This window comes from Streptomyces sp. NPDC041108 (assembly GCF_055592645.1).
This window is the reverse complement of record NZ_JBVIYK010000002.1, coordinates 224851-280633: the sequence shown is the minus strand read 5'-3', so window position 1 is coordinate 280633 and position 55783 is coordinate 224851. Positions and strand designations below refer to the sequence as shown.

Genomic DNA, 55783 nt, shown 5'->3' with positions numbered 1-55783 from the left:
GGCGGCGGCTTGCGCGTTCTCGGACACGGGTGCGGCTCCCACGGCGAACATCCCGGTCGCCACCAGCAGCAGCGAGCCGAGCAGGCGGGTCGATCTGTGGCGCGGATTCACGACGTGCTCCCTCCACCCATCGAACTGTGCGCTCCCCACCCTCACCCCTGCACCCCCTCCAGGTCTAGACCACATCGCCCCACGGCCGGTGGAACAATCCTGCGCATGGCGGAAATCATCCAGCGGGACGGCACGTGGACCTTCGACGGCGACACCCTGCGACTGACCCCGGGCCGCGACAGGAGCGTGAGCCTGCTCCGCAGGACCCTGGGTGAACTCGCGGTGCCTCTGGGCGCGTTGGCGGGCATCTCCTTCGAGCAGGGGAAGAAGTCGGGGCGGCTGAGGCTGCGGCTGCGCGACGGCTCCGACCCGCTTCTGCAGGCTACCGGCGGCCGGCTCACCGATTCCGACGACCCGTACCAGCTGAGCGTCGACTCCGACCGGTACGGCGTCGCCGAGTACGTCGTGGACGAGGTCCGTAACGCGCTCCTCCTGGACGAGGTGCCGGGCGACGCGGTGGACACGTATCTGCTCGCCGGGCCGGCCGTCCCGCTCTCCGTCTCCGCCGGGGACGGCACCGCGAGCTTCGACGGCGACCACGTACGCCTGGAGTGGAACTGGAAGACCGAGGACGCGAAGGCAGCGTCCGGGCCACGGACGCTGCCTCTGGCCGACATAGCCGGCGTCGAGTGGCACCCCTCGGTCGGCCTGGAGAACGGCAGCCTCCGCTTCACCGTGCGGAACGCGCCGACCAAGACCCCGCCCAAGTACGACCCCCACTCCGTGGAGCTGTGGGGCTTCAAGAAGGACCCCTTGATGGCCCTGGTCGCGGCGGCCGTACAGGCACGGCTCCCGCACCCTGCGGCCCCGGCCCCGGCGCCGAAACAGCTCACCGCGCCCCCGTCGCCCCAGGACCGGCCCGCCCCCGAGGAGGACCACGACGCCCTGCTGCGCCGGCTGCGCGAACTGGGCGACCTCCACCGGTCCGGGGTGCTCACGGACGAGGAGTTCACGAGGGCCAAACAGGCGATCCTCAAGCGCATCTGACGCGCGGAAGGACCGCCTGCCCGGCACTGGGCCGTGTTTCGAAAGTGGATCTTTACGAGGCGACCGTCCTCGTAGCGGCCATCAACGAGTGGCTGTGACCAGCGGTCATACGAAGTCGGCCAGGATGGCGCGTGGCGTCAGGAACTCATCGTGGCTCGGTCGGAGTCGCTGCGAAGAACGCAGAATTCGTTGCTTTCGGGGTCGGCAAGGACTGCCCAGCCAGAGCCATCGGGATTCCGGTGAGCGGTGCAGGGCGGTGAGCGGACCGCCCGGGATCCCTGCCTCGCCGCCGGCGCGGAGCAGGATGTGGGACCAGCCGGTGTCTTCCCGCCGAGTGAACCGGAGGCCGCCCGGGCCGGCGCAGCGGGACGCATCCCAGGCCGGCACCAAGTACATGAGCTTGCCGTACATCCGGCCGGTGCGTTCCACGCGGACGGTGCCCGGCGGGATGCCCTGGTCGGTGAGGGCCTGGTCGACGGCCTGGGCGTAGGGCTGTTGCACTTGGAGCCCTAGGGCCTGGGGCTGACCGACGCCCACGCGTCGTCCACGACCGCTACCTCCACCACGGCGACCGCGTCGCCCGCACCGCCGACAGCGCCCTCGCCCCCGGAGGGCCGGAGCCGCCCCAGGTCAACGAGGTGAGGCGGCAGGGTTCTCCAGACACGCCGCCGCGCAGCCACAGCGCGCCATCCGAGCCCGGCAGGACGTCCGCCGGGCTCCGGCGGGCCGGCCCAGCCGCCCGCACCGCGAACGGGGGTGGCGGACTCGGTGAACGCGTGACGACTGCTCGTACAACGGTGGTCGGAGCCCGGGTGATCTTCCTCCAGGGCCATTTACATAGGCTCATCGCACTGATCAAGCAGCTCTCACCAACCAACGGGAGAACCCATGAACGACGCCTTGAGCCGCCGCACCCTGCTCCGCGCGGGAGGAGGTCTCTCACTGGCCGCGGTAGGGCTCGGATACGGCACGGGGGCCGCGTCGGCCGCGGTACCGGCCTCTCAGCGGTTCACGCTGACCACGACCTCCTCGAACGACCTCTACCGGGGCCGGGCGCTTCGGGACGGCACGGTGATGCAGAGCTTCGCCTTCGACCAGACCAACCAGCGGTTGTTCGTGGCCCAGTTGCGCCAGGGCTCGGGGGCCAACTCGGGCGACCTGTGCATCACCGAACTCTCCTGGTCGACCTGGAACGCGATCGGCCACATGTACCTGACCGGCTTCGGCCACGCGGTCTCCATAGGCGCGCAGGCTGTGGGCTCCTCGACGTATCTGTGGGTCGACGCAGTCGCGGACACCAGCGGCTTCGGACAGCGGCTGGGGCGCTTCAAGTACACCGCCGGCACTACGCTGAGCGCCTCGTCGTCGGCGGTCACGAAGCACACGCCCGTCTCCTCGGCGAACCGGCACACCTGTGCCATCGACCCCACGCACAATCGCCTGATCGTGCGCTACCGGCCGACGGGCTCGGCCACCCACCGCTTCGCCGCGTACGACCTGACCGACGCCACCAACGGCAACTTCGGCAGCCGCCTGGTGGACTTCCAGGAACCGTCCCGGATCGACGCCGCGAACTTCCAGGGGTACACGGCATACGGCCAGTACTTGTACTGCCTCACGGGCCACAGCAAGGACGTCACCGGCGAGGCCGACACAGACGCGGTCCTCTGGAGCGTCAACATGAACACCGGACAGATAGCGGAGGAGTTCCTCACCGGGGCCGGCTCCACCCTCCCCTTCCGTGAACCGGAGGGCATGGCCGTCTACACCACCGCCGGAGGAGAGCCCCGCCTCTTCTTCGGCTTCGCCTCCGGTGAGGAAGAGGGCGAACGCCTCTCCAACGTCTTCTACAAGAACGTCCTCGTCTGACGGTCGTCCGGTCCGGTCGACCTGGCCGGACCGTTCAGACAGCTCGAAGCCGCCCATGCCCTCATCTGGCCGGCACGTCCGCGCCGTCATCGCGGGGCTCCAGCGTCACGGCGCCCCTCCCTCACATGGACCCTCGGTGACAGGGGGGCATTCGGTGGGCGGGACAACGCAGCGAGCGCTGTCGCGCACCGCGTCACGCAGCCCTGAAGTCGCGTCAGACCCACTGTGGACAAGGAGGTAAGGAGGTCTCGAGGGATGTACGCAAAGGCGGAATGGCCGATTTCCCGTGCCTCGTGCGCCTGCCGTGACAGAAAAGCATTCTTGTGGTGAGCGGGAGATCGTGTGACGGTTAGTGAACTGACCTGTACATGCGGTCAATGCCTGACCAGTGGATTCACCGCATGCGCCGTATCGGAACGGGCCGGTCAACCATCGGCCCGGAATGGGGGAAAACCATGAACGCATTGCGTGCATCAGCCGGATCGGTTCTCGCTGCAGGCCTGTTGTTCGGCGGCGTCGTCGCCGTACCGGGACAGGCAGGCGCTGCCGAAGGGACCAACGGACACTGCGTGTACAACGTGTCCACGGGCGCTACGGCATGTCACAGCACCTTCCGCGCGGCCGTCGTCGACGCCACCAACGGGAAGGTGACCAACGCTTCGCCCGTAGCCCGTACAGCCCTTTCCGACACGTCGTTCCTGAAGCGGCTGGAGGGGCCCATGCCCGCGGCGGAGGCCACCGCCGCAGCGGCCGACTACGTCCTGTCCATCGAGTACGACATCGCCAACCTCAGCCCCTCCGGCGGCACCCTCACCATCACGGCGGGCGGGCCCTGCGTGGAGGACGGGCAGCGGGACTTCACCGTGAACGACGTCCGGGACGCCTGGCCCTCGTGGAACGACCGGATCTCGTCCTTCCAGGGCTTCAACACCTGCGACGTCAACCACTACGAGCACCAGGTCCGCAACGGCGGTGACACCACCGGCCCGAAGCGCTCCATGACGACCATGGGCGACATGTCCAACAAGACGACCGGGCTGACCTTCGGCTGACCCGAGCCGATCGCCCGCCGGGCCGGTGGCGTCCCTTGCCACCGGCCCGGCGCACGCATGTACCGCCGGTGCGAACCCGCGCACCACCAGTGCGGCCGGTCGGGCGTGACCCCGACCGGCCGCATCCCGCACTGGTCGGCATGGCGCTGTCGACGACGACACCGAGCCCGCATCAGCCGCTGCCAACGACGCGGACACAGCCCAGGCCACTGCCCAGCAGTCAGAACAAGCACATGGCGGTACCAGTGCCACGGCACTGGAAAGTCGGGCGTGCGCCCCGCCTTCCGGGCGCACCCACGGCACTACTTGGCCCTGCGCGCCACCGTGAAGTGGTCGACCTGCGCACCCGTCTCCGCGATCCCCCGCACGGTCAGCGTGGCCCAGTGCCCCTTCGGCGCGGGCTTCACGTCCACCCGCAGGAAGGAGTAGTCGAGGTACCGCACCCGCGACCAGGTGACGGTCTCGTTCTGCTTGCCCCCCTTGGTGTTGATGTACGAGGAGACGGACTCGACCTCGTTCTCGTGACCCTCGTAGGACAGCGGGGCGGTGAAGGAGTAGAGGCTGCGGCCGGCCGCTCCCGCCGTCACGTACACCACGCCCTCGGTCTCCGGGTACGCCGTGCCGCCGATCGGGAGCTTCTTGGTGACCGCGCCCGCCTTGATGACGTCGGTGCGCTCGTACTGGTGGTTGTGGCCGTTGATGACGAGGTCCACCGCGTACTTCTCGAACAGCGGCACCCATTCCTGGCGCACACCGCCCTCCGAGGCGTGCGCGCTGGAGGTGCAGTAGGCGCAGTGGTGGAAGAAGACCACGACGAAGTCGATGTCCTTGGACGCGCGGAACTTCCTGAGCTGCGCCTCCAGCCACGTGGTCTGGGTGCCGCCGGAGATGCCGAGGTTGGCCGGGATCTCGAAGGAGATGTCGTTGGCGTCGAGCGCGACGACGGCCGTGTTGCCGTGGACGAAGGAGTAGACGCCCGGCAGGCTCTTCGGGTCGGGGCCGTTGTCGGGGAGGTTCCAGCGGGCCTGCTCGCCGCCGTAACCGCTGGGCGAGTACCAGGCTTCCATGTCGTGGTTGCCGTACGCGGGCATCCACGGGACGGACTTGGCCACGGACTCGGTCTGGGCGAGGAACTGGTCCCACACGCGGGAGTCGAAGCCGGTGTCGGCGGTCTTGCCCTGGCCGGCCGGGTCGGCGTAGGCGATGTCGCCGGCGTGCAGGTGGAAGGCCGGGTTCTGGCCGAGGAGGAGGCTGTTGTTGGCGAGGCCGTGGTAGCCGACGCCCTCGTCGCCGAAGGCCGTGAAGGTGAACGGCTCCTTGTGGGCGGGGGCGGTGGTGAAGGTGCCGATGGTGCCGGCGAACCGCGGCGAGGCCGGGTCGAAGCCGTCGTGGCCGACACCGTAGTAGTAGGTCCTGCCGGGCTTGAGGTGGGTCAGCTTGGCGTGCACGTAGTACTGGGTGTGGTCGCCGGACGCGCCGACACCGGCGGGGGTGAAGAGGGTGCGGACCTCGGCCTCGATCCTGGCCGAGAGGTGCGAGGCGTGGGTGCCGACCCGGACGAAGGGCTTCTTGACCGGGAGCGGGACCTGCCAGGAGACGGTGATCTCGGTACGCGGGTCGTTGCCGTAGGCGAGGTGGCGGCCGAAGGGGGCGACGAAGGAGCCGTCGACGTGCTCGGCGCTCGCGGCGGCCCGGGTGGGCACCGAGGTGCGGAGCGCGGCCGGGGTGGCGGCCTGGGCCGCGGCCGGGACGAACGCGCCGCCCACGACGGCACCGAGGGTGACCGCGCCGCCTCTGATCATCGAGCGCCGGGAGAACGTGGAGCGCAGGTACTCGTGCTGCTCGGCCATGCTCATGCGCTCGGCCAGCTGCTCGGGTACGCCCATACGAGGTATGTCCATGGTGTCCGAAAGTCGTCGCCTCAGGCGACGGGATACGGGACGCCGGATGGACGGCGCACGAACAGCCACTCATAACACATTCAATGTTCTCCCAAGGGGCCGTAACGGCAGCCTGCCCGATATCGGGCAGGATTCTTGCGAAACGCCCGCCGCTCCCCCAGGATCTACCGAGTGCACGATGAACTTGTCGATCATTTGACGCGATCCTCCCCCCTCAACCGGGGCGAGGCGCTGCGGGTGATCCAGGACGTGCTCGCCTACTTCGACGAGACGACCGAGGTCTACGTCCGTCGCCGCCACCGCGAGCTCCAGGCGCAGGGCCTGGTCAACGCGACGATCTTCGAACGGATCGAGGCGGACCTGAAGTACCGGGCGGTCGCACCGCCGGAGCTCACGCTCCGGCAGCTGCGCCGCATCGTCTACGGCTGACCGGCCACGACCGGTCCGCCACAACCGGCCGGTCACGGCCGACCGTCTACAGCTAGGGGATACGTCTATATGTGCGGGATCGTCGGTTACATCGGCAAGCGCGATGTGGCGCCGCTGCTCCTCGAAGGCCTGCAGCGCCTGGAGTACCGGGGCTACGACTCGGCGGGCATAGTGGTCACCTCGCCCAAGGCCGCCGGTCTGCGGATGGTCAAGGCCAAGGGCCGGGTCCGCGACCTGGAGGCCAGGGTCCCCGCGCGCTTCAAGGGCACCACCGGCATCGCCCACACCCGCTGGGCCACCCACGGCGCCCCGTCCGACATCAACGCCCACCCCCACATGTCGGCCGACAACCAGGTCGCCGTCGTCCACAACGGCATCATCGACAACGCCTCCGACCTGCGGAAGAAGCTCGAAGCGGACGGCGTCGAGTTCCTCTCCGAGACGGACACCGAGGTCCTCACCCACCTCATCGCCCGCTCCCAGGCCACCACCCTGGAGGAGAAGGTCCGCCAGGCGCTGCGCATCGTCGAGGGCACGTACGGCATCGCCGTCATGCACGCCGACTTCAACGACCGCATCGTCGTCGCCCGCAACGGCTCCCCGGTCGTCCTCGGCATCGGCGAGAAGGAGATGTTCGTCGCCTCGGACATAGCCGCTCTGGTCGCCCACACCCGCCAGATCGTCACCCTCGACGACGGCGAGATGGCCACCCTCAAGGCCGACGACTTCCGCACCTACACCACCGAGGGCACCCGCACCACGGCCGAGCCCACCACCGTGGAGTGGGAGGCCGCCTCGTACGACATGGGCGGCCACGACACCTACATGCACAAGGAGATCCACGAGCAGGCCGAGGCCGTGGACCGGGTGCTGCGCGGCCGGATCGACGACCGCTTCTCCACCGTGCACCTCGGTGGCCTCAACCTGGACGCCCGCGAGGCGCGCCAGATCCGCCGTGTGAAGATCCTCGGCTGCGGCACCTCGTACCACGCGGGCATGATCGGCGCCCAGATGATCGAGGAGCTGGCGCGCATCCCCGCGGACGCCGAGCCGGCGTCGGAGTTCCGCTACCGCAACGCGGTCGTCGACCCCGACACCCTCTACATCGCCGTCTCCCAGTCCGGCGAGACCTACGACGTGCTGGCGGCCGTCCAGGAGCTGAAGCGCAAGGGCGCCCGGGTGCTGGGTGTGGTGAACGTGGTGGGCTCGGCGATCGCCCGTGAGGCGGACGGCGGCATCTACGTGCACGCGGGCCCGGAGGTCTGCGTGGTCTCCACCAAGTGCTTCACCAACACCACGGTCGCCTTCGCCCTGCTGGCGCTGCACCTGGGCCGCACCCGCGACCTCTCCGTCCGCGACGGCAAGCGGATCATCGAGGGCCTGCGCAGGCTCCCCGCCCAGATCGCGGAGATGCTGGAGCAGGAGGAGGAGATCAAGAAGCTGGCCGAGCAGTACGCCGAGGCCCGCTCGATGCTCTTCATCGGCCGCGTCCGGGGCTACCCGGTGGCCCGTGAGGCCTCCCTGAAGCTCAAGGAGGTCTCGTACATCCACGCCGAGGCCTACCCCGCCTCCGAGCTGAAGCACGGCCCCCTGGCCCTCATCGAGCCCGCCCTGCCCACGGTCGCGATCGTCCCGAACGACGACCTGCTGGAGAAGAACCGCGCCGCCCTTGAGGAGATCAAGGCCCGCAGCGGCAAGATCCTCGCCGTCGCCCACCAGGAGCAGGAGAAGGCCGACCAGACGATCGTCGTCCCGAAGAACGAGGACGAGCTGGACCCGATCCTCATGGGCATCCCCCTGCAACTCCTCGCCTACCACACGGCGTTGGCCCTGGGCCGGGACATCGACAAGCCGCGCAACCTGGCGAAGTCGGTGACCGTGGAGTAGGGAACTCCCGCACGGGCCGCGCAGACCGCGCAGACTGCACAGACCGCGCAGGCCGCACGACGAAGACGGACCCCCACGTGATGTCGCCCATCACAAGGGGGTCCGTTCGATGACGCCGGGGTCGCCCAACTCCCCGGCGTCGCTGCCAACTACCCGTGGCCGTCACACCACTCCGTCAGGCATCAGGCGGGTTATGCCCTTCACAAGGGCACAAACACCTCTACGCGCCAGTAGACTTACGCGTTCGTGAAAGCGGCGCCCGCCGCCAGGCGTTGAGGCATCAGGCAGGCGTCAGGCGTCAGGGAATGACGATGACCGGCCGCTGTGCCCGCTTGGCGAGCCGGCCCGCGACGGATCCGAAGATCCGCCCGACGATCCCGTGCGTGGACCCGACGACGATCGCGTCGGCCTCGTACTCCCGCCCCACCTCTTCGAGTTCGTGGCAGATGTCGCCACCACGCTCGACGAGGATCCAGGGCACCTCGGCGAGATAGTCGGCGCAGGCGAGTTCCAGGCCGAGGACCTCGGTCCGGTGATCGGGGACGTCGACGAACACGGGCGGCTCGCAGCCGGCCCACACGGTCGTGGGCAGCCGGTTGGCGACATGCACGATGATCAGGCCCGAGCCGGAGCGGCGGGCCATGCCGATGGCGTACGCGAGAGCGCGCTCACTGGACGTCGAACCGTCGAAGCCGACGACGACGCCGTGCTTGAAGGCGGGATCACAGGAGGGACGTGCCTCTTCCGCCGCAAGGGGCTCGGCCGCCGTGTGATCGGCGACGGGCCGCCGCTCGCGGTCCGCGGATTCGAAGAATTCTTGACCGGCCATGGGTGTCTCGGCGTTTGGATCCTCGTGTGGGACGACGTGTAGGGGACGTCGGTGTGCGGCGGAGCCGTGTCCGGGAAACATCTTCCCCAGCCCATACCCCCAAGGGTACGACCGCACGCCTCCTTCGCCCAGATCCCGCACCGGCTGCGCGGGGTTCCAGGGAGCATGCACGAGCACCGCCCCGTAACGCAATGGTTGCTGCCACGTACAGCCGGTTCATCCGGCCCGCCCCGATCCGGCACCCGCCGTCGACGAGTGAACGCTGGCCCTCGCGGCAACCCGATCAGGCGGAACCAGTGACCGACAGCTCGAACAGGCGTTGAACCCCGGTAAGCCGATCCCATGGGAGCCAGGAGGGAGCCCGCAGTGTCCGCGCACCGCACCGCGCCTCAGTCCGCCCCCGAGTCCGACGAGATCCCCCCGCCCCGGCCGCACTCCCCCGAACGCGCCCCCCAGTCCCCGCGCCGCCCCGTGCCGTCACCCGCGCCCCACTCCGCCGACACCGCCACGGACGTGGTCCGCTGGGCGGCCTTCAGCTGCGTCCTCGTGCCGGTCGTCCTCGTCTGGTACGGCACCTCCCTCGCCGGCGCCACGGGCGCGGCCCTGGGCCTGGCCGCGGTCACCGGCGTCTGCCGCGTCCTCCTGCGCCAGTCCGAACGCGGCGCGGCCCGCGCGGCCCACGACAGCGCCGCACACCCTCCGCCGGCCCCCGCGGCACCCGCCCGTTCGATGGCCGAAGATCGCACCCCCCAGCGCGGCCGGCACGGACGCCCCGCCCCCGGGGCGCACAGAGGCGGACGGAACCCCGGCCCGAGTACGCCGGTCGACTGACCGGTTTCCGCGCACACCCCCGTATCTTTTCAGCCAACTTCGGTTACCTGCGTGTTCCTTGGTCGAACACCCCCCCACCCCCCGTTCGACCTGCACCGAAAGGGGTCCAGGGGTCGCGCGCACCCTACGTGGACCGGCCACGGGGACGAGGCGTACTTCCCTGCACGCTCCACGAGTGCAACGCTTCGTGATCGAATGCTTTACGCCAAGTTGCCATGTCGACAATGTGCCGGTTGGCGATCTGGTCACGCCGGCACCACGGGACACAGTAGATTCGATCATGACTGTCTTACGGCGGGGGACTCGTGCAGGACCAAGGGGAAACGTGCAGGAGCGACACAACCGAGGAGCCGCGACCACCGAGGGGGGCTTAGCAGTATGAGCCAGGACTCCACCGCCGCGCCGGAAGCCGCGGCCCGGAAGCTGTCCGGGCGACGCCGCAAGGAGATCGTCGCGGTGCTGCTGTTCAGCGGCGGCCCCATCTTCGAGAGTTCCATTCCACTGTCGGTGTTCGGGATCGACCGCCAGGACGCCGGCGTGCCGCGCTACCGCTTGCTGGTGTGCGCGGGTGAGGAAGGCCCGCTGCGGACCACGGGGGGCCTGGAACTCACCGCACCGAACGGCCTTGAGGCGATCTCGCGGGCGGGCACGGTGGTCGTGCCCGCATGGCGTTCGATCACCTCACCGCCGCCGGAGGAAGCGCTCGACGCACTGCGCCGAGCGCACGAGGAGGGAGCCCGCATCGTCGGGCTGTGCACCGGCGCGTTCGTGCTGGCCGCCGCCGGACTGCTGGACGGCAGGCCCGCGACGACGCACTGGATGTACGCGCCGACGCTGGCCAAGCGCTATCCGTCCGTCCACGTCGACCCACGAGAACTCTTCGTGGACGACGGTGACGTACTGACGTCGGCCGGCACCGCGGCCGGAATCGATCTCTGTCTGCACATCGTGCGGACCGACCACGGGAACGAGGCGGCCGGCGCGCTGGCCCGCCGTCTCGTCGTCCCACCCCGTCGATCGGGCGGCCAGGAGCGCTACCTCGATCGGTCTTTACCGGAGGAGATCGGCGCCGACCCGCTGGCCGAGGTCGTCGCCTGGGCGCTGGAGCACCTCCACGAGCAGTTCGACGTGGAGACGCTCGCGGCACGGGCGTACATGAGCCGTCGTACGTTCGACCGCCGGTTCCGTTCGCTCACCGGGAGCGCTCCCCTGCAGTGGCTGATCACTCAGCGCGTGCTGCAGGCGCAGCGTCTGCTGGAGACGTCGGACTACTCGGTGGACGAGGTCGCCGGGCGGTGCGGCTTCCGTTCGCCGGTGGCGCTGCGCGGGCATTTCCGGCGGCAGCTGGGGTCGTCCCCGGCGGCGTACCGGGCGGCCTACCGTGCCCGTCGCCCCCAGGGCGAGAAGCACAGCGACCACCATGACGGGCCGCACGGCGTCCCGGGGCCGGCGATGTCGCCGGAACACGCCCCGGTGCCGCTGCAGGCCCGCCGCACGGCCGCGGCGAGCGCCCTGGCGCCGTCGGCGTCCCTCTCCGCGGAGGGCGCCAAGCCGGAGCTGTACGCGACGGGCCGCCTGCCGGGCCAGCGCAGCGCGCCGTAGCGCACGGCCGTCCGACGGCCCGGTCCCGCACCGGATCACTCCGTGATCACCCTGGTGCAGGACCGGGCCGTACGGCTGTCACGGGCCGTAAGGTGAGACACATGAACGATCGCATGGTGTGGATCGACTGCGAGATGACCGGCCTCTCGCTGTCCGACGACGCGCTCATCGAGGTGGCCGCCCTCGTCACCGACTCCGAGCTGAACGTGCTCGGCGACGGTGTCGACATCGTCATCCGCCCGCCGGACTCGGCGCTGGAGACGATGCCGGAGGTGGTGCGCGAGATGCACACCGCGTCCGGCCTGCTCGACGCCCTGGCCGGCGGCACGACACTCGCCGACGCGGAGGCTCAGGTCCTGGCGTACGTGCGCGAGCACGTGAAGGAACCGCGCAAGGCCCCGCTGTGCGGCAACACGGTGGGCACGGACCGCGGCTTCCTCCTCCGGGACATGCCCACGCTGGAGAGCCACCTCCACTACCGCATCGTGGACGTCTCCTCCATCAAGGAGCTGGCCCGCCGCTGGTATCCGCGGGCGTACTTCAACAGCCCCGAGAAGAACGGCAACCACCGGGCCCTCGCCGACATCCGCGAGTCCATCGCCGAGCTGCGCTACTACCGCGAGGCGATCTTCGTCCCGCAGCCCGGACCCGATTCGGACACGGCCCGCACGATCGCCGCGAAGCACGTCCTGCCCGCGCTGTGACCTCGTCCACCGGGCCCCTCCGGGCCCCCGAACGCCCCCCACCGAAACGTGTGCGCGGGCACCCCTGAAGACCCTGTACACTTTTTCTCGGCCGGTCGGGGAAGCCTTCGGATGAACCGCCGGTCATGGTGGGTGTAGCTCAGCTGGTAGAGCACCTGGTTGTGGTCCAGGATGCCGCGGGTTCGAGTCCCGTCACTCACCCTGAACAACGAGCCCCGACCTGGGAACCAGGTCGGGGCTCGTTCGCATGCCCTTCCCTTCACGCCCTGCGGCCCGTAGTCACCGGCGGCCCGTTCGGTCAGCGCGGCCGTGCCCGCGCTGGTGATCCGCTTCCGGCAGCGCGCCACAGCATCGACGCGAGCACACCGGTGACGCGGCAACAGCGGTTCCCTCTGGGATCAGCGTGCCGAGAGGCGTCCTGGCACGGCCCGGACAGTCGCACGAGCCCTGCCTCCATGCCATGTGTCGGCGAACTCTCCTGCTCCCGCCTAGCGTTGCGGTGCGCCAGCGGCATACTTACCGACGAGGGAGAACGGTATGGAGCCATCAGAACTCCGCCGGGCGGTCGAGGCAGGACGGGCGACCGCTTCGGAGCTGGGCCTTCAGGCCGACGCTGCACATGTCATCCACAACTCGGACCGTGTCGCGCTGCGTCTGGTCCCTTGCGACGTGCTGGCTCGGGTAGCCCCCTCGGGGCATCTGGCCGATTCCGAGTTCGAAGTCGAGGTCGCTCGCCGTCTCTCAGACGTCGATGCTCCGGTGGCCGGGCTCGCCCCCCGGGTCGAGGCCCGAGTCCATGTGCGCGACGCCTTCGCCATCTCGCTCTGGACCTATTACGAACCTGTGCGATCAGAGATCGCTCCGGCCGACTACGCGGACGTGTTGCTACGGCACCATGCCGCCCTGCGCCGGATCGATCTGGCCGCACCGCATGTCACCGATCGGGTTGCGGTGGCACTGAGACAGGTGACCGACCGACAGCGCTCGCCCGAGCTGCCCGACGCCGACCGGCAGCTCCTCAGCGAGACACTCGCCGGCCTGAGCGCCGCGATCAGCGCCGACACGGCCGGCGACCAGCTACTGCACGGCGAGCCTCATCCCGGCAACCTCCTGAACACGAGGAGAGGGCCGCTTCTCGTGGACCTCGCCACATGCTGCCGCGGGCCGGTCGAGTTCGACCTCGCCCATGCGCCCGAGAACGTGGGACAGCACTATGCGGGGGCGGATCAGACCCTGATCCACCAGTGCCGCGCCCTGAACTGGGCGATGTTCTCGGCCTGGCGCTGGCGCAGGGACGACCAGATGCCCGATCGCGGCCGCTGGAGAGTGGAGGGGCTCAGCCGGGTTCGTGCCGCACTCGATCGCTGCCACCCGAGTTGAACCGGGGACGGGGAGGCCGGGTCCCGCTCCGTTGCACCGTGCGAGGTCTCCCGGTACGCAGCAGCAGACGAACTCGGGCGCACACGTCACGCAGGACACGGACACCAGCAGGAACCGGCAAGGCCGGTGCCCTGGATCACCCGGCCCTTGCCGACCTGGTTGCTGCGGTACAGGGGATCGGTGAGTGGGACGAGGGCATCGGGGCACTGTGCCGGTACCGGCACAGTGAGCCCCGATCCGCCCTCAGCCACGCCAGGCCTCCGCGAACTCCCGTACCCCCGCGAAGCGCGCAGCGGGGTCGGGGTGCGTGGCCCGCTCCAGGACGTCCAGTCGGGCCGCCGTGCCCCGCCAGGCGCGCTCCTCGTCCCCCGCGTCCAGCAGGAGCCGGGCCGTACGGCCCAGCGCGTACACGGTGGTGCGGATGTCGATCGTCGCGCCGCGCTCGTACTCCTCCGGCGCCATGAACCGGGTCGACCCCGGCAGCCGGTCGGCGTCCAGCACGAAGGGGCCGGGCCGGTACTCGTCGAGGTCGATCAGGCGCATCTCGCACGCCGTGAAGTCGTACAGCAGAGCCCCGTCGTAGAGATCCACGGCGACGAACCCGGCGGCCTCGACGGCGAGATGGGCGTCGAGGACGCGGGCGAAGGCCGCCTCGATCCGGTCGACGGGCAGGGAGCGGAAGCGTGCCATCGGGCTGCCGGGGCTCGTACGGTCCCCGCTGCCGCGCTCGGCGGGGTCGTACAGCACCTCGCCGTCCCGCCAGGGCATGACCACGGCCGTCCCGTCCCGCAGGGCGATCCGGTGCACCTGCGGGACGATCGCCGGGTGCCGCACGGCCCGGTGGAAGTCCCAGGCCCGCTCCAGCGACCGCCGGCCCACGGCAGAGACCGCCGTCTTCACGAACCACCGCTCACCACGGTCCGGCAGCCGCACGCCGTAGGCCCTGCACCCCGAGTCCTGGCTCCCGAACACCCGGAAGACGTCGCCGATCCGGGCCAGGTACTTCTCCAAGGGCTCTTCGACCCGGTCGACGTCCGACAGCGGGTGACTGCCGGTGTTCTCCCCACCAACGAGTTGCTCCATGAAGGCCAGGCTGCCAGCCGCACGGCCCGGCATTCGAGGTCACCGCTACAAGCGCTCCCCTCGCGACCGCGCGTTGCTCCGGGCAACACTTTCCCTCAGCGCCTCGGACCGGGTCACCGGCCTGAGCCCTTCCAGCAGGGCATCCCATTCCCGGCCGCCGCCGACCGGCCGCAGTTGGACGTATGGGCCGACGAACCCCATCACCCTGCCGATCCGACCGCTTCCCGCGTCCCGAACGGTGTCACCGAGGCCCACCCCCGACGGCTCGGGGCGGCGGGGAGGTTCACAGACGCCCATCACGCCACCGCCTTCGCCACCGCGCCGATCACATGCTCGTCGAGGTCGATACCGAAGTCCGCCGCGAGCACCAGGGCGAGCCGCCGCCGGGACTGCCGGGCCTGTTCCCGCTCGGCCTCGACGACGTACGGCCGGACCATGACGGTCGCGCCGCCGTCGAGCGGTCCGTGGAGGCCGTACGGGGAGCGCCGGGCCGGAAGCGCCTGCGGCAGCGGTCGGGGCCGGTGCAGGGGGATTCCGCGGGGCGGAGGGGTGGGACGGGCGGCGGTCAGGCGGCGCCTGCCGGTGCCGGGGGCGAGTACGCCCAGGGCCCACCGCAGGAACGCGTGGATAATGCTCACTGTCGTCAGCTCCTTCGAAGCTGGTGGCCACGCCCCCGGACGTTCGCCGCGTCGCGGGGGTCGTTTCGTGTCACACCCGACGTTAGCGCAACCTGGTCATGCCCTGCCATGGCATGACACAGAAGAACCCTGTTTTGCATGGGCACATACGGTCTAGCCATGGTGGACATCCCCAAGGGCTACGGCCCGGACGACGAGCTGGATCCGGAAGCGGCCGACCCGCTGTACCTGCAGCTCGCGGCAGTGCTCATCTCCCGGATCGGCAACGGCACCTACGCTCTGGGCCGCGCGGTGCCCGGCGTCGACCGGCTGATGCAGGAGTTCGGGATCGCCCGCGGAACGGCCCGCAAGACCTTGGTGCTGCTGGCCGAGATGGGTTACGTACGGACAGTCGTCGGCAAGGGCTCGTTCGTCATCGAGCGCGCGGCCGCCGAGTCGGCCGACGACGCCAAATCCGCCGGTTGACAAGACGTCGTCATCAGCCCCGTTCGAGCAGCCGCCGAGCCGGGCGCGCCCCCGCGCCCACGCTCAGGAGGAATCCCGCTCCACAAGCGCCGTGGGCAGCACAACCTGCCGCCGTTCCAACCCCCTCGACACCGCCGGCCGGCGGTCCGCGATCTCGTCGAGGAGGAGGTCGATCATCGCGCGGCCCATCTCCTCTATCGGCTGGCGGACGCTGGTGAGGGGCGGGTCCATGTGGCGGGCGATCGCCGAGTCGTCGTAGCCGACCAGCGCCACGTCGTCGGGTATACGGCGGCCCTCCTCGCGGAGGACCTGACGGGCGCCGGAGGCCATGACGTCGGACTCGGCGAAGACCGCGTCGAGGTCCGGGCAGCGGGCCAGGAGTTCCCGCATCGCCCGGCGGCCGCCCTCCTCCGTGAAGTCACCGGGGGCGATCAGGCGCTCGTCGACCTCGCGGCCCGCGTCCTCCAGGGCGTCGCGGTAGCCCTCGATGCGCCGCTGGGCACCGTAGACGTCCAGACGGCCGGTGATCGTGGCGATGCGGGTGCGCCCCCGTGCGATGAGGTGCTCCACCGCCGAGCGGCCGCCGCCGTGGTTGTCGGAGTCGACCGAGGGGAGCGTCTCGTGCTCCGAGCGGGGGCCGCTGATGACCGCCGGGATTTCCAGTTGCGACAGCAGGTCGGGGAGCGGGTCGTCCGCGTGGACGGAGACCAGGAGGACACCGTCGACGCGGTGCGCGGCCAGGTACTGGGCGAGACGCCGGCGCTCCCGGTCGCTGCCCGCGAATATCAGCAGGAGCTGCATCTCCGTGTCGGACAGTTGCGCTCCGACACCCTTGAGGATGTCGGAGAAGTACGGCTCCGAGAAGAAGCGGGTCTCCGGCTCGGGCACGACCATCGCGATCGCGTCGGTACGGTTCGCCGCGAGCGCGCGGGCCGCCGTGTTCGGGACGTAACCCAGCTCCGCGACGGCCGCCTCGACCGCCGCGCGGGTCGCGTCGCTCACCCGGGGCGAGCCGTTGATCACCCGGGAGACCGTCCCCCGGCCCACTCCGGCCCGTGCGGCGACCTCCTCCAGCGTCGGTCGCCCACCGCTCCGGCCCCGTGCCCCGTGGCCTGCCACCATGGTCGCCTCCCGTCAATACCGCGCTGGCGTGGAATCTAACAGTCCTGCTCCTCGTACGATGTACAGGAAGTGCTCGGCCGGGTCACGGCGCCGTCGGTGACACCGGCCCGGCTCGCGCGTCGGCTCCCCGCCCGGCTCCCCGCCGACCGGACACCGATCGGTCGCCGACGGCTGGTTACACGAGTCCAACAGTGCCGCCGCCCCGGAATCCGGCGGTCCGGTGCGCAGCCGGCGCGGAGCACGAGGGCGGTCCGTCGCCGCCGCCTCCCCGTCCGTACCTGCCCGAACACCCCGCGCCCGGACCCTTCCCGCCGATCTCCGGGCCTCGCGCGGGCCGAGCCGGCCGATTTGGGGCATGCCCGGCCGCGGGCACCGGGTTAGTTAACAGCCCGATAACCGAAGGCATCTCTCCGCGCTCACTCCCTTGACACCCCCGCACGAACCGACGACTCTTCAACACATCACTCGTGGGAGCGCTCCCACAGTACCTGGCACTTACACAACCCGCACGTTCCCCGCCCGAGCCGCAGCATGAACTAACGGGCCCAACAACGCCGTTGGCCGGGGGGTCGGCACGTCAGGGCATCAGGAGGACGCAATGCGAGCACGTACCCGAACCGCCCGCAACACGGTGGTCCTGGCAGCCGTCGCCGCCCTGGGCGCCGGGCTGCTGGCCGGCTGTTCCGAGGACCCGGACGACGGCACGTCGAACGAGGGCGGCGGCAACAGCGGAGGCAAGACCACGCTGACGGTCGGCACCTTCGGTGTCTTCGGCTACAAGCAGGCCGGCCTGTACGACGAGTACATGCAACAGCACCCGGACATCGTCATCAAGGAGAACGTCACCACCAAGACCTCGGTCTACTGGCCCAAGACGCTCACCCGGCTGCAGGCCGGCTCCGGCACCGACGACATCCAGGCGATCGAGATCGGCAACGTCACCGAGGCCGTGCAGACGCAGGGCGACAAGTTCGTCGACCTCGGCAAGGAGGTCGACAAGTCGCAGTGGCTGGACTGGAAGAACCAGCAGGCCACGACCAAGGACGGCAAGCTCATCGGCCTCGGCACCGACATCGGCCCGATGGCGATCTGCTACCGCAAGGACCTGTTCGAGAAGGCCGGCCTGGAGACCGACCGCGCCAAGCTCGCCGAGCAGTGGAAGGGCGACTGGAGCAAGTACGTCGACCTCGGCAAGGAGTACATGAAGAAGGCGCCGAAGGGCACCAAGTACGTGGACTCGGCGTCCTCGGTCTACAACGCGGCCCTCGGTGGCGCGACCGAGCGCTACTACGACGCCGACGGCAACGCCATCTGGGACAAGTCCAAGGGTGTGAAGGACTCCTGGGACGCGGCCATGTCCGTGGCGACCAGCGACATGTCGGCGAAGCTGAAGCAGTTCGAGACGCCCTGGGACCAGGGGTACGCCAAGGGCACCTTCGCCACGGTGGCCTGCCCGGCGTGGATGATCGGCTACATCCAGGAGAAGTCCGGGGAAGCGGGCAAGGGCAAGTGGGACGTGGCGGCGGCGCCGACCGCGGCCAACTGGGGCGGCGCGTTCATCGGTGTGCCGACGGCGAGCAAGCACCAGAAGGAGGCCATCGCGCTGGCGAAGTGGCTGACCGCTCCCGAGCAGCAGGCCAAGGTCTTCGCCAAGCAGGCCAGCTTCCCGTCGACCCCGTCGGCGTACGCGACCCTCAAGCCGAGCCCCGACACCACCGCGTACTTCTCCGACGCCCCGCTGACGCAGATCTTCTCCGACTCGGCGAAGACGATCCCGGTGCAGCACTTCGGCACCAAGGACCAGCCGATCGGCACCGCGATCGCCGACATCGGCATCGTGCAGGTCGAGCAGAAGGGCAAGAGCCCTGAGGAGGGCTGGGACGCCGCCAGCAAGGAGATCAAGGACGTGCTCGGCCAGTGACCAGCTCCAAAGAGGCACTCGCGCATTCCGCGGCGAGCGCCGAGACCGCGCCCGGCGATGAGCCGGGCGCGGTCCGGGGCGCTCAGGTTCGCGGTACGCCGCCGGCGGCCACCGACTCGTGGCGCAGCCGGCTGTACCGCTGGGACATGAAGGCCTCCCCGTACGTCTTCATCTCCCCCTTCTTCCTGATCTTCGGGGCGTTCTCGCTCGTCCCGCTGCTCTACACCGGCTGGTACTCGCTGCACAACGTGCAGCTGGCCGACCTGGACAACCAGACCTGGGTGGGCCTGGACAACTACCAGAACCTGCTGTCCTCGGACTTCTTCTGGAACTCCCTGTGGGTCACCTTCGCCATCGGCGTGATCGCCACCGTGCCCCAGCTGCTGATGGCGATCGGCATCGCGCACCTGCTCAACTACCGGCTGCGCGGCTCGACCGTGTGGCGGGTCATCATGCTCACCCCGTACGCCACGTCGGTGGCGGCGGCCACGCTGGTGTTCGTGCTGCTGTACTCCTGGGACGGCGGCATGGTCAACTGGCTGCTCGACTTCATCGGGATCGACCCCGTCAACTGGCGCGAGTCCAACTGGGGTTCGAAGTTCGCGGTCTCCACGATCGTGATCTGGCGGTGGACCGGCTACAACGCGCTGATCTACCTCGCGGCGATGCAGGCGATCCCCTCCGACCTGTACGAGTCGGCGTCCATCGACGGAGCGAACCGCTGGCAGCAGTTCATCCATGTGACGATCCCGCAGCTGCGGCCGACGATCCTGTTCACGGTGGTCGTCTCCACGATCGGCGCGACCCAGCTCTTCGGTGAGTCCCTGCTGTTCGGCGGGGCCGACGGCGCCAAGGGCGGCTCCGAGCACCAGTTCCAGACGCTCGGTCTGTACATGTACGACCAGGGGTTCATGATCGGAAACCTCGGCAAGGCGTCCGCCATCGCCTGGTCGATGTTCCTGATCCTGCTGATCGTGGCCGCGATCAACCTGCTGATCACCCGACGGCTGAGGAAGTCCCCATGACCACGAGCGAACTGACCCGCCCCCGGGTACCGGAGCGGGCCCCGGAGACGAAGGCCACGCGCCGTCGGGTGATGGGCGCGGGCAAGCAGATGCACGCGGGACCGCTCACCTATGTCGTCCTGACCCTCTTCGCCCTGGGTTCGTTCGCGCCACTGGTGTGGACGGCGATCGCGGCCTCGCGCACCAGCCAGCGGCTCGCCGAGGCGCCGCCGCCGCTGTGGTTCGGCGGGAACCTGTTCAAGAACATGGAGACCGCCTGGGAGCAGGCCGGGCTCGGCACGGCGATGCTCAACACGACGCTCGTGGCCGGCACGATCACCGTCGGCACGGTGCTGTTCTCCACGCTCGCCGGGTTCGCCTTCGCCAAGCTGCGGTTCCGGTTCTCCAGCGTCCTGCTGCTGCTGACCATCGGCACGATGATGATCCCGCCGCAGCTGGCGGTGGTCCCGCTGTACCTGTGGATGAGCGACCTGAACTGGTCCAACCAGCTGCAGGCGGTCATCCTGCCCACGCTGGTCAGCGCGTTCGGCACGTTCTTCATGCGGCAGTACCTGGTCCAGGCGCTGCCCACCGAGCTGATCGAGGCGGCGCGCGTCGACGGCGCGAACAGTCTGCGGGTCGTGTGGCACGTCGTGTTCCCGGCCGCGCGGCCGGCGATGGCGGTGCTCGGGCTGCTGACGTTCGTGATGGCCTGGAACGACTTCCTGTGGCCGATCCTCGCGCTGAACCAGCAGAACCCGACGGTCCAGGTGGCCCTCAACGCCCTCGGCACCGGCTACATCCCCGACCAGTCGGTGATCATGGCGGGTGCGCTGCTCGGCACGCTGCCGCTGTTGATCGCCTTCCTCCTGTTCGGCAAGCAGATCGTGGGCGGCATCATGCAGGGCGCGATCAAGGGGTGACCCGGCTCGCGCCTACCGCCTCACCGCGGAAACCCCACTCGGGGGCTGGGCCACCGCCGCCCCGGCCCCCTCTTCTCTCCTCCCCCCACCCACCACTGTCGGTCTCCACGACCACTATGGGAGCGCTTCCATGCCTGAACCCGTGAACCCGGCCACCCCGGTGACCTTTCCTCCCGCCTTCCTCTGGGGCGCGGCCACCTCCGCGTACCAGATCGAGGGGGCGGTGCGGGAGGACGGCCGTACGCCCTCCATCTGGGACACCTTCAGTCACACGCCGGGCAAGACCGCCGGCGGCGAGACCGGTGACATCGCTGTCGACCACTACCACCGCTACCGCGACGACGTGGCGATGATGGCGGACCTGGGCCTCAACGCGTACCGCTTCTCCATCTCCTGGTCGCGGGTGCAGCCCACGGGGCGGGGCCCGGCCGTCCAGAAGGGGCTCGACTTCTACCGGCGGCTGGTCGACGAGCTGCTGGACAAGGGCATCAAGCCGGCCGTCACCCTCTACCACTGGGACCTCCCGCAGGAGCTGGAGGACGCCGGCGGCTGGCCCGAGCGGGACATCGTGCACCGCTTCGCCGAGTACGCGCGGATCGTGGGCGAGGCGCTCGGCGACCGTGTCGAGCAGTGGATCACCCTCAACGAGCCGTGGTGCACCGCGTTCCTGGGCTACGGCTCAGGGGTGCACGCGCCGGGCCGTACGGACCCGGTGGCGGCGCTGCGCGCGGCCCACCACCTGAACGTGGCGCACGGGCTCGGTGTCTCGGCGCTGCGGTCGGCGATGCCCGCCCGCAACGCGATCGCGGTGAGCCTCAACTCCTCGGTGGTACGGCCGATCACCAGTTCCCCCGAGGACGTGGCGGCGGCGAAGAGGATCGACGACCTGGCCAACGGCGTCTTCCACGGCCCGATGCTGCACGGCGCGTACCCGGAGACCCTGTTCGCCGCGACCTCGTCGCTGACGGACTGGTCGTTCGTGCGGGACGGTGACGTGGCGACGGCCCACCAGCCGCTGGACGCGCTGGGGCTGAACTACTACACGCCGACGCTGGTCGGCGCGGCGGACGCCGACCTGAAGGGCCCCCGCGCGGACGGCCACGGGGCGAGCAACCACTCGCCGTGGCCGGGCGCGGACGACGTCCTGTTCCACCAGACCCCGGGCGAGCGTACGGAGATGGGCTGGACCATCGACCCGACGGGCCTGCACGAGCTGATCATGCGCTACTCGCGGGAGGCCCCGGGCCTGCCGATGTACGTGACGGAGAACGGGGCCGCGTACGACGACAAGATGGACTCGGACGGCCGCGTCCACGACCCCGAGCGCATCGCCTACCTGCACGGCCACCTGCGGGCGGTCCGGCGTGCGATCGCCGAGGGGGCGGACGTGCGCGGGTACTACCTGTGGTCCCTGATGGACAACTTCGAGTGGGCGTACGGGTACGGCAAGCGCTTCGGCGCGGTGTACGTCGACTACGCGACCCTGGCGCGCACGCCGAAGTCGAGCGCGCACTGGTACGCGCAGGCGGCGAAGACGGGCGCCCTCCCGCCACTGGCGCCGGCATAACGGGCCACAGGGCCGGGGGCCGGGGAGCCCCCAGGGGGGAACGGGGGCCCCGGGGCGCGGCGCGCATAGGGGAAGCGCCGCGCCCCGGAGGGGGTGGTCAGAGGGTGCCTGGGGGCGCGAGCCACTGGGCCGGCTGGCCGGTGACCGAGGCGATGGTCTCGAAGTCGTGGTCGTAGTGGAGCACGGTCAGGCCCTGAAGCTCGGCGGTCGCGGCGACGAGCAGGTCCACCGCGCCGGCGGACCGGTGCCTTCCCTTCTCGGTGAGTTCCCGTTGGACCTCCCACGCCCGTGTCACCGCCCGGTCGTCCAGAGGGGTCCAGTCGAACAGGGCGTCGAGGTCCCGTACCAGTTCCGCCCTGTCCTCGGCGTTCTTGGCGCTGTAGAGGAATTCGACCTCGGTCAGCGGACAGCGGGCTATCAGCCCCTCCTGCAGCGGCTTCTCCCACAGGGTGCGCGTCCGCTGTTTCAGGACGCGGACCAGAGCGCTGGTGTCGATGAGGTAGGTGGCCGCGCTCATCGACGGTAGTTCTCCTTGTCCAGCAGCACGTCGAAGTCCCCGGCATCCGCCCGGGCCGCCAGTCGGGCCAGCGCGAGGGCCCGCTTCTTGCGTTCGACGCCTTCCCTGAGCGCGGCGGTGACGGTGTCCTTCTTGGTCTTGGTCCCGAACGCTACGGCGGCCTCGGCCAGCAGGTCCTCGTCGATGTCGATGAGCGTCTTGGCCACGAGAACCTCCAGGATATACGGACGAGTATCGAGTATATCCATCGCCCGGCGAGGCGTGCAGCCCCTGAACGGCCGCAGGGCCGCGCCCCCGAAGGAGCGCGGCCCTGTCCCGTCATGAGCGGGGTCAGCGCGGCTCGCGGACGACCGCCACGTCCCCGGCCGGTACCAGCACCGTCGCCGGGGCGTCGGGCTTGGTGACGGGCTTGCCCGTCAGCAGCTCGACGGACCCGGCGGCGACCTCGACCTCGGCGTCGTCGTCGCCGTGGTTGATCAGGAAGAGGTAGTCCGCGTCCGGGCCCCGGCGCAGGGCCGCCTCGACGTGTGCGGGGGTCTGGCGCACCGAGGTCACGCCCGCCTCCTCGCGGACGCGGTCCAGGAGGGCGGCGAGGGCCGTCGGGTCCGGGCGGGTGGCGACGTACCAGGCGGTGCCCGTGCCGTGGGTGTGGCGGGTGACGGCCGGGACGCCGGTCAGGGGGCCGGAGGTGTACGACGTCACCGCCTCGGCGCCCGCCAGGGCGATCCGCTCCGACCACAGTCCGGCCGTACCGCCGTCGCTCAGGCCCACCGACTCCCCCGGCAGCAGCGGGAACAGCTCGTCCGTGCGCACGCCGAGCGCCTCACGGAACGCGCCCGGGTAACCACCCAGCCGGACATGGCAGTTCTCGTCCACCGCGCCGCTGTGGAAGCCGACGGCCAGCGTGCCGCCGGTCTCCGCGAAACCGGTGAGGTTCGCCGCACCCGCGTCGTCCACCAGGTACAGGCTCGGCGCCAGCACCAGCTTGTACGCGGACAGGTCCGCGTCGGGGCGGACGAAGTCCACCGCCACGCCGGCCCGCCACAGCGGCTCGTACCAGGCACGGACCAGGTCCTGGAAGCGGAGTTCGCCGCTCGGCTGGGACGGGAGTTCCACCGCCCACCAGGCGCTCCAGTCCCAGACGATGGCGACCTCGGCCACGCCCGCGCTGCCGCGTACCTCCGCCAACGACCCCAGATCCGCGCCCAGTCGCACCACGTCCCGCCAGATCTGGCTGTCGGTGCCCGCGTGCGGGAGCATCGCCGAGTGCCACTGCTCGGCGCCCGCCTTGGCGGCCCGCCACTGGAAGTAGGCGATGCCGTCGGCGCCCCGGGCCACATGGGACAGGGCGTTGCGGCGCAGCTCTCCGGCCGTCTTGGCCCGGTTGACGGGCTGCCAGTTGACCGCGCCGGTGGAGTGTTCCATCAGCAGCCACGGGCTGCCGCCCGCCAGGGAACGCACCAGGTCTCCGCTGAGGGCGATGTCGATCTCGGACTCGGGGTCCGTCGACTGGAGGTAGTGGTCGTTGGAGACGATGTCCAACTCCGGTGCCCAGCGCCAGTAGTCGAGCTTGTCGAAGTTGAACATCACCATGAAGTTGGTGGTGGCCGGGGTGGCGGGAGCCGCCTCCAGCAGCACCTCGCGCTCGGCCTTGTACAGCGACAGCAGCGCGTCGCTGCAGAAGCGGCGCCAGTCCAGCTGGTGGGTCGGGTTCGGGACCGCGCCCGTCGGGCGGGGCGGGATGATCTCGTCCCAGTCGTAGTACCACTGGCTCCAGAACGTCGTGCCCCAGGCATGGTTGAGCGCCGCGAGGTCGTCGTCGTACTTCTCGCGCAGCCAGACCCGGAAGGCCGCCGCGCTCGTGTCGCAGTGGCACTCGCCGTTGTGGCAGCCGTACTCGTTGTGGATGTGCCACATGACGACCGCCGGGTGGTCCGCGTACCGCTCGCCGAGCACGCGGGCGATCCGCAGGGCGGCCTCGCGGTAGGCGGGGCTGGAGGGGCAGAAGGTCTGCCGGCTGCCGTACGAGAGGGTGCGGCCGTCCCTGTCGACGGGCAGGGCCTCCGGGTGCTTGACGAAGAACCAGGCCGGCGGGGCCGCCGTCGGGGTCGCCAGGTCGGCGGCGATGCCGTTCTCGTGGAGCAGGGCGAGGATCCTGTCGAGGCGGGAGAAGTCGTACTCGCCCTCGCGCGGCTCCAGCAGCGCCCACGCGAAGATGTTGACGCTGACCATGTTCACGCCCGCCTCGCGCATGAGGCGTACGTCCTCGGCCCAGACCTCCTCGGGCCACTGCTCGGGGTTGTAGTCCCCGCCGTAGGCGATGCCGGGGACCTTCAGTTCGCGCTTCATTCGGTGGCCTCCGCGCCCTTCGTCAGCAGTCGGCGTGTGGTGTCCACGCCCCAGGTGTCCAGTGAGAGCAGGCGGTCGCCGGAGGCCATCAGGCCCCCGGTCGCCTCGACGTGCGCCGCCCAGCGCTCGCGTGTCTCGACGGCGGGGCGCGCCATCAGACAGTCGGGGTCGTTCACCCAGAGGCGGCCGTGCTGCCACTGGCGGCCGGCGCCGGTGAACTCGGCCGGGTCCTGGCCGGGCTGGCTGTAGTCGTCCGCCTCGGGGCGGCGGTGCGGAGCCGTGTCGGGGCTGACCCGCATGGCGTCGAAGAGGCCGAGGGACGGCAGGATCGGCGCGCCGCAGCCCAGGAGGTAGGCGTCGGGGCCGATCGCGTCACGGATCAGCTCGACGCCCTGCCGGTACGCCGTCAGGGCGTCCACGCCGGTGTGCCGTACGCCGTCCAGCGCGCCCGCGTAGAGGAAGTCGACCTTGAAGTAGTCGTAGCCCTCGGCGCGCAGGGTGGTGAAGACCTCGGTGAGGTAGGCCGCCGCCTCGGGGTGCGTGGTGTCGAGGACGTACAGGTCGTGGCCCCAGTTGTGGCCGGCGTGCGCGAAGCCGCCGCCCTCGGCACGCACCAGCCACTCGGGGTGCCCGGCGGCCAGGGCGCTCGACGGGTCGACGAGGAAGGGCGCCGTCCAGATGCCGGCGCGGCGGCCCCGGGCCCGGATGGTGTCGGCGATGCCGGCGCGCGAGCGGAAGCGGCCGGAGAGGGTGAACCAGTCACCCAGGGCCTTCTGGTAGCCGTCGTCGATCTGCACGACGTCGATCGGGAGGTCGAGGGTGTCCATCGCACGGAGGTTCTCGTGGATGTCGTCCTCGGTGACCGAGGTGAAGTACTCGTACCAGGAGCACCAGACGGTGGGGGCCGGGCGGGGGGCCGCGAGGCCGAGGCTCGCCGCCCACTCGCCCAGCACCGCCTGGATGTCCGTGCCGGTCCACTCCTTCACCGGGCCGTCGGAGGTCACCTCGGCGACCCGGTCCCTCACCGTCAGGCGGATCGAGGGGACCTGGTGGACGGGGTCGGGGGCGGCCCAGAGGCGGACCGGTGTGCCGTCGCCCGGGTCGAGGGCCAGCAGGCCCTCTCCCTGGAAGGTGCCGGCCGGGACGGTGACACCCGGGCGGTAGCAGACCGTGGCCCAGTTGTCGCCGCTCGGGCGGTGCGGGGTCGCGTCGAGGGCGTAGGCGCCACTGGGGCTCCAGGACTGCCAGCCCTCCTCGTGGACCCGTGCCGTGCTGATGTCCACGGGCACGGAGACCACGTGGGTGAAGGGGTGGTGCACGAGGGTTCTCTCTCAGAAGTGGCCGGTCAGCCCTTGTTGGCGCCCAGGGTGAGGCCGCTGACGAACTGGCGCTGGAGTGCGAAGTACACGATCAGCGTGGGGATCGCGGTGAGCAGGGCGCCGGCGGCGACCAGGTTGGGGTCGGTGAAGTACTGGCCGGAGAGGTTGTTCAGCGCCGAGGTGATCGGCATGTTCTCTCCGGTGGAGATCAGCACGAGCGCCCAGAAGAAGTCGTTGTAGATCCAGATGGACAGCAACGTGGCGAGGGCGGCCATGGCGGGCTTGCACAGCGGCAGCACGATCTGCCAGTACAGGCGCCACACGGACGCGCCGTCGACGAGGGCGGCCTCGGTCAGCTCGTGCGGCAGGGAGCGCATGTAGTTGCTGAGCACGAAGGCGCAGAACCCGGACTGGAAGGCCACGTGGATGAGGACCAGGCCGAGCGCGGAGTCGTACAGTTTGCCGCTCATCGTGATGCCGGGCAGGTCGATGAGCAGGTACAGGCGGTACAGCGGGGTGATGATGACCTGCTGCGGGAGCAGGTTGCCCGCCGTGAAGACCAGCAGCAGGAAGAGGTTGACGCGGAAGTCGAAGCGGCTGACGTAGAAGGCCACCATCGACGACAGGAACAGCGTCAGCAGCACCGCCGGGACGGCGATGATCAGGGTGTTCACGAAGTAGTGCGTCATGTCCGACTGGGTGAACGCGTTCGTGAAGTTGTCGAAGCCGAGCTTGTCGGGCCAGGAGACATAGCCCTTCTCGCTGGTCTCGCCGTAGGGGCGCAGGGCCGCGTACAGCGCCCACAGCAGGGGTCCCAGCCAGGCCAGCGCCATGCAGACGAGGAAGGCGTGCAGGACGATCCGGGCGGGGCGCAGAGGGGTGCGCTCCTTGGGAGCGACGGCCGCGGCGGTGGTGTCGACGGTGGTGCTCATGCGCGCCGCTCCTTCCGGAAGGTCGCGATCAGATACGGGATGATCACGGCGAGGGAGATCACCAGCAGGACGACGGCGATGGCCGATCCGTATCCGATACGGCTGGACTCTCCGATGATGTTGTTGGTGACGAGGATGGAGAGCAGTTCCGTGCCCTCGGCGCCCTTGTTGAAGACGAAGACCAGGTCGAAGGCGCGCAGGGCCTCGATGATGGTGACGACCAGGACGACGGTGTTCGTCGGGCGCAGGGTCGGGAAGATGACGTTCTTGAACGTCTGCCACTCGTTGGCGCCGTCCAGCGCGGATGCCTCCCGCAGGGACGGGTCGACGCCCTTCAGGCCGGCCAGGTACAGGATCATCATGTAGCCGGTGTGGCGCCAGGACGCGGCGATGAGGATGGCCCAGAGGTTGAGGTCCGGGTCGCCGATCCAGTCGATGTAGTGGCCGGGTTCGTTGGCACCGATGAGGCTGTTGATCAGGCCCGTGTCGGGGTTGTAGATCAGCTGCCAGACGAAGCCGATGACCGCCAGGGACATCACGACGGGCAGGAAGAACGCCGTCTGGTAGACGCGGCTGAAGCGGATGTTCTTGTCCAGCTGCACGGCCAGGAACAGGCCCAGCGGCGTGGGGATCAGGATGAGCGCCACGAACCAGACGATGTTGTGTTCGACGGCGGGCCAGAACTGCGGGTTGTTGGTGAACAGTTCCTCGAAGTTGTGCAGCCCGACCCACTTGATGGAGTCGAAGCCGATGCCGTCCCAGGTGGTGAAGGCCAGCGCGATCGAGGCGAGGGCCGTCACCCAGACGAGGGCGACGTGCAGGAACGTCGGCAGACCGGCCATCAGGCCCAGCGTGAGCCTGTCCCGGCGGGTGAGGAGCCGCCGGTGCCCCTGGGGCACCTTCGCGGACTTCCCGTTCTGTGCGGTTTTCGCGGCAGGGCCGGAGCCCGGAGGCGGCGTGGCCGCCTCCGGGCTCTCGGTGGGGGTGGTCGTCATGTCAGGAGGTCATCCAGTCGTGAGGACGGTCGATCGTCAGGACGGTCGTCAGGACGCGAAGATCGTCTTCTTCTGGCGCTCGATGGACGAGAGCAGGCTGTCGACGCCCTTGGGGTCGCGGATGAACTTCTGCAGCGCCGGCTGCATCACCGTGGAGGTGAAGTCGGGGCGGCTGTCGCGGTCCATGAACTGGGTGAGGCTCTTGGCGCCCGAGATCATCTCGTACGCCTTCTTCTGCAGCGCCGAGTACGAGGAGGTGTCGGCCTTGGTGGAGGCGGCGACCACGTTCGGGTCGGCCTTCAGGTAGATCTGCTCGGCCTCGGGGGTGCCGAGGAACTCCATCAGCTTGACCGCGCCGGCCTTGTTCTTCGGGGCCTTGCTCATCATGTAGCCGTCGGTGGGGGCCTCGACGGTGTCCTGGCCGTACGCCGGGTCGATCTCCGGGAAGGCGAAGAAGTCCAGGTCGTCCAGGTCGGCCTTGTTGGTGAACTGCTGGCCCACGAAGGTGCCCAGCAGGTACATGCCCGCCTTCTTCGACACCAGGGTCTGCGCCGCGTCCTGCCAGGTACGGCCGACCGCGCCCTCCTGGTGGTACGGCAGCAGCTCGGTCCAGTGGTCGAAGACCTTGCGGACCTTGGCGTCGGTCCAGGACGCCTTGCCCGCCATCAGCTCGACGTGGAAGTCGTAGCCGTTGGTGCGGAAGTTGAGCTGGTCGAAGGTGCCCATCGCCGGCCACGCGTCCTTGTCGCCGAAGGCGATCGGGACGAGCTTGTCCTTCTGCATCTGCTTGCACAGGGCTATCAGCTGGTCCCACGTGGTGGGAACCTCGTAGCCCTTCTCCTGGAAGACGCTCTTGCGGTAGAAGAGCGCCCAGGGGTACGTGTACAGCGGCACGAAGTAGAACTTGCCGTCCGCGCCCTTGCTGAGCTTCTGCATGGCCTCGGGGAAGTTGCCCGAGATCTTGTCCCACACGTCGTCGATCGGGCTGGCGAGACCCTTGGCGGCGAAGAACTGCATGCGGTAGCCCGCGAACCAGTGGAACACGTCGTCCGGGGTGCCCTGGAGGTAGGAGTTGATCTGCTCCTGGAACGTGTTGTGGTCCTTGGTGTTCACGTCGACCGTGATCCCGGACTTCTTCTTGAACGCCGCGTAGATCTCGGCGAACGCCTTCTTCGGCACCGCGTCCGACGCGTTGGAGCCGAGCGAGACGGTCTTCGAGTCACCGGCCGAGCTGCCACTGCCGCCGCAGGCGCTGAGCAGGGGGACTCCAGCGCCGAGCGCCACCGCCCCGCCGACGCCGCGCAGCACGGTGCGGCGGCTCGGGCCGGGGACGGAGAGACCGGAAGGTGTGAGGTGCATGTACGGCTCCCTGGGGACAGGTCGTTCGGTCTCAATGGCCCTCGCCGGTGACTGATCGAAAACAATCAGAAACCAACTCGACCGAACATCGGTGGCCGCCATAACAGCTCTATGTCATGTCATGCGTCAAGACTTCTTGTCCCCCTTTGTTGAAACGTAATCCCTGGATGTCGAAACGTGACCGACACATATGTGAGTCACGCCACTTCCCGAAGGGCCGTCCCCGGCGGGCACCGCGACCGCGCAAGATCGCCCACCGCGGTCATCCGCCGCCGTCCCCGGCTCGGGCGGACGCCGCACCGAAGTGTTTGCGCCGGCGTATCGCCACTCCCCCGCGTCCCCGCCGCGCCGACGGCCTGCCGCCCCCCGCGGCCCCGCCACCGTCGAGCTGTATCCAGATCCGCACCTCGGTGCCGCCCAGCACCGACGCCCCGAGGCGGACGTCACCACCGGTCGACTCGGCGAGCCTGCGCACGATGTCCAGACCGAGCCCGGTCGAGCCGTCGCTGCCGGAGCCGCGCCCCCGGGCCATGGCGGCCTCGGGATCGGAGATGCCGGGCCCCGCGTCGGAGACCAGGACGATCACCGCGTCCTCGGCGTGGTGGACGTCCACCGCGAAGGCCGTGCCCTGCGCCGTGTGCCGGAAGACGTTGCCGAGGAGGGCGTCCAGCGCGGCGGCCAGGTCGGCGCGGGCGACGGGTGTGCGGACGGGGCGCTCGACCCCGGCCACCCGCCACGTGCGGCCCTCGTCCTCCGCGAGCGCCGACCAGAACGCCATCCGCTCCCGGACCACCTCGGCCGCGTCGCATCCGCCGCCGGGCCCCGCCACCGCCGTCCGCGGCTTGGCCTCCCGCGCGGTACGGATGATCGTGTCGACCTCCCGCTCCAGCTGCTCGACCGCCGCCCGCGTCTGCTCGGCGGCCGGCCCGTCGCCGAGCGAGGCCGCGTTGAGCCGCAGCACGGTCAGCGGTGTCCGCAGCCGGTGCGACAGATCGGCCGCCAACTCCCGCTCGTTCGCCAGCAGCTGCACCACCTGGTCGGCCATCGCGTTGAAAGCCGCCGCCGCCAGCCGCAGCTCCTTGGGCCCCTTCTCCGGCACCTTCGCGCCCAACTGCCCCTCCCCCAGTTCCCGCGCGCTCTCCACCAGCCGCCGCGCGGGCCGGACCATCCGCACCCCGAGCCGGTCGGCCACGGCCACCGAGCCGACGATCAGCAGGGCGCCCACCCCGGCGAGCACCGCCCACGCCGTGGCGAGGCCCCGGCTCACCTCAGCCTCGGGCACGTACACCTCCACCACCGCGATCGCGCCGGAGCCGATCGCGGTGGGCTGCAGCAGCGTGGATCCGCCGGGCACCTCCGTGGTGGAGGCCCGGCCCAGCTTCCGCACGGTCGCGATGTCCCGGTCGGACGCCCGCTGCCGGCCCAGGTCGACCGCGGGGGTCCCCGCGCCCGGCGGCAGGTGCACCGCGATCCCGTCGTCGGACCCGGCCGAGGCGACGACCCGCTCCAACTGCTCCCGGTCGGTGGTGATGGAGAGCGCCGGGGCGATCGCGGCCGCCTCCCGCTCGGCGCCGGAGAAGGCCCGGTCCCGTGCCATCTCCCTGACGACCAGTCCGAGCGGCACCGCGAAGGCCACCACGACCATCGCCGTCACCGCCAGGCACACCTTGACCAGGGCCCACCTCACGGCCGGGACCCCGCCCCCGGCGGTTCCAGCTTCACACCGACCCCGCGCAGCGTGTGCAGATAGCGCGGCTTCGCCGCCGTCTCCCCCAACTTCCGCCGCAGCCACGACAGATGCACGTCGATGGTCTGGTCGTCCCCGTACGACTGCTGCCACACCTCGGTCAGCAGCTCCCTGCGCGCGACGACCACACCGGGCCGTCCGGCCAGGAACGCGAGCAGGTCGAACTCCCGCCGGGTGAGGTCGAGCAGTACGCCGTCCAGCTCGGCCCGGCGGCGCAGCGGGTCGATCGCGAGGCCGCCGACCCGGATGACCGGGGAAGGGGGCGCCTCTCCGGCGAAGGCGCGGGAGCGGCGCAGTACGGCCGCCATCCTGGCGGACAGGTGCTCGACCGAGAACGGCTTGGTCAGGTAGTCGTCCGCGCCCGCGTTCAGCAGGCGGACGATCTCCGCCTCGTCGTCCCGCGCGGTCGCGATGATCACCGGGACGTCCGTGATGCCGCGCAGCATCTTCAGCGCCTCCGAGCCGTCGAGGTCGGGGAGCCCGAGGTCGAGGACGACCACGTCGAACCGGACGTGCGCGACCTCGCGCAGCGCCTCCAGGGCCGTACCGACGCTGCGCACGGTGTGTGCGGCGTCCGTCAGATGCCTGATCAGCGCCGAGCGTACGAACGGGTCGTCCTCGACCACGAGCACACTTGCCATGCGCCGCACCGTACGCCATGCGCGGAAGCCCGGCCGGGGCCTGTGGACAACTCACTCGGCAGCCCCGTGAGAAGGCCCGTGGACGGACCGGCGGCCCCGGTCCCACGACACCGCCGGGACGCGTGGGGCAGTATGGCCGCGATGCGCAGAGGACTCCTACACGTACTGGCCTGGCTGCTCGCCACGGGTGCGGCGGTCACGGTGACGTGGTGGGGCGTCCACACGGTGATGGCCGGTACGGCCTACGACCCGCCTCGTGCCCTGCCCGTCACGGCCGCCGACGCGCGGGACCGTGGCGCCACCGCGCCCCCCACCGCGTCGGCCCGTCCGGAGCCCTCGAAGAGCACGGAGCCACCGGCGCGGAAGGAGGCGGACGAGCCGTCCCGCACCCCCTCGCAGCCACCGGGGTCCGCGAGGCCGAGCCCCGGTCCGGGCACCGGCGCCCCGGCCGACTCGGGCAGGGTGAAGGCGTACGACACCGAGGGCGGCCGGGTGGTCCTCTCGCTCGGCGAGGACTACGCGACCCTCGTGTCGGCGACGCCCGGCTCGGGCTGGTCGATGCAGGTGTGGAAGACGGAGACCTGGATCCGGGTCGACTTCGCCGCCGGTGCGGACCGGGTGTCGGTGTTCTGCACCTGGCACGACAGCGCGCCCCGGGTGGACGTGCAGAACTTCTGAGGAGGAGCCGTGCCGCCCTCCGCGTCCCACGAACGCGCCCCGCGACCGTTACTTCTGGAAATCGGGGACCTCAGCGGAACGCCGACGGCGGCGGCGCGGGAGAGGCCACCGCGCCCGCGTCCGTCACGGCCGGCGCGCCGCCCGTGAAGTCGGTGAGCGCCCTGCCGTGCTCGACCCGGCCGGGATACGGGTCGGAGGCGGCGCGGCGGGTCAGTTCGGCCACGGGGAGCGGCACGCCGGAGGCGACGAGGACCGCGTTGCCGAACCGTCTGCCCCGCAGCACGGTGGGGTCGGCGATCAGCGCCAGCTCCGGGAAGACGACGGCGGCGGTGGCGATCTGGCCGCGCAGATGCGCCAGCGGCGGGCCGTCGGCGAGGTTCGCGGCGTAGTACCCGCCGGGCTTCACCACCCGCCGTACCTCCGTGAGGAACTCCGTCGACGTCAGGTGCGCCGGGGTGCGCGCCCCGCTGAACACATCCGCTATGACCAGGTCCGCCCATCCGTCGGGCACCTTCGCGAGCCCCTCGCGCGCATCCGTCGACCGCACCCGTACGCGCGCGTTGGGGTCCAGGGGCAGCTCGCGCCGGACCAGTTGGACGAGGGCCGCGTCCCGCTCGACGACCTGCTGGGTGGAGCGGGGGCGCGTGGCGGCGACGTACCGGGCGAGGGTGAAGGCGCCCCCGCCGAGGTGCACGGCGTGCACGGGCCGCCCGGCCGGGGCGGCGAGGTCGATGACGTGTCCGAGCCGGCGCTGGTACTCGAACGACAGGTACGCGGGATCGTCCAGGTCGACGTGCGACTGCGGTGCCCCGTCGACCAGCAACGTCCACGCCCGGGGCCGGTCCCGGTCCGGAAGCAGCTCGGCGAGCCCCCCGTCGACCTCCTCGACCACGACGTCGGCCCCCTGCCCACGCCGCCCCTGCCCCTTCTTCGACCTGCCCATGAACTCATTATCGGGCGCGGGGCACCCGGTGCGCGCCGGGCGCCGGGCGCCGGGTACGCCCCGACAGATCACCGGCAGTTGTCAGCGGCCTCGATCAACCGCGCCGCCTCGCCCAGCGCGGCGCGCAGCACCGTCGGATCGGTCGCGAGGTCCACCTCACCCGGGGGCAACAACCAGTCCGCCCCCTCCGGAGGAGCCAGCACCGCCCCCCGCCCGTCGCTCTGCGTGCACGTGCTCCCCGGCATGTCCCACGCGGCGGCCGTACCGGGCGGCACCAGGAACCCGAGGGTGTCGCAGGTGTCGTCGTGCAGTACGGGTCCGACCGCCATGACCGGCCCCACCGCGTCGAGGGCGCCCCGGCGGAGGATGTCGACCGCCTCCAGCCCCTGCCGCGCGGGCACGGTCACCAGGTCGCACTCGGAACGGGGTTCGTGGTTCTTCATCCGGGCCTCCCACGCCTACAGCCCCCTGCACAACGCGTCGCCCCGTCAACGGCTACGGCGAAACTGCGCCGCAAAGGATGGCAGTTCATGGCATATCCAGGATGAGATATCCGGTTTGTAGCCAAACCTCGCGTGGGGGCCCCGATCGGGCGGGTACGTTCTTGCCCCGCCGGACACAGCGGAACCAACCGTGCAGCACGCACACAAGTCCTACTGAATCCGGCATGGTTCGACGGTTCGCGAGAGAGGGCCCGGCCATGGCGTCGTCATCGGTGACCTCGTCCCAGTTCCCCCGGCCGCAGCGGCCGAACCTCGCCTTCAGGCGGCTGCGCGGGCAGCGTTCGCCGGGCGAGTTCGCCTCGGCGGTACGGCGGGCCGCGCTGGAGATCGGCGAGCGGGTGAGCTGTGACGCGCGGTACGTCGGCCGGGTCGAGTCGGGCGAGATCCGCTGCCCCAACTACGCCTACGAACGGGTGTTCCTGCACATGTTCCCCGGCCGGACGCTGACCGACCTGGGGTTCGCGCCCCGCGCGGAGGTACGCGGTCGGGGGGCGCGCCCCGCCGAAGAAGCGCCCTCGCCTCGCTACGAGAGCCGCTCTCACCCCTCACCCGAAGTGAGGGGTGAGACGGAAGGGACGTACGAGCCGTATGACACGCAAGAGATGTACGACATGCAGGACCCGCGGGGCGACACGGGCTATGTGCGCGGCCGGCGGGGCCCGCAGCACACGTACCGGAACCACGAGGAGAGCGACGTGCAACGTCGCGCATTCATGACCGGGGGCACCGCCGCGGTGGCGGCCGCCTCGCTCGGCCCCTTCGCCCCGGGGGCCACGGCCTCGGCCGTCGGCCGTCCCGTCCACCGGGCGGGCACGGGGGAGGCGGGCGCGCTCGAAGCCGCCGTGCGCAAGATCCGGCTGCTGGACGACCGGCACGGGGCCGACGGGCTGTACCGCAGGGCCTCGGCACCGCTGCGGGCGGCGTACGCGCTGCTCGACGCGGGCACCACCCGGCAGGCCACCGCCGACCGGCTGTACGCGGGGGCGGGGGAACTGGCCATCTCCGTGGGCTGGCTGGCCCACGACTCGGGGCGCTTCGACGACGCCCGCTCGCACTACGCGGAGGCGCTCGCGACGGCCCGGATGTCGGGGGACCCCGGTGTTGAGGCGCACGCGTTCTGCAACACGGCGTTCCTCGCGCGCGACGCCGGCCGGCCGCGCGAGGCGGTACGGGCGGCGCAGGCCGCGCAGCGGGTCGCCCGGCCTCTCGGGTCGCCCCGGCTGATGTCCCTGCTGGCGCTGCGGGAGGCGGGCGGCTGGGCGGGACTCGCCGACCGTACGGGCTGCGAGCAGGCACTGGCCCGGGCGCACGCCCTGTTCGGGCGGGGGGCCGCCGGGGCCGACCCGGAGTGGATGAGCTTCTACGGGGAGGCCGAGCTGGAGGGCCTGGAGGCGCAGTGCTGGTCGACGCTGGGCGACTGGTCCCGGGCCGCCCGGCACGCGCGCCGGGCGGCCGGTCTGCAGAACCCGCACTTCACGCGGAACATCGCGCTCTACACCGCCGAGCTGGCCGACGACCTCGCGCGCGGGGGCCGGCCCGACGAGGCCGCGGCGGCCGGGCTGCGGGTCCTCGACCTGCTCGACGAGGTCCAGTCCTCCCGCGTCCAGCAGATGCTGGCGGGCACGGCCCGGGTGCTCCTGCCGCACCGCCGGGCCGCGGGGGTGGCGGCGTTCCTGGAACGCCACGCCGGGGTCGCGCGGACGGCATAGCGGGCCGTCGCGGGCCGCCGGGGTCCGTCAGTGGCCCGCCGGGGTCCGTCAGTGGCCCGTCAGGTGCCCGGTGTCGTTCCAGGACTCGATCGCCGGGTCGCCGTAGGCCCAGCCGAGGACCGACAGGGACGTGGGGCTGAGGCGGACACGGGCGGCGAAGGTGAGGTCGAGGCCCAGCCAGCGCGCGGCTATGGAGCGCAGGACGTGCCCGTGGGCGAAGACGAGGACGTCGCGCTCGGCGGAACGCGCCCACGCCACGACCTCGTCCGCGCGCGCGGAGAGCTGTTCCAGGGTCTCCCCCTCGGGGACACCGTCGCGCCACATGAGCCAGCCGGGCCGGAAGTCCTGGATCTCGGCCGGGGTCAGCCCCTCGTACGCCCCGTAGTCCACCTCCATCAGCGTGTCCCATTCGGTGGCACGGTCGCCGAAGCCCGCCAGATCGCAGGTCTCACGCGCGCGGGAGAGGGGACTCGTCCGGATGTCGGCGTCGGGCAGCCCGTCCAGGGGTGCCCGGTGCAGGCGCTCCCCGAGGAGCTTGGCACCGCGCCGGCCCTCTTCGAGGAGCGGGATGTCCGTCCTGCCGGTGTGCTTCCCGAGCAGGGACCATTCCGTCTGTCCGTGCCGGGCCAGCAGGATGCGCGGTGCCATGAGCGACCTTTCGGGGGCCTTCTGCGAGAAGGAAGAATAGGGAGGCGGATGTTTCCATCATCGCTCACGCTGTCGGGGGGCAACCCGGGAGGCGATCCCTGCGTCTTGGACATCGTCTTGCACTAGGGCCACCGCAGAACCACGCACAGATGAACACCGCGCACAGGTGAACACCGAGGCACACAGATGGGGGAGGACGTCGGATGCCGCAGACCGAGGCGACCGAGGCACCGGTTGACAGAAGGACCGGCGCACCGGTTACCGAGGAGGCTCCGACCGCGCGGGCCCGCTGGTGGACCGAACTGCCGCTGATCCTTCTGGTGTACGGGGCGTACTCGGCCGGCCGGCTCCTGGCGCGCGGCGACACCGCCCACGCCGTCGACCACGGCCTGGCGATCCTGCGGTTCGAGAAGGCCCTGTGGCTGAACGCCGAGCATCCGCTGAACCGGCTGTTCACGCGGGAGCCCTGGATCGGGATACCCGCCGACTTCTGGTACGCGTCGCTGCACTACCTGGTGACGCCCGCGATCCTGGTGTGGCTGTTCCGGTCCCGCGCCGTGCGCTACCGCGCGGCCCGCACCTGGCTGCTGACCTCCACCTTCATCGGCCTCATCGGGTTCACCCTGCTCCCCACCTGCCCGCCCCGGCTGCTCGACCCGTCCCACGGCTTCGTCGACACGATGGCCCAGTACAGCTCCTGGGGCTGGTGGGGCGGCGAGGCCAGCGCTCCCCGGGGCCTGGGCGGCATGACCAACCAGTACGCGGCGATGCCGAGCCTGCACGTCGGCTGGGCCCTGTGGTGCGGGGTGATCCTCTGGCGCCTCGGGAGCGGCTCGCGTCTCGTGCGGACGGCCGCCGTGGCGTACCCGCTGATCACCACGATCGTGGTGATGGGCACCGCCAACCACTACTTCCTCGACGCCGCGGCGGGCGCCGCCGTGATGGGCGTGGGTCTGCTGCTGACCCCGCTGGTGCTGCGGATCGCCGACCGGTTCCGGGCGGCGCTCGGTCTCGCGGCGGCGGCCGGCACGGCGGCCGGGGACCGGTCCGGCGGCGTCGGCGGACGGCGCGCGGAGGAGCCCGTCACACCCGCCACCGCGGCCTCGCGGGGCTCGGTCTCCCCCATTGTCAGTGGGGAGTGCCAGACTTCCCCGGGTGAGCGAATTCCACGGCAGCGGATCATCGAGCCCGAGCCGGGTGCCGTCCCCGCGGAGGCGGGGGACGGGGCTGCGGCAGCGGCTCGCTGAGCTGCGCGGACCCGAGGTCCCCCCGAAGGCGCTGGACGCGCGCGCCCTCGCCGCGCTCGCGGCCAACCCGGGCTGTGAGCGCCGCGCCCTGCTGGACGGCGCGGGGGTGAACAAGGCGGTGCTCGCCGACGCGCTCGGCTCGCCCTCCGCCTTCGGCCAGTCCCAGTTCGCCTTCATGCGGGGCAACGCCTTCGAGGCCCGCGTCAAGGCGGACGGCGGCGCGGAGCTGCTGCGGCTGGTGCACGAGAGACTGGACCCCGGCGCCGGGCCCCCGGTGTCGGCCTCGGTCCCCGACCTCACGGCCGTGGGCCCCGAGGGCCGCACCGCCCGTACGGCGCTGGCGCTGCGCGAGGCCACGGAGTCCGGCGGCTGGACCCTGCTCGACCACCCGATGCTCGCGCTCGACGTCGCGGGCACCCCCGCGTTCCTGGAGCCGGACGCGGTCGTGGTCCACCCGGACGGCACCTGGTCGGTCGTCGAGATCAAGTCCTTCCCGATGCTCGACGGTTCCGCGGACGCGGCGAAGGTGGGCGCGGCGGCCCGCCAGGCCGCGGTGTACGTGCTGGCGCTGGAGGAGGTCGCCGCCCGGCTCGGCGGCGAGACGCGCGGGGACGCCCCCGCGCCCGAGGTGCGCCACCGGGTGCTGCTGGTCTGCCCCAAGGACTTCACCAACCTCCCGACGGCCGCCGCCGTGGACATCCGCAGACAACGGGCGGTCACCCGCCGCCAGTTGGCCCGGCTGACCCGCATCGAGGAGATCGCGGACACCCTCCCCGAGGGCACCTGCTTCGCCACGGACCTGCCCCGGGAGCGGCTGACGACCGCCGTCGAGGCACTGTCCGCCACCTACGCCCCCGAGTGCCTCGCCGCCTGCGAGCTGGCCTTCCACTGCCGGGCCCGCTCCCGCACGCAGGGCGCGGTGACCTCCCTGGGGCGGGCCGCCCGCGCCGAGCTGGGCGGCCTCACCACCGTCGACGAGGTCCTGGCGGCGGCCCACGGCCGGGCCGGTGACCCGGACGACCCCGCCGTGGCCGCGCTGCGGCGGGCTGCGGAGCTGCGGGCGGAGGCGCTCGGCACCGCGGGCGCCGCGCGGGAGGGCGCCGCGTGTCGCTGATCGCCACTCTCGCCCGTCTCGAAGCCGTCAGCTCCGGCCGCGCCCAGCCCGCGGCCACCGTCCTGCACCGGCATCTCTCGGACCACCCGCTCGTCCTCGTGCCGCTCACCACCGCCGGTGAGGCCGGGGCTCCGCTCGGCGCGCTCGTCGGCACCGACCGGGACGCGCCCCGGCTGCTGGTGGTGCCCCAGCCCCGGGACCGTGACCTGCGGTTCGCGTTCCTGGCCGAGCTGGCGGACATCGTGCTGCCGTACGTGGACTCCTACGCCGACGTGGTGGAGGCGGCCGAACGCACCGAGACCGACCCGGAGACCGGCAAGCGCGTCAAGGTCGAGGTCGAACTGTGCGCGGACGCCCCGCAGTTGATCCTGCCGAGCCGGACGGGCATCGATCTCGTCCGGCTCCTCGGCCGCTCCACGCGGTTCCGGCGCACCGCCGAGCAGGACCCCGAGGCACCGCATCCGGCGCCGCCGCGCGTGCCGCTGCTCGGGCGGTGGCTCACGCACTTCGGGGAGCGGGCGCGGGTGCCGGGCTCCTCGCTGCTGCTCGCGCTCACCGACCTGCTGTCGCGGCACTGGGCGACCGGCCAGTCCGGGGTGGAGGACCAGCATCTGGGGTCGCTGCTGGCCTGGATCGACCCCCCGGAGGGGGAGTCGGGCGAGGCGGCGGCGCGGCGGGCGGAGCTGGCGCGGGACGCCGAGGGCCAGTTGCTGTGTCCGCCCGCCGGGCCCGCGACCGACCCGGCCTTCGACAACAAGCTGCTGGCCCCGGCCGTCGAGCGGTACGACCTGGCACGGCTCGCCCTGGCCGCCGCCGAGGACGGCCTGGAGGCCGACGACCGGCTGGGCGCGCTGACCGCCGCCGAGCGGGAGATCCGCGCCCTGGTCGAGAGCCGCACCCGGCCCACGTGGGACGCGGTCTGGCACGGCCTGGACCTGCTGCGCGCCCTGCCGGAGGGCGCCCACGCGGCCGACCGGTGGACCCGCGACCGCTGGTCCTTCACCGGCCACCGGGACCGGATCGTCGCCGGGGAACCGCCGCAGCCCCGGATCGACGACGCGGTCACCGCCGCGAACAAACTGGCCGCGCGCGAGCGGGAACAGGCCCGGCTCGACGCCCAGGAGGCCCTGGACGACCCGCTCGTCATGGCCGGGCGGCGGCTGGCCGGCGAGGCGTTCGCCGGGGAGGTCACGGACGTCGTGATGGCGTACAGCGAGAGCAAGCGGCCGAGTCCGCGGCCGCTGGTCACCGTACGGACCGAGGACCGGCCGCATCTCGGGGAGCGCGCGAAGGTGTACCGCTCGCTGGGCGGGAAGCCGCAGACGGCCGAGTTCGTGGGGTACGAGGCGGACGACGAGGAAGAGGGGGGCGGCCTTCTCGTCCTGCGGATCATGGACAGAATGGGGCGGGGCAAGGAGCCGGAGGCGGGGTCGGTCCCCGAGAAGGGGGAAGCGCTCTGTTTCACCCTGTTCGAGCACGACCAGCGGGGCGGGGCGAAGCTGCCGGACCCGGAGGACACACCGTGGACGCACGGGGGGCCGCCGGGTGAGCCCGACGCCGTACCGCTGCCGGACCCGGTGACCGAGGAGGACGTTCTGTGACCCCCACCGAGGCCGTGCTCGACCCCGGGGCCGCGGCGGGCCGTGCCACCGACGCCATCCTGCGCGACACGCTGCACGGGGACGCGCGCGGCGTCGTCGTCGACTCGCCGCCCGGCGCGGGGAAGTCGACCCTCGTCGTCCGCGCGGCACTCGAACTCGCCTCCGCCGGGCGCCCGCTGATGGTCATCGCGCAGACGAACGCGCAGGTCGACGACCTGGTGATCCGGCTCGCGGAGAAGGAGCCGGATCTCCCGGTCGGCCGGCTGCACAGCAGCGACAGCGACCCGTACGACAAGGCGCTGGACGACCTGGCGAACGTACGGAAGTCGGCGAAGGCTGCCGAGCTGACCGGGCTGGACGTGGTGATCTCCACGGCGGCGAAGTGGGCGCACGTCAAGGGCGTCGAGCCGTGGCGGCACGCGATCGTCGACGAGGCGTACCAGATGCGGTCGGACGCGCTGCTGGCCGTGGCGGGGCTGTTCGAGCGGGCGCTGTTCGTGGGTGACCCCGGGCAGCTGGACCCGTTCGCGATCGTGGGCAGCGAGCAGTGGGCGGGGCTGTCGTACGACCCGTCGGCCTCGGCGGTGTCGACGCTGCTGGCCCACAACCCCGATCTGCCCCAGCACCGGCTGCCGGTGTCCTGGCGGCTCCCGGCGTCGGCGGCGCCCCTGGTGTCGGACGCGTTCTACCCCTTCACCCCCTTCCGCAGCGGCACGGACCACGGGGACCGGCGGCTGGGGTTCGCGGTGCCGTCGGACGGTTCCGGCGCGGACCGGGTGATCGACGAGGCGGCCGAGTCGGGCTGGGGGCTGCTGGAGCTGCCGGCCCGGCACACGCCACGCACCGACCCGGAGGCGGTTCATGCCGTCGCCCTGGTCGTACGGCGCCTTCTCGACCGGGGTGGGGCGGCGACCTCCGAGCGGTCCGAGGAGCCCGTGCCGCTGACCGCCGACCGGATCGCCGTCGGCACGGCCCACCGCGACCAGGCCGCCGCGGTGCGCGCGGCGCTGGCCGAGCTGGGCGTCACCGACGTGGTCGTGGACACGGCGAACCGGCTGCAGGGCCGGGAGTACGACGTCACGGTCGTCCTGCATCCGCTGTCCGGTCGTCCCGACGCCACGGCGTTCCACCTGGAGACCGGGCGGCTGTGCGTCCTCGCCTCCCGGCACCGGCACGCGTGCGTCGTGGTGTGCCGGGCGGGCGTCGACGATCTGCTCGACGACCATCCCTCGACCGAGCCGGTGCAGCTGGGGGTGACCGTGAAGTTCCCGGACGGCTGGGAGGCGATGATGTCGACCTGGGACCACTGGTCGAAGCACCGGGTGAGCCTGCGCCCCTGACCGCGCGGGGTCCTGCTGCCGGCTCCGGGGGGGCGCGGTGCGGGGCGGTCCCGGCGGACGCGAGCGGGGCGGCGCCTCCCGGGCGCAGGTGTGCGGGGGTCCGCGGTTGGAAAGCCTCGGCAGGGTCGGTGCCTACTTGCGCGGTCACGAGAGAATGGACGGTGGCTCTCCACCCGGGACACCCCCGGGGACCGGCCCACCGAACCGTCGTACGAGGAGGAGAAGACATGGCGGAGCCCACGCCGCGTCGGAACGAACCGCGGCTACGCCCCGCGCCCCTGCTCTTCGAGCCGGCGGAAGCGGCCGGCGATCCCGAGCACTTCTTCGACCTGGAGTCGATCGACGATCCGCGGGCACTGCTGTCGCGGGCGACGGAGCTGGCGCAGGCGTTCCGGGCGGCGGCGGACCGGGCCGTGGAGTTCCAGGCGATCGCGGCGGCGCAGTTGGCGGACCCCAGGCGGTTCGACCGGCTGACCCCGGCGGACATCGCGGAACGGGCGGAGTGGACCGAGGACTACGCCAAGAAGATGGTGGAGTACGGGCGGGAACTGCAGCGAGGTCGGGACGTGAGCGGGCCGGAGTCCCTCTGACCGGAGTCCCTCCGGGTGGGGGGATCGGGGACGGGGCGCCCCGAGGGCCGGGGCCGGACGGACCGGGTCGGCCGAGGCCCCCGGCCCTGTCGTCACACTCCCGTCCGCCTGGCCCTCCGGGCGACGACGGGAAGACGAAGCAAGGCCCTGGGCGACCAGGCCCCGGGCCCGGCCCGGGCACGGCAGGCCGCGGCACCGGCACCCGACAGCCGTGGGCTCCGCGCCCCGGCGGAGGCAGCCGCACCCGCACGGCTGCCCCCGCCCAGGAGTTCCGCCGCACCGGCGCTCGGCACGTCGGGTGTCGCACCCCGGCCCCAGAAGGCCACCGCCGCCCGCACCCCCTCCACCTCCGCGGCACGCCCGCCTTCGTAGCGGGGACCGTCGGTACGAAACGGCTTCTGGCATATGCCGGGTGGGCAAGATACCCCACTTGCCCACCTCACGTCCCAGTTTCCGGCAACCGCCCGGGGTCGGGTGCTCACGGGCGGTAGACCTAGAGGCATGAGCGGTGGAGTGGAGACGGGCAGGTACCCGCAGGACGGGGACGACGTCGCGGGGGTCACGGCGGACGGGGCGGCTTGGCTGGCCTCGGCAGGAACGTATCCGCGCAGCACCCTGACGCTGTGGGAGGAGCGGCCCTCGGCGCCGGTGGTGCTGCCGTGCGGGTCCGTCTTCGACGTCGTCAGCGTGCCGGCGATCTTCGGGCGGCGCATGCTCGACCGGCTGTGGGACGAGGGCCCCGGCTCCGGCCCGGTCGCCGTCTACCGGGGGCGCATGCTGCTGTTCGCCTCCCCCGGCACCGCCCAGCGGCTGCCCACCCTGCTGGCGTGGGAGGAGTGGGGCTCTCCGGGCCGCACCGGCGCCGTCCCTCCCCTCCTCTGTCACGGCACCGGCGACGCGGTGACCGTCCCCGCCGTGCTCCGCACCGAGCCCGAGGACGACCGAGCCGGCCGCCCCGACGAGGGCCGCGGCAGCACACCGGACGCACCAGGAACGGGCCACCTCGGATCCCGCTGGCTCGTCGCCCCGGACACCCGCCGACCTTGGCTTCCGGGGCCCGACGTACTGCTCTGGGCGGCGGTCCGGGCAGCCCGCGCGAGCACCTCCGCGACCGTGCGCGTATCGATTTTTCCTCCCGCCGATCAGGGTGCTAAGGTCTACGACGTCAGCAGGCGCCGCTAGCTCAGTTGGTTAGAGCAGCTGACTCTTAATCAGCGGGTCCGGGGTTCGAGTCCCTGGCGGCGCACGACACGAGAGAAGCCCCTCGCGAAAGCGGGGGGCTTCTCTCGTTGCCCCGCCACACGCCACTCCCCTCCCCCGCCCCCTGTCGCTCCGTCGTGCCGCACCCCTACCGCTCCGTCGTGATCCGCACCGCCCACGCCCCCGTGGCCGTACGCCCTTCCACCGCCACCCGCACACCCTCCCCGGGCACGGAGAAGCTCTCGCCCACCCCCACCGGCGCGTCCGCCAGCGGCGGGTACACGGACTCCTCCCAGCACGCCTCGGTGCGCGGATGGGCGTCGAGGACCTCGATGGGGCCGCTGCCCGACTCGGCGCCGCCGCGGATGCGGTAGACGAGGACGCCCTGCGTGCAGACGGCGGCGTCGTTGCCCACCGCCCCCCGCGCCTCGATCGCCAGCGCGCTGTCGGGACCGGTCCGGACGACCGCCAGCTTCGTCCCCCGCCCGGCGCCGAGGGCCGGCACCCCGGCCGGGGCCACCGCCCCGACCGCGCCGGCTCCCCCACCGCCCGCCCGTCCGACGGCCCGGCCGTCCACGGCCCGACCCGTACCACCCGCCGCGGTCTCCCCCTCGTACGCCCCTCTCGGTCCCGCCCCCACCGCCTCCAGCGTCAGCCGGGTGCTCCCCGCTCCCCGTACGCATGTCACCTGGCGCGGTTCCAGCCAGCCCAGCTTCCACTTGTGCCAGGCGAACAGGTCCGGGGCGAGGGCGAACTGGCTGCCCATGAGGTCCCAGTCACCGACGTGGGTGTCCCAGTCGCCCTTGCCGTCGGCGGGGCGGCGATAGAGGTCGGGGAGGTCGAAGACATGGCCGGTCTCATGGGCGAGGACGAGACGGTCCGGCGGGTGCCGCTCGAACACGGTGACGACCCGGCGCAGGCCCGTGCCGTCGATGTCCAGCGGCGCCTCGAGGTTGACCACCTTCGTGGCGTCCGAGTCGACACCGGGCGCGTGCGGGTCGGCGACGAAGTACACGATGTCGTAGCGGGAGAAGTCGACGTGCGGGTCGGCCGTGGCGAGCGCGTCCCTGAGATAGGCGGCCCGGTGCGTCGCGTTCCAGTCACGTCGTATGGCGTACGCCGTCGACGGCCGGGGCATCTCCAGCCACTCACGGCGCGGATGAGGGTGGAGCGCGAACTTGCCATAAGACGCGCGTTCGAAGAACTCACTGGTGGCCGGAAAGTGATCCGCGGTCAGCTCCGCCGGTGTGGTGAGAGGGGCCGCGTCCGGGAATGACAAGAATACGAGTACGGCGTCGAGGTCGCGGGTGGGGCGCGGATACGCGGAGTTCCAGGTGTCGAGGCCCTCCGAGTGGTGCGCCTGGGTGCGCCGCAGCGTGCACGGCTCCGACAGCGGCACGGCGGAGGGAGCCGCGATCAGGGAGGTCGCGGCGAGCGCGGTGAGGGAGGTGAGCATGGCCGCAGTGCTGCGCAGCATGGGCGCCCGGTCGCCGAGGAGTTCCTTCCAGGGGAGCGGACGCTGCACGGAGACCTCCGGATGCGGATCTTGTGGACACCGCGTCCAGATTTTCTGAATTAGTAGTACTTTGCCCTGTTTGCCTGCACCAGAAGGGTGAGGGAGAGGCGAGATGGAGCCGGATGACCTCTGATGGCCGACACCCCGGACACTCACGGAACGTCACAAGCGGTCGACGGAACGGGGAAGCCGTTCAGCTCGGGGCAGAAACGATCTGCCAGATCAGGTCGTTGTTCAGGGAGACTGGAGAGTGGCTGGAAGCCCTTGGGGGCAACCTCTATGATCGGCACACTTTCCTGCACGGACACGGCTAGAGCGCCCCTACGTACCGGTTCGGCCGCTCCGACGAGACACATGAGATCCGTACGAAAACGAGTGCACTGCGGGAGCGAACGGTGAGCGGAACGTCCCAAGGGCCGGCGCCCGCGGCAGACCTCGTCCGGCCGGCAATCACAGAGCGTCACGCCAATGCGTCAGTTCAGTCGTCCCCGTCGGCGGAGGAGAGTCCCACGACCCCCGCCGCCTTCTCCGTCGCGCCGCTGGCCATGGCCGTCGTCGACCGGGACGGACTGGTCGTCACCGCCAACGGGGCGATGGGGACACTGCTCGGCACGGGCACGGAGCCGCTGACCGGACGGGTCGCCGCCGATCTGGTGGACCTCGCCTCGGACACCCGCACCTGGCACGCGTACCGCGAGGTGCTGCGCGGCCGGCAGGCCCGGCTGCGCTGTACGCGCCGGCTCAAACAGCCGGACGGGAGCTGGCTGTGGGTGCAGGTGTCGGTGGCACCGCTGCCCGAGGAGGAGCGGGCGGTGCTCCTGTCGGTCGCCGACATCAGCGCCAATCGTCAGCTTCAGGCCAGGCTCCGCCACCTGCAGATGCACGACCCGGTGACCCGGCTCCCCAACCGCACCCTCTTCTTCGAACACCTCTCCGCCGCCCTCGAACGCGAGGGGTACGACGAGGTCGGCACCGGCCGGATCGGCCTGGTCTATCTGGACCTGGACGGGTTCAAGGCGGTCAACGACACCCTCGGCCACCGTGTCGGCGACCGGCTCCTCGCGGCCGTCGCCGAGCGGCTCACCCGGTGCGCCGAGGAGGCCGCCCTGCTTCGCAAGCCCGGTACGCCCGCCGGGGCACCGCTGGTGGCCAGACTCGGCGGCGACGAGTTCGCGCTGCTCGTGGAGGACTCCACCGGCACGGAACAGCTCGCCGACCTGGCCGACTCGGTCCTCAAGGCACTGCAGGCGCCCTTCGACCTGGCCGGTCAGCGGTTGTCCGTCTCCGCGTCGATCGGGGTCGTCGAGCGGCAGTCGACGAGCACGACGGTGACCGGGCTGATGCAGGCCGCCGACACGACGCTGTACTGGGCGAAGGCCGACGGCAAGGCCCGCTGGACGCTGTTCGACCCGGAGCGCAACGCCCACCGGATGACCCGTCAGGCCCTGTCGTCCACGCTGCGGGCGGCCGTCGGGCGGGGCGAGTTCGTCCTGGAGTACCAGCCGCTGGTGGGCATGGCGGAGGGTGAGGTGCGCGGGGTCGAGGCGCTGGTGCGCTGGCATCACCCGCAGTTCGGCCTGTTGACGCCGAATCGGTTCATCTCACTGGCGGAGGAGGACGGCTCGATCGTCCAGCTCGGGCGGTGGATCCTGGCCACCGCCTGCCGGCAGGCCCGCCGCTGGCAGACCGACCATCCCGACCGGGCGCCGATCTTCGTCAGCGTGAACGTGGCCGTCCGCCAGGTCTGGGACTCCGACCTGGTCGCCGACGTCGCCGAGATCCTCGCGGAGACCGGCCTCGCCCCGCATCTGCTGCAGCTGGAGCTGACCGAGTCCGCGCTGATGGGCTCCGCCGGCCGCCCCCTCCAGGCGCTCAGGGCCCTCAGCGACATGGGCGTACGCATCGCCATCGACGACTTCGGCACCGGGTACTCCAACCTCGCGTACCTGAGCCGGCTGCCGGTGTCGGTGCTGAAACTGGACGGGGCGTTCGTACGCGGGTTCCAGTACGAGGGCGGGGAGGAAGGCGCGGGGCCCGGTGCGGCCGGGCCCGGGGCCGACGACGTCGCGGACGCCGGACAGCCCAGTCCCGCCGACGAGATCATCGTCGAGGCGCTCGTCCAGCTCGCCCACCGGCTCGGGCTGTCGGTCACGGCGGAGGGTGTGGAGACCGACGCGCAGGCGTCCAGGCTGCGCCGGCTCGGCTGCGACACCGGGCAGGGGTGGCTGTACTCCCGCGCGGTGTCGCCGGAACGGATCGCGGAACTGCTGGGGGCCGCGGCCTGCCCTCAGGCCTGACCCTCGGTGCGCGGCAGGTCGTAGGCGTCCGCGATCAGCTCGTACGAGCGCAGGCGCAGCTCGGCGCTGTGGGCGTGAGTGGTGAGCATCAGCTCGTCGGCGCCGGTGCGCTTGTGGAGGTCGTCGAGGCGCGTGCGGACCTCGTCGACGGTGCCGTGCACGACGTCGGCGTTCCAGGAGTCGATGAAGTCCCGCTCCACCGCGCTGAACTCGTACGCCTCCGCCTCCTCCGGCGTCGGGACGAGGCCGGGGCGGCCGGTGCGCAGCCGGACCATGTTGAGCGCGGCGGCCCTGACCTGACGGCGGGCCTCCTTCTCCTCGTCGGCGGCGAGGGCGGAGACGCCGATCAGCGCGTACGGGGCGTCGAGGACCGGCGAGGGACGGAACGACTCGCGGTACAGGTCGAGCGCCGGGATCGTGTTCCGCGCGGAGAAGTGGTGGGCGAAGGCGAAGGGAAGGCCGAGGGAGCCGGCCAGGCGGGCACTGAAGCCGGAGGAGCCGAGCAGCCACACCGGGGGGCGGTGCGGCGACTGGACGCCGCCGGGCGAGGTGGCCTGGACCGGGCCGGGGACCGCGTGGACACGGCGGTAGGGGTGGCCGTCGGGGAAGTCGTCGTCGAGGAACCGGGTCAGCTCGGCGAGCTGTTCCGGGAAGTCGTCGGCGCCCTCGTTCAGGAGGGCGGAGCGGCGCAGGGCGGCGGCGGTGGCGCCGTCCGTGCCGGGGGCGCGGCCGAGGCCGAGGTCGATACGGCCGGGGGCCATCGCTTCGAGGGTGCCGAACTGCTCCGCGATCACCAGGGGGGCGTGGTTGGGGAGCATCACGCCGCCCGAGCCGAGGCGGATGCGGGTGGTGTGGGCGGCGAGGTGGGCGAGGATCACGGCCGGGGAGGACGAGGCCACACCGGGCATGGAGTGGTGCTCGGCGACCCAGTAGCGGTGGAAGCCCCTTCGCTCGGCCTGACGGGCGAGGGTGACGCTGGTGCGCAGGGCGTCCGAGGCGGTGCGGCCGGCGCCGACGGTGACCAGGTCGAGGACGGAGAGGGGGAACGGGGCGGTGCCCTTGGTTTCGCCTCGTATCTCGTCTGTGGTCACGGTGGGGCCTCCTGGGGGCGTGCGGGTGAGTGGTGCGGCGGTACGGGGTGAGTCAACAGGAGGGTGGCTCCGGTTATTCCCCCGCCCCCGCCGCCCCTGAAACGGCCGGCGGCCCGTTCCAGGGGCTCGGGTGGTCATACCTGCACGATGGGTTCCCTGGTGAACAGCTGGCCCAGTCGGGGTGCGTTGACCCTCCTGTCGGCCAGCCTCAGGGCCTCCCAGAGCGTGACCTGGTTGGCGGTGAGGACCGGTTTGCCGAGTTCCTTCTCCAGGGTGGGGAGGTGGGAGGCGGTGTGGAGGGCCGTGTCCGGGAGGAGCAGGGCCTGCGCGTCCGGGTGGTCGCCCGCGCGGGCGAGGGCGAGGGTCTCGTCGAGGCCCCAGGTGCCCACCTCCGCCGCCGTGACGATGCCGGCGCCCCGGACGGAGAGGACCTCGACGCCGGCCGCCGCCAGGAAGTCGACGAAGAGGCGGGCCACGTCGTCCGGGTAGGTCGCGGCCACGGCGACCCGCGTGGCGCCGACCTCCCGTGCCGCGTGGGCGAACGCGAAGGACGTGGAGGAGGCCGGGAGGCCCGCCGCGAGGGCGAGGGCCCGGATCTGCTCGTGGGCGCCTTCGTAGCCGTGGACGAAGCTGCCGCTGGTGCAGGCCCAGACGACGGCCTCCGCACCGGACAGACGCAGGGCCTCGCAGCCGGCGGCCAGCCGTTCGGGGGCGCCCATCTCACGCAGGGCGTCCACCCGGTGGGCGTCCTCGCCGATGTCGGTGTGCACCACGTCCACCCGGATGTCGCTGCCGAGCAGTTGCTCCATCCTCGGATAGTCGTCCTCGGCGGAGTGGCCCGGATAGAGGAAACCGAGTGCGGTCATGCCCAACCTTCCTGTTCTTCCGGCAGTACCGGCGGTGGCGGAACAGGCCCCGCACCGAACGGCAGCCTGGCCGACTCGTCGAGCAGAGCCTGGTACGGACCCACCGCCCGGGTACCCAGATGACGCAGTGCCGCCCACATCGTCACCTGGTTGGCCGAGATGACCGGCATCCGCAGTTCCGCTTCGAGCTGGGGGATGACGTCGTAGGTGGGGAGGTTGGTGCAGGCGATGAAGAGGACGTCGGGGGTCGTGGCGCGGACCGCCCGGTGGGCCATGGCGACCACATCGCGGTAGGAGACCTTCCAGATGTGCCGGACCAGCCCCAGCGAGGCCCGGCCGGTGACCAGGATGCCCGCCTGCCCGAGGTACTCCTCCAGGGACCGGGTGACCGAGACGGTGTACGGGGTGACCAGGGCGACCCGGCGCGCGTTCAGCTCGGCCAGGGCGGCGAGCAGCGCGCCGGAGGTGGTGACCGCGTGCGCGGCGCCCGCGCGGATCATGGCCTCACCCATCGCGCGCTCCCCCGCGACCCCTGCGACGAAGCTGCCGCTGGTGCAGGCGTAGGCCACGGTCTCGGGCGCGACCTCGTTCAGGGCCCGGACCGCCTCGTGGAGCGTCTCGTGCTCGGAGACCAGGCGGGCCAGGTGGAGGCTCACCTCGACCGGGACGTACGGGGTCCGGGTGAGATGGAGGGAGACGTCGTCCGGGACCCACCGCCACAGTTCGCGGTCGAGGGCGAAGTCGAAGGGGGCGATGACACCGATGCCGCGCTGCGGTCGGGGCCCACCGAGGAAGGAGACGTTCATGACGGTCACCGGCCTCACGGAGAGAGATGTGCGGACGACAGAACGTGCGCAAGTCCGTGTTGACGAAGGTAGGTTCGGGTGCGAGCGTGGTCAATCAGTGCATGTCACACGCTTCTCGTGGGGTGTCCGGTGTCCTCTCTCGTCCCTTCCTCTCCCGCGGACCCGTCGCGGCGTCCGCGCCTCCTCGTCCTCGACGCCGAGCCGCGCCCCCGGCTCGGCCGGCTCACCGGGCGGGCCACGGTCGAGTACGCCGACGCCACGACGCTGGCCGAGCGGCTGCCGTACGCCGACGTGCTGCTGGTGTGGGACTTCACCTCCTCTGCGGTGCGGGACGCCTGGCCGGGCGGCGGGTCCCGGCCGCGCTGGGTGCACACGGCGAGCGCGGGCGTCGACCATCTGCTCTGTCCCGAACTGGTCGCCGACGAGGAGGCGGTGGTGACGAACGCGCGCGGGGTCTTCGAGGCGCCGATCGCCGAGTACGTCGCCGCGCTCGTCCTCGCCATGGCCAAGGATCTGCCGCGCAGTTGGGAGCTGCAGGGGCGGCGGGAGTGGCGGCACCGGGAGACGCTGCGGGTGGCGGGCGGCCGGGCGTGCGTGGTGGGGTCCGGGCCGATCGGGCGGGCGATCGCGCGCTGTCTCAAGGCCCTCGGTCTGCACACGGCACTGGTCGGCCGGACCGCGCGGCCCGGAGTGCACGGTCCGGAGGAACTCGACCGGTTGCTGGCCCGCGCCGACTGGGTGATCGCGGCCGCGCCGCTGACGGAGGCGACGTACGGCATGTTCGACGCCCGGCGGTTCGGGGTCATGCAGCCGTCCGCGCGGTTCGTGAACGTGGGGCGCGGGCAGCTCGTGGTGGAGGACGCGCTCGTGGAGGCGCTGCGCAAGCGGTGGATCGCGGGGGCCGCGCTGGACGTCTTCGCGCGCGAGCCGCTCGGCCCGGACGACCCGCTGTGGGAGGTTCCCGGGCTGATCGTCTCTCCCCACATGAGCGGGGACACGGTGGGCTGGCGGGACGAACTCGGCGCCCAGTTCGTGGAGTTGTTCGAGCTGTGGGAGGCGGGCAAGCCGCTGCCCAACGTGGTCGACAAGAAGCGCGGGTACGTGCCCGGGCACTGAACCCCCTGGGAGGGGCCGGATGTCGGAGCTGACGGAACTGTCCGCCGTACGACTGGTCGAGGGGTACCGCAAGGGCGAGTTCAGCCCGGTGGACGTGGTGCGCGCGGCGCTGGAACGGGCCGAGCGCGTGCAGCCGGCCGTGAACGCCTTCGTCCGTGTCGACACCGGGCCGGCCCTCGCGCAGGCGCGGGAGTCGGAGGCGCGCTGGCGGCGCGGGGAGCCGGCCGGGGCGGTGGACGGGGTGCCGGTCACGGTGAAGGACATCCTGCTGATGCGGGGCGGGCCGACCCTGCGGGGCTCCAGGACGGTCTCCGCGCAGGGGAGTTGGGACGAGGACGCGCCGTCCGTGGCCCGGCTGCGGGAGCAGGGGGCCGTCTTCCTGGGGAAGACCACGACGCCCGAGTTCGGCTGGAAGGGCGTCACCGACTCACCGCTGAGCGGTGTGACGCGCAATCCGTACGACCTCTCGCGTACGGCCGGGGGCTCCAGCGGGGGCGCCGCGGCGGCCGTCGCGCTCGGGGCGGGACCGCTGGCGCTGGGCACGGACGGGGGCGGCAGTGTGCGCATCCCGGCCGCGTTCTGCGGGGTGTTCGGGCTGAAGCCGACGTACGGACGGGTGCCGCTGTATCCCGCGAGCGCGTTCGGCACGCTGTCGCACGTGGGGCCGCTGACCCGGGACGCGGCCGACGCCGCGCTGATGCTGGACGTCGTCGCCCGGCCCGACGCGCGGGACTGGTCGGGGCTCGCACCGCCGTCCGGTTCCTTCGTGGACGCGCTCGCCGGCGGGGTGCGGGGGTTGCGGGTCGCGTACTCGGCCTCGCTGGGCGGGCAGGTGGCCGTACAGCCCTCCGTCGCCGGCGCGGTGCGGCGGGCCGTGGAGGGGCTAGCCGGGCTCGGGGCGTACGTCAGCGAGGCCGATCCCGACTTCTCCGATCCGGTCGGGGCGTTCCACACGCTGTGGTTCAGCGGGGCGGCGCGGGTGACGCAGCGGATGGGGGCACGGCAGCGGGCGTCCCTGGACCCCGGGTTGCGGGAGATCCGGGACGTGGGGGCTCGGGTGTCCGCGCTGGAGTATCTGGCCGCGGTGGATGTGCGGATGGATCTCGGGCGGCGGATGGGGGCGTTCCACGAGCGGTACGACGTACTGGTCACGCCCACGTTGCCGGTGACCGCGTTCGAGGCGGGGGTGGAGGTGCCGCGGGGTTCCGGGGGACGGCGGTGGACCGCGTGGACGCCGTTCACGTACCCGTTCAACCTGACGCAGCAGCCGGCGGCGAGTGTGCCGGTGCGGGTGGAGGGGGGCGGGCTGCCGGTGGGGTTGCAGGTGGTGGCGGCTCGGCATCGGGACGATCTGGTGCTTCGGGTGGGGCATGCGTTGTACGAGGCGGGGATTGCGGGGGTGGCTGCGCCGCGCCTCTGAACGGCCCTGCCGCCGCTTGGGGGGTGGAGGTGGGGTGCGATGTCGGGTGCGGGTGGGTGGGGGCTGGTCGCGCAGTTCCCCGCGCCCCCTGGAAGCATCAGACCCGGGCCGGAAGAGCAGGGGCGCAGCCCGTGCTTCTCAGGGGCGCGGGGAACTGCGCGAGACACCCCGCCGGGCCGCACCCGCCGAACCGACGGACGTGCCGCCCCTCACGCCCTGCGGAACCGCAGCGTCTCCCCCGCCGCCCCCGCCCGCCACAGGTCGTTGCACGCCTGCGCCATCTCCTCCAGGCCCGACACCACCTGGCCCCAGACGATGCCGGGCACCCAGCCCACGTCCCCGTTCAGCAGCAGGTTGTTGCGTTCGTAGAAGAGGGCCAGGTCGACGAGGGTCGTGCCGGGGCGGACGTCACGGTCGTAGCCGTAGGCGCTGGTGGCCAACTCCGTGCCGGCGAAGGAGAAGTAGCACAGGTCGCCCGGGATGGGCGTGACCGTGGGGTTCTCCAGGGGCGGCTCGCGGTCGGCGAAGGGCGGGAAGAGGGCGTAGATCTCGTTGCGGGCGTACTTGGCGTGGTAGACGTCGCCCGACAGGGGCAGCGCGTCCCACACCGCCGCGCAGGTGACCGGCGCGCGGTCGTCGAGCAACCGGGCCGTGCAGCGGACCCCGCGCCGCTCCAGCGCGATCTCGATGTGCCGTTCCGCCGGCTCCGCCGGTTCCGGCATCGAAGCCTCCTCGCGTCGTCGCAGTGTCATCGCACCCGGCGCGCGCCTGCCCTGTTTCCCGGGCTTCAACCCGGTCCGTTCCCCGCCGGTTCCCCGTCCTCGTCCGCGCGTGAAGGACCGGAAAAGAACCGGCATACCCGTTGGCGCCTCGGGTAGCCGCGCGGCCATGGCTCGATTGCACGCACACGACAGGAACGGCCGGCGTCCCAGCAGACCCGGCATCCCCCGCCGCACCCTGCTCACCGGCACCGCCGCCCTGGTCGGCACGGGCGCGGTGGTGGGGGCGAGCAGCGGATGCAGCCGGGTGGCGACCGCGGACACCGGCGACGGCGGGCAGCTGTTGCAGCAGCTGCGGGCGAAAGGCACCGTACGGCTGGGGATCGCGGGCGAGCAGCCGTACGGCTACATAGGCAAGGATGGCGAGGTCACCGGCTCCGCGCCGGCCATCGCGAGGCGGATCTTCCGCAGACTCGGCGTGGCTCACGTCGAGCCGTTCCCCACCGAGTTCGGTTCGCTGATCTTCGGGCTGAACTCGCTGCAGTTCGACGTGGTCGCCGCCGGGATGTACATCAACCCGGAACGCTGTGAGCAGGTGCTCTTCGCCGATCCCGAGTACCAGATGAAGGACGCCTTCATCGTGCCCCGGGGGAACCCGAAGAAGCTGCGCACCTACGCCGACATCGCCCGCACCGGCGCCCGTATGGCGACCGGCATCGGCTACGCGGAGATCGACTACGCCAAAGAGGCCGGGGTGAAGCACATCGACACCCTGCCGGACCAGCTGGCCGGTCTCCTCGCCGTCGAACAGGGGCGCGTCGACGTGTTCGCGGGCACCGCCGTCACCGTGCGGAACGTGGTCGAGCAGACCGGGAGCACGAAGGCGGAGGCGACCGACGAGGTCACCCCGGTGATGGACGGCGAACCGGTCGTCGACGTCGGCGGCTTCGCGTTCCGCATGCCCGAGCGGAACCTGCGGGACGCCTTCAACCGCGAGCTGCACAAGATGAAGCGGAGCGGGGAGCTGCTGGAGGTCATGCGGCCCTTCGGGTTCACGAAGGACCAGATGACCGACATCAAGGCAGAGGAGAAGTGCCGCGCATGAGTGCCTTGGACGAGACGGCACACGTGCGTGCCGTGAACGGGCTGACCCTCGCCGGGCCCCTCGACGACCTCGCCTTCGGCTCGGGTCTGTGGGAGCTGCTGCTGCGCGGTGTGTGGATCACCGTCCAGCTGACCGTGTACGGCGCTGCCCTCGGCGCCGCCGTCGCCTTCGCCGTGGGGCTCGCCCGGCAGCACCGGCTGTGGATCGTGCGGTTCGTGGCGGGCGTGTACTTCGAGATCTTCCGCGGCACCTCCGCCCTGGTGCTGATGATCTGGGTGTTCTTCGTGGTGCCGCTGACGTTCGGCTGGCAGCTCGTCCCGATGTGGGCCGCCGTGCTCACCCTGGGCTGCACCTACGGCGCGTACGGCTCGGAGATCGTGCGCGGCGCGGTGGCCGCGGTGCCGGCCGCGCAGCGTGAGGCGGGGGTGGCGCTGAGCTTCACGCCCGCCCAGCGGATGCGGAAGATCGTGCTGCCGCAGGCCTGGCCGGAGATGGTGCCGCCCTTCTGCAACCTGCTCATCGAGCTGCTGAAGGGCACCGCGCTGGTGTCCGTGCTGGGCGTCGCCGACACGACCTTCGCCGCCCAACTGGTGCGCAACGCCACCGGGCAGAGCGCACCGGTCTACTCGGTGATCCTCGTCATGTACTTCGTCCTCGCCTTCGCCATCACCCGGGTGATGCGGCAGGTCGAGCGGCGGGCCAAGGCCGGCGTCGGACGGGCCCCCCGCGAGGACGTCCCCGGGCCGCGCGAGGCCGTGGCCGGGCGCCCGCGGGACCTGGCCGGAGCGGCTGCCGGAGCCGGAGCCGGTTCCGGAGCAGGTGGCGGAGCGGCCACGAAGACATCGGCCCCCGGAGGTGCCTCGTGAAGTGGAACTGGTCCACGCTGGACGACTTCATGCCGGCCTTCCGGGACGGCGTCCTGGTCACGCTGCAGGCCCTGCTCTGGGGTTCGCTGCTCGCCTTCTCCCTCGGCCTGGTGTGGGCTCTCGCCCAGCGTTCGTCGCTGAAGGCGGTGCGCTGGCCGGTCAAGGCGGTCACGGAGTTCATCCGCAACACCCCGCTGCTGGTGCAGCTGTTCTTCCTCTTCTACGTGCTGCCCGAATGGGGCCT

At 71.6% G+C, this 55783-nt stretch carries 52 protein-coding genes, 2 tRNA genes and 1 pseudogene (2 of these 55 running past the window's edge); 30 read left to right on the top strand and 25 right to left on the bottom strand.

The features are described 5' to 3' along the window. A protein-coding gene (locus ACZ6BB_RS07230) for a beta-N-acetylhexosaminidase (protein ID WP_471614318.1) crosses the window boundary here: on the bottom strand, window positions 1–111 show its 5' end (the start). The gene continues 1503 nt to the left of window position 1, outside the view; only the first 111 of its 1614 coding nucleotides appear in the window; it begins with the start codon at window positions 109–111; its stop codon lies beyond the left edge, outside the window. Window positions 112–216: 105 nt separating this feature from the next. On the opposite strand from ACZ6BB_RS07230, the gene ACZ6BB_RS07225 reads away from it, so the two are divergent. Continuing rightward, a complete protein-coding gene (locus ACZ6BB_RS07225; RefSeq protein WP_471614317.1) occupies window positions 217–1098 on the top strand; it encodes a DUF4429 domain-containing protein in 882 nt (293 codons plus the stop codon). Window positions 1099–1235: 137 nt separating this feature from the next. Here ACZ6BB_RS07225 and ACZ6BB_RS07220 read toward each other — a convergent pair. After that, window positions 1236–1340: pseudogene (locus ACZ6BB_RS07220) on the bottom strand (VOC family protein); the annotation flags it as partial. 646 nt (window positions 1341–1986) lie between these two features. Between ACZ6BB_RS07220 and ACZ6BB_RS07215 the strand changes: the two are divergent. Both ACZ6BB_RS07215 and ACZ6BB_RS07210 read left to right on the top strand, forming a co-directional pair. Further along, on the top strand, window positions 1987–2967 hold the full coding sequence (locus tag ACZ6BB_RS07215; protein WP_471614316.1) for a phage baseplate protein: 981 nt from the start codon (window positions 1987–1989) through the stop codon (window positions 2965–2967). Window positions 2968–3536: 569 nt separating this feature from the next. Beyond that, window positions 3537–4019, top strand: a complete 483-nt coding sequence (locus ACZ6BB_RS07210) for a hypothetical protein (protein WP_471614315.1) — start codon at window positions 3537–3539, stop codon at window positions 4017–4019. Window positions 4020–4321: 302 nt separating this feature from the next. Here the strand turns inward: ACZ6BB_RS07210 and ACZ6BB_RS07205 are convergent, their stop codons facing one another. Beyond that, the gene (locus ACZ6BB_RS07205; protein WP_471614717.1) at window positions 4322–5905 is read right to left on the bottom strand and encodes a purple acid phosphatase family protein; all 1584 of its coding nucleotides are present in this window, start codon (window positions 5903–5905) and stop codon (window positions 4322–4324) included. 186 nt (window positions 5906–6091) lie between these two features. On the opposite strand from ACZ6BB_RS07205, the gene ACZ6BB_RS07200 reads away from it, so the two are divergent. Further along, window positions 6092–6349, top strand: a complete 258-nt coding sequence (locus ACZ6BB_RS07200; RefSeq protein ID WP_013003380.1) for a hypothetical protein — start codon at window positions 6092–6094, stop codon at window positions 6347–6349. Between the two features lie 69 nt (window positions 6350–6418). After that, window positions 6419–8236: a glutamine--fructose-6-phosphate transaminase (isomerizing) gene (gene glmS / locus ACZ6BB_RS07195; RefSeq protein ID WP_471614314.1), complete on the top strand. Its 1818-nt coding sequence runs from the start codon at window positions 6419–6421 to the stop codon at window positions 8234–8236. Window positions 8237–8534: 298 nt separating this feature from the next. On the opposite strand, the gene ACZ6BB_RS07190 is transcribed toward glmS, so the two are convergent. Further along, window positions 8535–9065, bottom strand: a complete 531-nt coding sequence (locus tag ACZ6BB_RS07190) for a universal stress protein (RefSeq protein ID WP_046918788.1) — start codon at window positions 9063–9065, stop codon at window positions 8535–8537. A gap of 366 nt (window positions 9066–9431) precedes the next feature. On the opposite strand from ACZ6BB_RS07190, the gene ACZ6BB_RS07185 reads away from it, so the two are divergent. The 5 genes from ACZ6BB_RS07185 to ACZ6BB_RS07165 all read left to right on the top strand — a co-directional run bounded on the left by ACZ6BB_RS07185 (window position 9432) and on the right by ACZ6BB_RS07165 (window position 13582). Then, complete coding sequence (locus ACZ6BB_RS07185) at window positions 9432–9896, top strand: hypothetical protein (protein WP_471614313.1); 465 nt, start codon at window positions 9432–9434, stop codon at window positions 9894–9896. Window positions 9897–10274: 378 nt separating this feature from the next. Continuing rightward, on the top strand, window positions 10275–11498 hold the full coding sequence (locus ACZ6BB_RS07180) for a helix-turn-helix domain-containing protein (RefSeq protein WP_471614312.1): 1224 nt from the start codon (window positions 10275–10277) through the stop codon (window positions 11496–11498). 101 nt (window positions 11499–11599) lie between these two features. Further along, window positions 11600–12202, top strand: a complete 603-nt coding sequence (gene orn / locus ACZ6BB_RS07175; protein WP_046918406.1) for an oligoribonuclease — start codon at window positions 11600–11602, stop codon at window positions 12200–12202. A 128-nt stretch (window positions 12203–12330) separates the two neighbouring features. Next, window positions 12331–12403: transfer RNA gene (locus tag ACZ6BB_RS07170), tRNA-His, on the top strand. Between the two features lie 336 nt (window positions 12404–12739). After that, window positions 12740–13582 carry an aminoglycoside phosphotransferase family protein gene (locus tag ACZ6BB_RS07165; protein WP_471614311.1) on the top strand — a complete coding sequence of 281 codons (843 nt, stop codon included), beginning with the start codon at window positions 12740–12742 and terminating at the stop codon, window positions 13580–13582. 243 nt (window positions 13583–13825) lie between these two features. Here the strand turns inward: ACZ6BB_RS07165 and ACZ6BB_RS07160 are convergent, their stop codons facing one another. From ACZ6BB_RS07160 to ACZ6BB_RS07150, 3 genes are read right to left on the bottom strand one after another with little or no spacing between them, the layout of a single operon-like run. Further along, window positions 13826–14665: a serine/threonine-protein kinase gene (locus ACZ6BB_RS07160; RefSeq protein WP_471614310.1), complete on the bottom strand. Its 840-nt coding sequence runs from the start codon at window positions 14663–14665 to the stop codon at window positions 13826–13828. A 45-nt stretch (window positions 14666–14710) separates the two neighbouring features. Beyond that, complete coding sequence (locus ACZ6BB_RS07155) at window positions 14711–14962, bottom strand: hypothetical protein (RefSeq protein ID WP_471614716.1); 252 nt, start codon at window positions 14960–14962, stop codon at window positions 14711–14713. Then, on the bottom strand, window positions 14962–15303 hold the full coding sequence (locus tag ACZ6BB_RS07150) for a hypothetical protein (protein ID WP_471614309.1): 342 nt from the start codon (window positions 15301–15303) through the stop codon (window positions 14962–14964). Before ACZ6BB_RS07150 ends, ACZ6BB_RS07155 begins: the two co-directional genes overlap by 1 nt. A gap of 159 nt (window positions 15304–15462) precedes the next feature. Between ACZ6BB_RS07150 and ACZ6BB_RS07145 the strand changes: the two genes are divergently transcribed. Next, window positions 15463–15768 carry a GntR family transcriptional regulator gene (locus ACZ6BB_RS07145; protein WP_471614308.1) on the top strand — a complete coding sequence of 102 codons (306 nt, stop codon included), beginning with the start codon at window positions 15463–15465 and terminating at the stop codon, window positions 15766–15768. 63 nt (window positions 15769–15831) lie between these two features. Here ACZ6BB_RS07145 and ACZ6BB_RS07140 read toward each other — a convergent pair whose 3' ends face one another. Further along, window positions 15832–16887: a LacI family DNA-binding transcriptional regulator gene (locus ACZ6BB_RS07140; RefSeq protein ID WP_471614715.1), complete on the bottom strand. Its 1056-nt coding sequence runs from the start codon at window positions 16885–16887 to the stop codon at window positions 15832–15834. A gap of 601 nt (window positions 16888–17488) precedes the next feature. Here ACZ6BB_RS07140 and ACZ6BB_RS07135 point away from each other — a divergent pair. The 4 genes from ACZ6BB_RS07135 (at window position 17489) to ACZ6BB_RS07120 (ending at window position 22305) form a co-directional block, all read left to right on the top strand. Beyond that, window positions 17489–18811 carry an ABC transporter substrate-binding protein gene (locus tag ACZ6BB_RS07135; RefSeq protein ID WP_471614307.1) on the top strand — a complete coding sequence of 441 codons (1323 nt, stop codon included), beginning with the start codon at window positions 17489–17491 and terminating at the stop codon, window positions 18809–18811. Next, on the top strand, window positions 18808–19836 hold the full coding sequence (locus ACZ6BB_RS07130) for a carbohydrate ABC transporter permease (protein WP_471614306.1): 1029 nt from the start codon (window positions 18808–18810) through the stop codon (window positions 19834–19836). Before ACZ6BB_RS07135 ends, ACZ6BB_RS07130 begins: the two co-directional genes overlap by 4 nt. Beyond that, complete coding sequence (locus ACZ6BB_RS07125) at window positions 19833–20738, top strand: carbohydrate ABC transporter permease (protein ID WP_471614305.1); 906 nt, start codon at window positions 19833–19835, stop codon at window positions 20736–20738. Before ACZ6BB_RS07130 ends, ACZ6BB_RS07125 begins: the two co-directional genes overlap by 4 nt. Window positions 20739–20868: 130 nt before the next feature. Further along, entirely contained in the window at window positions 20869–22305 is a 1437-nt protein-coding gene (locus ACZ6BB_RS07120; RefSeq protein ID WP_471614304.1) for a GH1 family beta-glucosidase, read from the top strand. A gap of 97 nt (window positions 22306–22402) precedes the next feature. Here ACZ6BB_RS07120 and ACZ6BB_RS07115 read toward each other — a convergent pair whose 3' ends face one another. The 9 genes from ACZ6BB_RS07115 to ACZ6BB_RS07075 form a co-directional block, all read right to left on the bottom strand. Further along, window positions 22403–22822, bottom strand: coding sequence for a PIN domain-containing protein (locus tag ACZ6BB_RS07115; protein WP_471614303.1), 420 nt, complete (start codon window positions 22820–22822; stop codon window positions 22403–22405). Continuing rightward, window positions 22819–23028, bottom strand: a complete 210-nt coding sequence (locus ACZ6BB_RS07110; protein WP_471614302.1) for a type II toxin-antitoxin system VapB family antitoxin — start codon at window positions 23026–23028, stop codon at window positions 22819–22821. The genes ACZ6BB_RS07115 and ACZ6BB_RS07110 overlap by 4 nt, the downstream gene beginning before the upstream one ends. A 124-nt stretch (window positions 23029–23152) precedes the next feature. Continuing rightward, the gene (locus ACZ6BB_RS07105; protein WP_471614301.1) at window positions 23153–25171 is read right to left on the bottom strand and encodes a beta-galactosidase; all 2019 of its coding nucleotides are present in this window, start codon (window positions 25169–25171) and stop codon (window positions 23153–23155) included. Further along, window positions 25168–26490, bottom strand: coding sequence for a glycoside hydrolase family 36 protein (locus tag ACZ6BB_RS07100; protein WP_471614300.1), 1323 nt, complete (start codon window positions 26488–26490; stop codon window positions 25168–25170). Before ACZ6BB_RS07100 ends, ACZ6BB_RS07105 begins: the two co-directional genes overlap by 4 nt. 26 nt (window positions 26491–26516) lie before the next feature. Next, on the bottom strand, window positions 26517–27422 hold the full coding sequence (locus ACZ6BB_RS07095) for a carbohydrate ABC transporter permease (protein WP_471614299.1): 906 nt from the start codon (window positions 27420–27422) through the stop codon (window positions 26517–26519). Then, window positions 27419–28417, bottom strand: a complete 999-nt coding sequence (locus ACZ6BB_RS07090; RefSeq protein ID WP_471614298.1) for a carbohydrate ABC transporter permease — start codon at window positions 28415–28417, stop codon at window positions 27419–27421. The genes ACZ6BB_RS07095 and ACZ6BB_RS07090 overlap by 4 nt, the downstream gene beginning before the upstream one ends. A gap of 48 nt (window positions 28418–28465) precedes the next feature. After that, a complete protein-coding gene (locus ACZ6BB_RS07085; RefSeq protein WP_471614297.1) occupies window positions 28466–29776 on the bottom strand; it encodes an ABC transporter substrate-binding protein in 1311 nt (436 codons plus the stop codon). A gap of 262 nt (window positions 29777–30038) precedes the next feature. Then, window positions 30039–31463, bottom strand: coding sequence for a sensor histidine kinase (locus tag ACZ6BB_RS07080; RefSeq protein WP_471614296.1), 1425 nt, complete (start codon window positions 31461–31463; stop codon window positions 30039–30041). Beyond that, entirely contained in the window at window positions 31460–32164 is a 705-nt protein-coding gene (locus ACZ6BB_RS07075; protein ID WP_471614295.1) for a response regulator transcription factor, read from the bottom strand. Before ACZ6BB_RS07075 ends, ACZ6BB_RS07080 begins: the two co-directional genes overlap by 4 nt. A 141-nt stretch (window positions 32165–32305) precedes the next feature. On the opposite strand from ACZ6BB_RS07075, the gene ACZ6BB_RS07070 reads away from it, so the two are divergent. Continuing rightward, on the top strand, window positions 32306–32842 hold the full coding sequence (locus ACZ6BB_RS07070; RefSeq protein ID WP_471614294.1) for a hypothetical protein: 537 nt from the start codon (window positions 32306–32308) through the stop codon (window positions 32840–32842). Between the two features lie 70 nt (window positions 32843–32912). Here the strand turns inward: ACZ6BB_RS07070 and ACZ6BB_RS07065 are convergent, their stop codons facing one another. Continuing rightward, window positions 32913–33785 (bottom strand): spermidine synthase, encoded by an 873-nt coding sequence (locus ACZ6BB_RS07065; protein ID WP_471614293.1) that lies wholly within the window; start codon window positions 33783–33785, stop codon window positions 32913–32915. Between the two features lie 68 nt (window positions 33786–33853). After that, the gene (locus ACZ6BB_RS07060) at window positions 33854–34228 is read right to left on the bottom strand and encodes a hypothetical protein (RefSeq protein WP_471614292.1); all 375 of its coding nucleotides are present in this window, start codon (window positions 34226–34228) and stop codon (window positions 33854–33856) included. A 257-nt stretch (window positions 34229–34485) separates the two neighbouring features. Here ACZ6BB_RS07060 and ACZ6BB_RS07055 point away from each other — a divergent pair, with 257 nt between their 5' ends. After that, entirely contained in the window at window positions 34486–35997 is a 1512-nt protein-coding gene (locus tag ACZ6BB_RS07055; RefSeq protein ID WP_471614291.1) for a hypothetical protein, read from the top strand. Between the two features lie 48 nt (window positions 35998–36045). Here ACZ6BB_RS07055 and ACZ6BB_RS07050 read toward each other — a convergent pair whose 3' ends face one another. Then, window positions 36046–36645: a histidine phosphatase family protein gene (locus tag ACZ6BB_RS07050; RefSeq protein ID WP_471614290.1), complete on the bottom strand. Its 600-nt coding sequence runs from the start codon at window positions 36643–36645 to the stop codon at window positions 36046–36048. A 203-nt stretch (window positions 36646–36848) separates the two neighbouring features. On the opposite strand from ACZ6BB_RS07050, the gene ACZ6BB_RS07045 reads away from it, so the two are divergent. From ACZ6BB_RS07045 to ACZ6BB_RS07015, 7 genes are all read left to right on the top strand, one after another. Continuing rightward, the gene (locus ACZ6BB_RS07045) at window positions 36849–37892 is read left to right on the top strand and encodes a phosphatase PAP2 family protein (protein WP_471614289.1); all 1044 of its coding nucleotides are present in this window, start codon (window positions 36849–36851) and stop codon (window positions 37890–37892) included. Then, window positions 37843–39006 carry a hypothetical protein gene (locus ACZ6BB_RS07040; protein WP_471614714.1) on the top strand — a complete coding sequence of 388 codons (1164 nt, stop codon included), beginning with the start codon at window positions 37843–37845 and terminating at the stop codon, window positions 39004–39006. The genes ACZ6BB_RS07045 and ACZ6BB_RS07040 overlap by 50 nt, the downstream gene beginning before the upstream one ends. Further along, on the top strand, window positions 38997–40607 hold the full coding sequence (locus tag ACZ6BB_RS07035; RefSeq protein ID WP_471614288.1) for a hypothetical protein: 1611 nt from the start codon (window positions 38997–38999) through the stop codon (window positions 40605–40607). Before ACZ6BB_RS07040 ends, ACZ6BB_RS07035 begins: the two co-directional genes overlap by 10 nt. Next, complete coding sequence (locus ACZ6BB_RS07030; RefSeq protein ID WP_471614287.1) at window positions 40604–41947, top strand: DEAD/DEAH box helicase family protein; 1344 nt, start codon at window positions 40604–40606, stop codon at window positions 41945–41947. The genes ACZ6BB_RS07035 and ACZ6BB_RS07030 overlap by 4 nt, the downstream gene beginning before the upstream one ends. A 227-nt stretch (window positions 41948–42174) precedes the next feature. After that, the gene (locus ACZ6BB_RS07025) at window positions 42175–42537 is read left to right on the top strand and encodes a hypothetical protein (RefSeq protein ID WP_275458218.1); all 363 of its coding nucleotides are present in this window, start codon (window positions 42175–42177) and stop codon (window positions 42535–42537) included. A gap of 501 nt (window positions 42538–43038) precedes the next feature. Then, entirely contained in the window at window positions 43039–43719 is a 681-nt protein-coding gene (locus tag ACZ6BB_RS07020) for a bifunctional DNA primase/polymerase (protein ID WP_471614286.1), read from the top strand. Then, window positions 43710–43783, top strand: a tRNA-Lys gene (locus ACZ6BB_RS07015). Before ACZ6BB_RS07020 ends, ACZ6BB_RS07015 begins: the two co-directional genes overlap by 10 nt. A gap of 102 nt (window positions 43784–43885) precedes the next feature. Here the strand turns inward: ACZ6BB_RS07015 and ACZ6BB_RS07010 are convergent. Continuing rightward, window positions 43886–45262 (bottom strand): M6 family metalloprotease domain-containing protein, encoded by a 1377-nt coding sequence (locus ACZ6BB_RS07010; protein ID WP_471614285.1) that lies wholly within the window; start codon window positions 45260–45262, stop codon window positions 43886–43888. Between the two features lie 386 nt (window positions 45263–45648). Between ACZ6BB_RS07010 and ACZ6BB_RS07005 the strand changes: the two genes are divergently transcribed. Then, window positions 45649–47550 carry a putative bifunctional diguanylate cyclase/phosphodiesterase gene (locus tag ACZ6BB_RS07005; RefSeq protein WP_471614284.1) on the top strand — a complete coding sequence of 634 codons (1902 nt, stop codon included), beginning with the start codon at window positions 45649–45651 and terminating at the stop codon, window positions 47548–47550. Here ACZ6BB_RS07005 and ACZ6BB_RS07000 read toward each other — a convergent pair. The 3 genes from ACZ6BB_RS07000 to ACZ6BB_RS06990 form a co-directional block, all read right to left on the bottom strand. Then, window positions 47541–48641 carry an LLM class flavin-dependent oxidoreductase gene (locus tag ACZ6BB_RS07000; protein ID WP_471614283.1) on the bottom strand — a complete coding sequence of 367 codons (1101 nt, stop codon included), beginning with the start codon at window positions 48639–48641 and terminating at the stop codon, window positions 47541–47543. The genes ACZ6BB_RS07005 and ACZ6BB_RS07000 overlap by 10 nt on opposite strands. Window positions 48642–48775: 134 nt before the next feature. After that, window positions 48776–49507, bottom strand: coding sequence for a maleate cis-trans isomerase family protein (locus ACZ6BB_RS06995; RefSeq protein ID WP_471614282.1), 732 nt, complete (start codon window positions 49505–49507; stop codon window positions 48776–48778). After that, window positions 49504–50313 (bottom strand): maleate cis-trans isomerase family protein, encoded by an 810-nt coding sequence (locus tag ACZ6BB_RS06990; RefSeq protein WP_471614713.1) that lies wholly within the window; start codon window positions 50311–50313, stop codon window positions 49504–49506. The genes ACZ6BB_RS06995 and ACZ6BB_RS06990 overlap by 4 nt, the downstream gene beginning before the upstream one ends. A gap of 129 nt (window positions 50314–50442) precedes the next feature. Here ACZ6BB_RS06990 and ACZ6BB_RS06985 point away from each other — a divergent pair, with 129 nt between their 5' ends. Together ACZ6BB_RS06985 and ACZ6BB_RS06980 are read left to right on the top strand one after the other, a co-directional pair. Continuing rightward, on the top strand, window positions 50443–51429 hold the full coding sequence (locus ACZ6BB_RS06985; protein WP_471614281.1) for a D-2-hydroxyacid dehydrogenase: 987 nt from the start codon (window positions 50443–50445) through the stop codon (window positions 51427–51429). A 19-nt stretch (window positions 51430–51448) separates the two neighbouring features. Continuing rightward, the gene (locus tag ACZ6BB_RS06980) at window positions 51449–52849 is read left to right on the top strand and encodes an amidase (protein WP_471614280.1); all 1401 of its coding nucleotides are present in this window, start codon (window positions 51449–51451) and stop codon (window positions 52847–52849) included. Window positions 52850–53058: 209 nt separating this feature from the next. Here the strand turns inward: ACZ6BB_RS06980 and ACZ6BB_RS06975 are convergent, their stop codons facing one another. Next, on the bottom strand, window positions 53059–53571 hold the full coding sequence (locus ACZ6BB_RS06975) for a DUF3830 family protein (protein WP_471614279.1): 513 nt from the start codon (window positions 53569–53571) through the stop codon (window positions 53059–53061). Between the two features lie 166 nt (window positions 53572–53737). Here ACZ6BB_RS06975 and ehuB point away from each other — a divergent pair, with 166 nt between their 5' ends. The 3 genes in view from ehuB to ehuD are tightly spaced (each overlapping or abutting the next) and all read left to right on the top strand, a layout consistent with a single transcriptional unit that may run on beyond the window. Beyond that, window positions 53738–54673 carry an ectoine/hydroxyectoine ABC transporter substrate-binding protein EhuB gene (gene ehuB / locus ACZ6BB_RS06970; RefSeq protein ID WP_471614278.1) on the top strand — a complete coding sequence of 312 codons (936 nt, stop codon included), beginning with the start codon at window positions 53738–53740 and terminating at the stop codon, window positions 54671–54673. After that, a complete protein-coding gene (ehuC, locus tag ACZ6BB_RS06965) occupies window positions 54670–55539 on the top strand; it encodes an ectoine/hydroxyectoine ABC transporter permease subunit EhuC (protein WP_471614277.1) in 870 nt (289 codons plus the stop codon). The genes ehuB and ehuC overlap by 4 nt, the downstream gene beginning before the upstream one ends. Then, window positions 55536–55783, top strand: the 5' portion of a protein-coding gene (gene ehuD / locus ACZ6BB_RS06960) for an ectoine/hydroxyectoine ABC transporter permease subunit EhuD (protein WP_471614276.1). The gene runs 403 nt beyond the window's last position; only the first 248 of its 651 coding nucleotides appear in the window; its start codon is at window positions 55536–55538; its stop codon lies off the right edge, out of view. The genes ehuC and ehuD overlap by 4 nt, the downstream gene beginning before the upstream one ends.

Coding starts and splice junctions, on each gene's coding strand:
- ehuB (WP_471614278.1), top strand. CDS start 53,738: ATGGCTCGATTGCACGCACACGACAGGAACGGCCGGCGTCCCAGCAGA.
- ACZ6BB_RS07055 (WP_471614291.1), top strand. CDS start 34,486: ATGGCGTCGTCATCGGTGACCTCGTCCCAGTTCCCCCGGCCGCAGCGG.
- ACZ6BB_RS07165 (WP_471614311.1), top strand. CDS start 12,740: ATGGAGCCATCAGAACTCCGCCGGGCGGTCGAGGCAGGACGGGCGACC.
- ACZ6BB_RS07115 (WP_471614303.1), bottom strand. CDS start 22,822: ATGAGCGCGGCCACCTACCTCATCGACACCAGCGCTCTGGTCCGCGTC.
- ACZ6BB_RS07065 (WP_471614293.1), bottom strand. CDS start 33,785: ATGGGCAGGTCGAAGAAGGGGCAGGGGCGGCGTGGGCAGGGGGCCGAC.
- ACZ6BB_RS07045 (WP_471614289.1), top strand. CDS start 36,849: ATGCCGCAGACCGAGGCGACCGAGGCACCGGTTGACAGAAGGACCGGC.
- ACZ6BB_RS07205 (WP_471614717.1), bottom strand. CDS start 5,905: ATGGGCGTACCCGAGCAGCTGGCCGAGCGCATGAGCATGGCCGAGCAG.
- ACZ6BB_RS07070 (WP_471614294.1), top strand. CDS start 32,306: ATGCGCAGAGGACTCCTACACGTACTGGCCTGGCTGCTCGCCACGGGT.
- ACZ6BB_RS07060 (WP_471614292.1), bottom strand. CDS start 34,228: ATGAAGAACCACGAACCCCGTTCCGAGTGCGACCTGGTGACCGTGCCC.
- ACZ6BB_RS07075 (WP_471614295.1), bottom strand. CDS start 32,164: ATGGCAAGTGTGCTCGTGGTCGAGGACGACCCGTTCGTACGCTCGGCG.
- ACZ6BB_RS06980 (WP_471614280.1), top strand. CDS start 51,449: ATGTCGGAGCTGACGGAACTGTCCGCCGTACGACTGGTCGAGGGGTAC.
- ACZ6BB_RS07180 (WP_471614312.1), top strand. CDS start 10,275: ATGAGCCAGGACTCCACCGCCGCGCCGGAAGCCGCGGCCCGGAAGCTG.
- ACZ6BB_RS07145 (WP_471614308.1), top strand. CDS start 15,463: ATGGTGGACATCCCCAAGGGCTACGGCCCGGACGACGAGCTGGATCCG.
- orn (WP_046918406.1), top strand. CDS start 11,600: ATGAACGATCGCATGGTGTGGATCGACTGCGAGATGACCGGCCTCTCG.
- ACZ6BB_RS07090 (WP_471614298.1), bottom strand. CDS start 28,417: ATGACGACCACCCCCACCGAGAGCCCGGAGGCGGCCACGCCGCCTCCG.
- ACZ6BB_RS07135 (WP_471614307.1), top strand. CDS start 17,489: ATGCGAGCACGTACCCGAACCGCCCGCAACACGGTGGTCCTGGCAGCC.
- ACZ6BB_RS07190 (WP_046918788.1), bottom strand. CDS start 9,065: ATGGCCGGTCAAGAATTCTTCGAATCCGCGGACCGCGAGCGGCGGCCC.
- ACZ6BB_RS07155 (WP_471614716.1), bottom strand. CDS start 14,962: ATGGGCGTCTGTGAACCTCCCCGCCGCCCCGAGCCGTCGGGGGTGGGC.
- ACZ6BB_RS06990 (WP_471614713.1), bottom strand. CDS start 50,313: ATGAACGTCTCCTTCCTCGGTGGGCCCCGACCGCAGCGCGGCATCGGT.
- ACZ6BB_RS06975 (WP_471614279.1), bottom strand. CDS start 53,571: ATGCCGGAACCGGCGGAGCCGGCGGAACGGCACATCGAGATCGCGCTG.
- ACZ6BB_RS07120 (WP_471614304.1), top strand. CDS start 20,869: ATGCCTGAACCCGTGAACCCGGCCACCCCGGTGACCTTTCCTCCCGCC.
- ACZ6BB_RS07215 (WP_471614316.1), top strand. CDS start 1,987: ATGAACGACGCCTTGAGCCGCCGCACCCTGCTCCGCGCGGGAGGAGGT.
- ACZ6BB_RS07125 (WP_471614305.1), top strand. CDS start 19,833: ATGACCACGAGCGAACTGACCCGCCCCCGGGTACCGGAGCGGGCCCCG.
- ACZ6BB_RS07105 (WP_471614301.1), bottom strand. CDS start 25,171: ATGAAGCGCGAACTGAAGGTCCCCGGCATCGCCTACGGCGGGGACTAC.
- ACZ6BB_RS07025 (WP_275458218.1), top strand. CDS start 42,175: ATGGCGGAGCCCACGCCGCGTCGGAACGAACCGCGGCTACGCCCCGCG.
- ACZ6BB_RS07085 (WP_471614297.1), bottom strand. CDS start 29,776: ATGCACCTCACACCTTCCGGTCTCTCCGTCCCCGGCCCGAGCCGCCGC.
- ACZ6BB_RS07020 (WP_471614286.1), top strand. CDS start 43,039: ATGAGCGGTGGAGTGGAGACGGGCAGGTACCCGCAGGACGGGGACGAC.
- ACZ6BB_RS06995 (WP_471614282.1), bottom strand. CDS start 49,507: ATGACCGCACTCGGTTTCCTCTATCCGGGCCACTCCGCCGAGGACGAC.
- ehuC (WP_471614277.1), top strand. CDS start 54,670: ATGAGTGCCTTGGACGAGACGGCACACGTGCGTGCCGTGAACGGGCTG.
- glmS (WP_471614314.1), top strand. CDS start 6,419: ATGTGCGGGATCGTCGGTTACATCGGCAAGCGCGATGTGGCGCCGCTG.
- ACZ6BB_RS07095 (WP_471614299.1), bottom strand. CDS start 27,422: ATGAGCACCACCGTCGACACCACCGCCGCGGCCGTCGCTCCCAAGGAG.
- ACZ6BB_RS07160 (WP_471614310.1), bottom strand. CDS start 14,665: ATGGAGCAACTCGTTGGTGGGGAGAACACCGGCAGTCACCCGCTGTCG.
- ACZ6BB_RS07050 (WP_471614290.1), bottom strand. CDS start 36,645: ATGGCACCGCGCATCCTGCTGGCCCGGCACGGACAGACGGAATGGTCC.
- ACZ6BB_RS07225 (WP_471614317.1), top strand. CDS start 217: ATGGCGGAAATCATCCAGCGGGACGGCACGTGGACCTTCGACGGCGAC.